The organism is Virgibacillus proomii (assembly GCF_018916875.1).
GTDB lineage: Bacteria > Bacillota > Bacilli > Bacillales > Amphibacillaceae > Virgibacillus > Virgibacillus proomii_B.
On sequence record NZ_JAHLNO010000029.1, the window covers coordinates 1 to 57,671 of the forward strand.

Below are 57,671 nucleotides of genomic sequence, written 5' to 3' on the forward strand. Positions count from 1 at the left end.
TAGGTTTTTCTAGCGACTGGCTAAGCTTGGACATTTGTTCTTTTTGATATTCCTTGTCCAGCATCCTAAAGACTTGGAAACCTTCGAGACCACTTTGCATGCGCAATTTTTTGATGACGTTATAAACCCACTCTTCAAATTCCTCCGCTTCTGGACGTTGCGATCTGAATATTGCTTTATAAATACCGAACTCACTTATAGCAGAAAACTTTTGATTCATACCTGTCAATTTGACAGATGTGAGATACTTCTTTTTTAAATGCCTTGTCATTGCGCTTGTTTCGCTATAACCTAATGCGTCAGCAACATCCTTAGCTACCGCCCACCATTCAGATGGTTCAACTTCAACAAATCTTATTTCGTGACCATTCCAATTTTCGGTACGAATGTCCATTGGCTTCCTCCTTCTCTTTTTTAGCTTTTAGAATACGTGGTACCGATGTTTCCAAAAAGAACATTAATACCTTACGTTTGATATGTTCAGGCATTTCATTCATTTTGCTTCCTCCTTCATTTCATTTGGTATAATCTCCCTAGAGGGAGGTGTTAACGTGAGTGTTAAGATAGATGTTTCTAAAAGCTTTGGTAAAAATTTAAATAAAGCTATTTTAAAAAGCATTAAAGAACATACTAGAAAAAACGGAATTGATATCACATGCCCTACATGCGATAAAGAAATTAACGTTAAAAGCACTAACCCTAAATGCAAACACTGTGGAACTACTTTTGATCTAAAGTTTTAACAACAATCTCAAATTTTGTATTATTGGAAGCGTCATTTAATATGGCGCTTGCCTCTTTTAATAATTCAAGGGCGTGTTCAACTTTGTTAGCAAATTCTTCTATACCATTTACATCAATTTGTAAATCGGTTTTATTTTCCTTTTCAAGTGTTTTTAATTCCTTCATTTTGCTTCCTCCTTCATAATTTCATTCACTTTACTAATCGCATTTTCGTAATACCGAAACGACGGAATTTGCTTATCACTATGCCTTGCTTTATCCAATGCCCAAATACCATATTCATCTGTTTTAAGCCCGTGCGCTTTAGCAATACGACCTACCTTATTAGCTGTTATGCCTAACTGTTTTGCAATTTCAGTAGCTGTGTACGTCTTTTCTATTTGCGGCTTTGTCTTAGCTTCTTTTCCTGTGATATGCTCTATAGCATTAATACCGAGTAACTCAACAGCGATTGGAGATAATACTTTATCCTTTTGCATTTCTAGGATTAATTTAGCTTGGCGAGTTTTAGCGTTTAATAGCATCGCTTCAGCACGTTGTTTTTGAATTTGTAGCTTGTCCTGTTCGGTTTGTGGCTTAGCTAGTTGGAGTTCTCCTTTTCTTAAAGACTTCAGTAACTTACGGACGAATGCACGAAACTCTCTCGCTTTTGGTTTTTTGGATAAAAGCGTTACTTCATATATGCCATCTTCGTTGAAAATACGAACCTCCCTTGTTACTTTTCTTCCACCTTCAACTAGGGACATTTTGTCCTCAGTTGAAAACTCAATATCTTTCAAGTAAGGATTTCTATTTACGATCTTTTGAATTCCACTTCTGTCGGAGTAATCCAATGCTTTTGATAAACCATCAATTGTCATAATGGGTTCGTTGTTTTCATTCCAGTACACTTCAACTTCATTTCCTTCAAACATTTCTTTTACTGCTAGTGATAGATTCAATTCGCTTCCTCCTTCACAATTTCGCTAAAGTTACGATCTAAGAATTTCGCCATCTTCCTAGCATGGAATAACCACGTTTGACCTTGAGATTCTGGATAGTAAACAAATTCTTCTAGTTGTTTTTTGAACTTAGGTGGATATAAAATATTATCCTTAATCCACAATTGCTTGCGGTTAATACGTTTTTCTAAGTCTTTCATAGTCCAATAGACACCTTCTAACGACTCATCTTTTAAACGTTCTAACTCTACCTTTTCAATTAAAACTTTGTCGCTAGGTATCGGAATGCTAAGAGATACGTTAAGTTGTTGCATATTAACCCTCCTTACAACAAATCTAATTAGCAATTTTTTCTGGTTCAGTATCAAACAAATATCCTAATTCTAGATCGGGGAAATATTTATTTCTGATTCTGATAGCTTCCATCATTTGAAGTGGCGTTTTTCCATTTAACTTATCCGAAACTGTCGCCGTTCTCCCATTATAAAAATCGTTGGCAATGTCAACCCTTTTAACCCCACGCCTTGCCATTTCTGCATCTAAGTTAGGGAACATTATTTCAACCTCCTTTTTACGATGTGTCGTAACTTACAATTCCAATAATATACGACACGTCGTAATTTGTCAACACAAAAATATAGATTTTTTACGATAAATTGTAAAAAATCTATATACAAACATAAAAACAACTGTTATAATCAATTTAGTTACGCTATATCGTAACTAAAATACGACATAATGTAAGGTGGTGAGAAAATGAGCAAGGGAGAAAGGTTGGAAAAACTAATAAAAGAAAGTCCATACAAAAATGTTTCTAGATTTTCAAAAGCTTCTGGTGTACCTTATACAACGATAAAATCATTTATAGAGAGAGACCTTAATAAGGCTGCCATCGATAGCGTTGTAAAGATAGCGAAAACGCTAAATGTAAGTGTAGAGTATTTAATAGAAGAGGAAATTCCTTTGAAACAAGAAGCCAGCTCTTCTGATTACCCTTACCTTCCAGTCCACGTTGCCGCAGGATTACCAGAAATGATCGATCCTGTATCGGAGGATGATGTGGAAACAATATCTATCCCAGACGCAATAATGGGTAAATGGGCAGGCAGAGACGACATCTTTTTGATGAGAGTTAACGGCGAATCGATGAACAAGATAATACCTAACGACTCTTTGATAGCTGTCAAAAAAATAGATATAAACAACTTGCAGAACGGAGACATAGTTGTTTACAGTAATCACTATGAATACTCCGTTAAACGATTTTATAAATTTGATGACAGACTGGTATTCAAACCATCATCAACCGACATCAGGTTTAGTGATAACAACGTACCGTTTGACAGTTATCACAATTTAAAAATACACGGAAAGGTAGTTCTGTATATAGTTAATTTAGATTAATTTTTTAGCGCTAGGAAATTAATTATCGGGCAGTTAGCTACTGCCCTATTTTTATAAGGAGTGATAACATGGCTAGCTTTACAAAAAGAGGTAAGACATGGCAATACACTATTAGTCGTATGGTTAACGGTAAGTCAAAACCGATAAGAAAAGGAGGGTTTAAAACAAAAAGAGAAGCACAGGCGGCAGCCGCCGATATTGAGTCGAAAATGAATAAGGGTTTTAGTCCAATAACGCGGAAAGTTCCTTTTAATGAATACTTTGAAACATGGATAAAAACATATAAAACAGACATTAAAGAAAACACATTGGCACGTTATAACAATTCATTAGACACTATTAACGAATACTTTAACGATACGGCTATACAGGATATAACAAAGCGATCTTACCAATCTTTTTTAAATGAGTACGCAAAAAATCACGCAAAAGAAACCACAAGAAAACTAAACACACATATACGATCTTGCGTTTTAAATGCGATTGACGAGGGTATTATACATGTTAATTTTACAAGAGGTGCAGTAGTTACCGGAAAGCAGGGTAAAAGCAACGATGAAAAATATTTGAATTATGACGAGAGTCAAAAGCTTTTAAATGCTATTTTGGAAAAGAAAAAGAAAGCTTTAACAGATTACTTAATAATACTGGCTCTTACATCGGGTATGAGATTTGGTGAAATGGTCGGCCTAACTCGTAAAGACTTTGATTTTGACAATAACACCATCAATATAAATAAAACCTGGGGATATACAAATAAAATGCATAAAGGATGGGGAGAAACGAAAACAGGGGAACAACGAGTTATAAAAATGGATACACAGACAATGGGGTTATTTCAAGACCTTTTTGAGAGAAGACCAGAAAATATAAAGAAGCTAGTGTTTTATAGTCCAACATCTAAGTACCATGTTATTAGTAATAGCGCAGTCAATAAGCAATTAAGGGAAATGATGACCAAACTAGACATAAAAGGGAAAGAGATTACTATACACAGCATGAGGCATACCCATGCATCTGTTTTGCTTTACCAAGGAGTATCTTTTTATTATGTGTCCAAACGGTTAGGTCATAAGGATATAGAAACAACATTAAACACATATTCTCATGTGATAAAAGAAATGGAAGAACGAGACGAAAATATGAGCGCCGAAACTTTCCAAAGAATGTATGTGTAAAAAATGTGTAAAATAAAATAAAAAATGATGTTTTCTTGCGATAAACACCTTAGCCTCCAATACCCTCACAAACCTTGATATATCAACGTTTTTTAGTTCCTCTTGAATCTTTGCCAACAACCCAAAACAACGCAAATACGCCCCCGGCAGGATTCGAACCTGCGACACACGGTTTAGGAAACCGATGCTCTATCCCCTGAGCTACGGGGGCATTTATTCAGAATTAACTATAGAATTCTCGTCTTTTTCTTAAACTTTATTGGCTATTTCTATCAAGCATTATCTATTATACAAAATTCCGCCAAACTTGAAAAGTACTAGATAAACTTAACATGGTTTCCGCTTTGCTTGTATGATAAAATATTATACATCTGTTTCGTTATGGATTGGAGGAATAAGCAATGTTAAAAATTCCTTTTATTGCAGTTGAAGGGCCTATCGGTATTGGTAAAACCTCCCTTGCTGAAAAATTAGCTGCACATTTTCAGTTTCATCTATTGAAGGAAATTGTAGAGGAAAATCCTTTTTTAGGAAAGTTTTATGAAAATATCGAAGAGTGGAGCTTTCAAACAGAGATGTTTTTCTTATGCAATCGCTATAAACAATTAGAAGACATCAAAAGAGATTATATAAGCAAATACAAACCAGTCGTTGCAGATTATCATATATTTAAAAATATGATTTTTGCAAAGCGGACGTTGCCTAAAGATAAATTTCTTAAATATGAACAAATATTTAATATTTTAACGAAGGACATGCCTACACCGAATATAATCGTTTATTTGCATGCGAGCCTAGAAACTATTTTAAAACGGATAGAGCTTCGCGGAAGGGAATTTGAACAAAACATACAAACTTCCTATTTAGGACAGCTTGTACAGGATTATGAAATGTTTATGGATCATTTTGAGAAGGAATATCCTTCGATTCCAGTAATCCGAATTGATGGTGATAAGGTTGACTTTGTTTGTTATCAGGAACATTTGGATCAGATCATAGAGCAAGTTTCGAAACAGCTGCCTTATAAATTTCAACAAACATAAGAAAAAAGTTAAGAAAGGGAAAGACATAATTATGAAGGCAAGAGAAAAATACAATATCCCACATGACAGCATTATTACAATTGCTGGTACCGTCGGTGTTGGTAAATCGACAATGACACATGCATTAGCAAATGCCCTTAAGTTTAAAACGTCGTTCGAAAAAGTGGATACAAATCCTTATTTGGAGAAGTTTTATGCGGATTTTGAACGATGGAGCTTTCATCTGCAAATTTATTTTTTAGCAGAACGGTTTAAAGAACAAAAGAAAATTTTTGAATACGGTGGCGGGTTTATTCAAGACCGTTCCATATACGAGGATACAGGCATTTTTGCAAAAATGCATTATGATAATGGAACGATGTCCAAAACAGATTATGAAACATATACAAACCTGTTTGAAGCTATGGTTATGACGCCATATTTCCCTCATCCGGATTTACTTATATATTTAGAAGGTTCTTTTGATGAGATCATCGAACGTATTCATAAACGCGGTCGTGAAATGGAGAAAAATACACCCATTTCTTATTGGCAGGAATTGTATAACCGTTATGAAGAATGGATCAATAACTTTAATGCTTGCCCCATCCTTAGAATTAATATATCTGACTATGATGTCATAAATCAGGAAAAGTCGATTGAGCCGATTCTCAAGCGAATTGGACATTTTATCGAACAGTCACGAAAATGGAAAGCACGAGAACGGGTATAATTATGATACAATCAAATCATTATCGCAACATTCGATAATGGAAGTAGGGACAGCGGAAATATCTATAGGATTATTTAAAGAAAACTAAGCAATTGCCAAGTTTCCAAACAGACAATCTGCTAGAATTTTTGGAGTATCTAAAAGACATACATTCGCTTGTATAACACTATGTTCCTGCTCGTTTATAAAATTTGCTCCTTAAAAAATGGCGACGTTATTATCCGTTGCCATTTTTTAAGGTGCTTCTTTGTTTTCTTGGTTATTCTAAAAACTTATGGAAAACTATATCCTCTACTTTTAGATCACTTACAAAGTGAAACTTCATTCAGTTGGACTTTTCCTTCATTTTTTACTAATTAAAAGAAGAACAAAGGTAAATTTCACGTGCTTTTGAAAAACCTCCATGTATGGCTTCGAAGTTTTCTTTAGTCCTTGAAAAATCGCGATGTATCACTATCGAAGTTTTTCTTGTCTTTGAATAAGAAGAATACTTTTTCGGCGTGTGATGCCTATTCAAGCAATCTCCCTGGTTCTATCGCCCCGAACGAATCGGGCATTTAGGTGTCGTTATCTCCTTAGATAGACTTCTTCACATTCTTAAAGTAGAAGTCTTACGGAACCTTAGATGGAGTAAAAAATCTCCACGGAACTGTCATTCTTCCTTAACACAGCTTGTTTTTTACTTCGCATGTACAAAATTACTTCCCCAATTCTAGGGATCGGTCTCTAGCCGCATATATACAATCTACTACCATTTTTTGAAAATCATTTTGCTCTAAAATATGAATTCCTGCCTCTGTGGTTCCGGCTGGGCTCGTAATCTTTTTGCGTAGTTCCACAGCTGTTTCTTTCGATTGATTCAGCATCTCTCCTGCTCCAAGCACTGTTTGATTAATTAATTGCTTAGCTGTCTTTTCATCCATTCCAGCCTCTACAGCAGCTTTTTCCATTGCTTCCACTACATAATAAATATATGCTGGACCACTGCCAGAAAGCGCCGTGACCAAATGCATTTCGGCTTCATCAACTACTACCGTTGTCCCGATCGTGTTAAATAATTGTACACCTACTTTTAGATGTTCTTCTGTTACATAAGCGCCTGTACATAAAGCTGTTGCAGAATAACCGATGGAAGCTGATGTGTTTGGCATTGCTCGAATAATAGGGATAGTTAAACCGACAAATTCCTGAATCGCAGTCGTTGACACACCTGCTGTCACAGAAATAATTAATTGCTCCCTCCTCAAGTATTTTTTGATAGGCTGGATTGCCTGTTCAATATCATTCGGTTTAACAGCTAAAAAAATAATATCGGAATGATTAATTAAATCTTCCTTATCATGTATAATGTTCATCTGATAACGTTCCTTCAATTGTTGAAGTCTCTCGTAATCATTGCGATTTGTTACCGTTAATTGGCTTTTATCGATAATTCCAGATCGTACTAAACCGGCAATAATTGCCTCAGCAATAGATCCAGCACCAATAAATGCAATATATTTATCCATATTTTACTCCTCCTTCAACACTTCTTCATAAAACGAACAAACAAAGCATAAAACGCTGGTTATCGACGACAAACTGGCGAGCTTCTAACAAGATAAAGTGAAATTTCATTTCTTGGAATGCTTTTCCCAAGAAATGTTAGTAGTAAGGGTATGACCTAAAGGCCTCTGAACCAATCGGGCATTTAGGTGCCGTTATCTCCAATTTAATACTTCTCCGTATTCTCTAAGTTGTAGTTTACAGCACCTTACATCGGGATAAAGTGAAACTTAATGCTTTTCTCCTTGAAAAAGAGGAACGCTTTTTCTGCGTGCGATGTGTCGCTGACGTAGCTTTTCTTGTCCTTGAAAAAGAGGAACGCTTTTTCTGCGTGCGATGTGTCGCTGACGTAGCTTTTCTTGTCCTTGAAAAAGAGGAACGCTTTTCTGCGTGCGATGTGTCGCTGACGTAGCTTTTCTTGTCCTTGAAAAAGAGGAACGCTTTTTCTGCGTGCGATGTGTCGCTGTCAAAGTTTTTCCTCGTCCTTGAAACAGAAGTACACTTTTTCTGCGTACAATGCCTTTTCAAGCAATCTCTCTCGTCCTTAAAAAAACCGCGATGATCGCTGATGTAGTTTTCCTTGTCCTGTCACCCAAACGAATCGGGGATTTTGAGGACGTTTTTCTCATCAAAAATCATAAGCAGATTTTTGATATGAGAAAATACGGCCTCCTTACATTCGGGATAAAGAAAATACAGCGGACGGCAAAACCCAATTTAGACGGATAACTTGATCGCTTAAGTGAGGCTACACGAAGCTAAAAGATAACCATGCCATGTAGAAGCATATATAGGTTGCCACAAAATAAAAAAACCCTTTCTATCCTGAATATAAGGACGAAAAGAGTTTCCGCGGTACCACCTATATTGGCATAGTTATACTATACCCAACTTTTATTGATAACACAGCATTTTCTGCGGCCAGTTTTTACTAACAGCTCATAGGTAGGTTCATACCTGTCGGTTACGTTTGGGATCTTTCAGCCGATGAATCCCGCTCTCTTTCGTTCGTACATGGTATTACTAGCCTAGTCATTGCTTTTAATATTTTTATTTGATTAATTATGTACTATATGCGCAAATCGTTAAAATGTCAAGTGACTATGATCTTTGTCCGAATAAACAACATATTGCCATCCATAAAAACAGCATTTTTAAGCCCTTAACGAGTTAAAAAAATCGCTACGATGTAACGATTTTTTCATCTCCAAAATTTTATGCGCTAATATAAAATGGAGGAGGTAGAGGGATTCGAACCCCCGCGGGCTGTTACACCCCTGTCGGTTTTCAAGACCGATCCCTTCAGCCAGACTTGGGTATACCTCCGTGGCGACAAGATATAATATACCATGGTTTCAATATGCTTGTCAATTGTAAATATTTCTTTAGAAAAAGTTTTATTTTTCCCTTCTAGTTTCGACTATTTACAATATCATATTATCACTGAAAATTCGCTCCCTCTTGCAACTGAAATATCCCCATTCAGTTGCAAGAGGGAAAATTTGTTTCATTATGTTATGTGAACTGAACCTCAGCTTATATTATATTCCTTGTCCAACTATAACATGCAATAAAATTCCCTAAGCTTAAAAGTTATAGAGGGTGTTCAAAAAGTCAGTAATAAGAACGCTTCGAATTCCTTCGGACGTTAGAACGTATAAAATATTAGCATGAAATTCATTTAACATAGTTAAAATTTTTTAAGTTCTAAGTATAAGTGCAACGTAGCTATCGTCTAAGCTCTGTGAAGATGTATCTAATCAAAGCTTTTTTACTAAAAGCGCCCACGTCCTGTGGGCAACGTAGAAATCAGCACTTGTACAAACCCGCTATCCAAAACTACGTCATCCTTAAACTTCGACTAGCTAGGACGTGCTAGTCTCGGCATTGCAACAAGGATGTTACGAAATTATCTGACCTTTGTCCTTTTTATCCTCCTTGTTGAACAGCACTTATAATCACTTTACTGCTCTTTTACTACTGTTTTCGCAAATCGATCATGCGGGAGGATTGCCCCATCTTCACTTTCAAATGCTTTTCGGTTTTTTAAGTAATCAATCGTACTGCATGTATCTCTATACCCGATACGTTTTAAAATTTGGACTGGAGTTAATGCTGAACCAGTTTCATTTTCAAGAACGAGCCCCATTTTTTTATAACCTATCGTTTGACCACCTTTCCGTAATTGCGCAAATTCCAGAGCCCACATGACTACTGTTGGGGTTAGGAAAACATGAACTGCTTCATTTTTGACTTTTTTCCGTAAAAAATGCTCAACTCCAAGTGTTACAAAACTTGATATTGTTAGATCAAGCAGCAACGCCTTCGTACGCTTTTTTGTTATCGGCTTCACGAATATTCCCCCTTTAATGGTTACTCATCATTATATACGATTAGCAAAAGAAGTGGTTTCAATTGTTTTCCACTTCGATTCAGTTCGGATGATAAAATAACCAACCTCTCCACACTACATCATGGAGAGGTTATACACTGGCAAGAAATTGAGTTTCTAACAAATTACTGATACCTAACAAAGAAGGCTATATATCATTGTGACATTTTCTAATCAGCTATCAAGTTTTTAGCATACGCTAATTTGCAATTGTCCTTTCCTGAAACTCACGTCGAACACGTTTATACGCTTCCTCATCCGTAATAAGTTTTAATGCAGTAAAAGCAGCGGCCTTTGCTGCTATGAGTAAAGCCTGATCAGCTTGTTTTGACTTTGCTGCTTCACGAAAGGCGACCGTATGACCAATTAAATCACTTGGACCAATTTTTATATGAGGGTGAATAGTCGGAACAACTTGGCTAATGTTCCCCGCATCTGTTGATCCGATTGCTGTTTTTTCTACTGAAAGTACTTTCTCTCCCAAAGTTTCTACTTCCTGTTTAAAGAGATCATCAAAGCTTTGATTCACAATAAAATTATCGACTTCATTTTGAAATGCAGTAATTTTCACTTCCGCTCCCGTTGCTAAAGCAGCACCTTGGGCAATTGCTTTGATTCGTTCCGTGATTTGATTTAATGTTGTTCTTGTGGCAGCGCGAATGAAAAATCTCGCTTTCGCATAATCTGGTACAACATTCGGTGCATCACCGCCATCGGTAATAATACCATGAATCCGCACATCTTTCGGAACGTGTTGACGTAATGCGTTGATTCCGTTAAAAAGCTGAATTACTCCATCCAACGCATTAATTCCTTGTTCTGGATGAGCTGATGCATGTGCTGCTTTACCAAAAAACTCAAAATCAAGTGGATCTACTGCTAAGGAGGGACCAGTCAATGTTGTATCTGCTCCGGGATGAACCATGATGGCTGCATCAATATAATCAACTAATCCAGCCTTTACAAAGCTTCCTTTTGCACTTCCATTTGGTCCACCTTCTTCAGCTGGGGTACCGAATACGACTACTTCTCCACCGATTTCATCGATTACCTTACTTAAACCAATAGCTGCTGCAATACTTATCGTTCCAATTAAATTATGACCACAGGCATGCCCAATTTCTGGAAGGGCATCATATTCTGCTAAAAAAACAAGTTTTAACCCATTCTGTTTCCCTTTTCGCTTGGCAATAAATGCCGTTGGATGTCCGGCGATATCCAACTCGATTTCGAAGCCTTTCTCTACCAAAAGATCCGTTAATGTTTTAGCTGCATATACCTCCTGATTACCGATCTCTGGATTTTCATGGATTGTATGGCTTATTTCTATATATCTGTCTTGATTAGCATCTATATCTTCTGCTATTTGCTGTTTTAGTTTCTCTATCTTTTTTACGACTACAGTCATCTGCTTCACCTCATTTAATTTTTATTAATATCCAATCTCACTTAACGGTAAAAACGTTGGAATTGTATTTCCTTTACGTTCTTTTTTAATGAAATTAGCTACATCCTTAGATTGATAAATTTTTACCAGTTTATTTAACAACTTATCATCTTTATCTTTAGCTTGAACGGCTATGATGTTTACATAAGGTGTTGCCGTCTCGTCTTCATGATAAATTGAATCTTCTAAAGGACTTAAGCCAGCATCAACAGCTATCCCATTATTAATAATCGATGCATCAACATCTGGAAGAACTCTTGGCGTTTGCCCCGCTACCAATAATTCAAATGTAAGATTTTTTGGGTTTTCTGCAATTTTGTCTAATGAGCCGTTACCATCAAAACCTTCTTCCAATTTAATCAGCCCAGCATCCTCAAGAAGTAACAATCCTCTTCCCATATTCGTCGTTTCCTTCGCTAAGGCGATCTTTCCACCTTCAGGAATATCCTCAGGACTGTCATGCTTTTCGGAATATAACCCCATTGGTGCAATAACCGTTGTTGCAATTGGCGCTAAGTCTAAATCATGCTCTTTAATGAAATTTTCAAAGTAAGATATCGTTTGAAACGAATTGGCATCAATTTCACCTTCAGCTAATGCTAAATTTGGCTGTACATAATCTGAAAAACGAACGATTTCTACATTAATTCCTTCCTTTTTCGCTTTTTTTGCTACATAATCCCAAATCGTCGTATCTGAGCCACTGATTCCCACCTTGACTGTAGAAGTTGCTTCACTTTTAGAACAAGCAGTAATCAAAACTGCAATTAATAATAATGAAAAGATGAATACGATTTTTTTCATGTTGTTTCGCTCCTCTTTTTATCTTCTTCTGACTTTTTTAGCAATGAAATTGCCAATTGATTGCAAACTTTGTACCATAATGATCAGAATACCAACTGTAATTACCATAACAACCGTATCAAAGCGTTGATATCCATAAGTAATTGCTAAGTCGCCAAGTCCGCCACCGCCAACAGCACCCGCCATTGCCGAAGCGCCAACTAAACCAATTGTTGCAATAGTTATCCCTAATAGTAATGAACTAAGTGCTTCCGGAATTAAAAAACGCATCATAATTTGCCATGGCGTTGCTCCCATTGCTTGTGCTGCTTCCATCACTCCAGGGTCCACCTCTAATAATGAATTCTCGATTAAACGGGCTATATATGGTCCAGCAAATAAAACCATTGGTACAATAGCAGCTGCTGTTCCAATCGATGTTCCTACAATTAATCTTGTGAAAGGGATAACTGCTACCATTAGAATAATAAATGGTATGGAACGGAAAATATTTATGACTGTGTTTAAAGCTGTAAAAATAAATTTATTCTCCCATAAATGCCCTTTTCGTGTCACAACTAATAAAATTCCTAAAACGAGACCGATAATAAAAGAAAAGATTAAAGATACACCTACCATGACAATTGTTTCCCATAATGCTTGGATAATTTCTTGCTCGTCAACTAACATCTACTAACACTTCCTTTATCGCCACTTTATGCTGATGAATATGCATGATGACACGATTTATTTCTTTTTCCTCTCCCGAAAACTGAACAATCAAGTTGCCAAAAGGAATCCCCTGAAGCTCTGTAATACTGCCAAATAGAACATTGACATCGACGGTATATTGTTTAGCAATTTGTGATAATAGTGGTTCACCTGCTGATTTTCCGACAAAACTGATTCGGTATAGTTGGCTGCCATCACCTTGTTGTCTAATTAATTGAAAGATCGACTCCGGTATATTATCATGCATGACAGAACGGACAAAATTACGTGTAATAGCTGTTTTTGGCTGTGAAAAAACGTCAAATACACTGCCTGTTTCAATCACTCTTCCCTTATCCAAGACCGCTACCTTATCACATATTTCACGAATAACGCCCATCTCATGAGTAATCATCAAAATAGTGACATGATACTCTTCATTGACTTTTTTTAATAATTTTAAAATGGACTGTGTCGTTTCTGGATCCAATGCAGAGGTTGCTTCATCACATAAAAGTATCTTCGGTTTGGTTGCTAATGCTCGTGCAATCCCTACACGCTGCTTTTGACCACCCGATAACTGATCTGGATAAGTTTTTGCCTTATCCGCTAAGCCAACAAATGCTAACAGCTCGGTAACCCGTTTCTTTACTTCCTCCTTGGGAACATTGGCTAATAATAAAGGCATTGCCACATTTGTATAAACATTTTTGGAGTTCAATAAATTAAAATGCTGAAAAATCATACCAATTTTTCGTTTTGCCTCTCTTAATTTCTTAGAAGAAAGATGTAATAAGTTCTTGCCGTCCACTACCACCTTTCCGGATGTCGGTCGTTCTAGTAAATTAACACAGCGAATCAGTGAGCTTTTCCCCGCACCACTAAATCCGATAACGCCATAAATCTCTCCTTTGTCAATATGCAAGTTTACATCATCTAATGCTGTTACTTGCTGCTGTTTCCCTTCATAAATTTTTGTTACATGATCAAATGTAATCACCATCTCACTCCCCAATTATTTTCTTTAGCAAACTAGCGACAAACCTCTTGACGCAAAACCTATCTAAATTTCACACATCAGTTTATCTTGCTATGACACTAAAAAAACTTAGCTTGTCGCCAAGTCTTTATGGCGAAAATGATCGTTTTTCTTATACTATAAAGCTAAGGTTTTATACCTTTCTACAGTATAAAAAAATGCCCCTTCCATAAGAAGAGGCATTTGCATATCTCCTCTTCTTATCTTTCAAGCTAATGCTTGCTGGATTTGGCACAGTACTATAGAATAGTCCGCTGCCGAGGTTTCTTCGGGCCAGTCCCTCCACCTCTCTCGATAAGAAGTATTTGATTTTTATAATAATATTCAAAAAATCCAGTAAAATAACTCGTTTCTGTTGCTTAAGTTGTTAACTTACGTACAATCCACTTTCTAAATTTATTAGCTCAAAAGCAATTTTTATCCCTAGTTAAACAAAACGGATATGATGAAATTCAATTCTTGCACGAAGATGCTTATCTAGTGTATAAAAAGAAAAATCCCTCCTTATTTGTAATAAGAAGAGATTTGCAATTTATGGCGCTCTCTTCTTATTTTTCAAGCATATATGCTTGTTGGATTTGGCACAGTACTATAAAGATAGTCCGCTGCCGAGGTTTCTTCGGGCCAATTCCCTCCACCTCTCTTCATAAGAAGCTTTACGTTATGAACTTATTATAATGTCTATTAGGATACTACTGTTTTTACTTTCTGTCAAATACTTTTTTTAGAAAAACTTGGTTTGTCGCCAAGTCTTTAGCGAAAGCTGTAGTTTTTCTTATACTATAAACCATAAAAATTTTATATTTTCCTATAGTCTATAGTGTAAAAAAATGTTTCCTTATTTCATTATTTCCCTTCCACCCATGTATGGACGTAATGCAGTAGGGATAATAACCGTACCATCCTCTTGCTGGTAGTTTTCTAAAATAGCAGCTACCGTGCGGCCGACTGCTAAACCAGAACCATTTAATGTATGAACAAATTCCGGTTTTGCTTTAGCTTCTCTTCGGAAACGAATATTAGCACGTCTTGCTTGGAAATCTTCAAAGTTAGAACAAGAAGAAATTTCTCGATACGTATGCTGACTAGGAATCCATACCTCAATATCATATTTTTTACTGGCTGTAAATCCTAAATCACCTGTACACATACTCATCACTCGATATGGTAATTCTAACAGCTGGAGTACCTTTTCTGCATGGGTTGTCAATGCTTCAAGCGTTTCATAAGAGTCTTCTGGTTTGACAAAGTGGACAAGCTCCACTTTATTGAATTGATGTTGACGAATTAATCCTCTTGTATCCCTTCCGGCAGAACCCGCTTCAGAACGGAAGCAGCTGCTAAATGCTGCATATTTTTTCGGTAAATCATCTGCTTTTAAAATTTCGTCTCGGTAATAATTAGTTACAGGAACTTCTGCCGTAGGAGCCAAAAAATAATCCCAGTCCTCCAGCTTAAATACATCTTCTGCAAACTTTGGCAATTGGCCGGTCCCCGTTAAACTAGCTCGATTAATGATTTGTGGTGGCAACATTTCCTCATAGCCATGCTCATCTACATGTAAATCCAACATAAAATTCCACAATGCCCGTTCTAAACGTGATCCTAACCCTTTATAAAATACAAATCGGCTGCCAGTTACTTTACCTGCACGTTCAAAATCGACTATATCCAAATTAGTAGCTATATCCCAATGCGGTTTCGGTTCATATGAAAATGGTGGCAAGGTTCCCCATTTCCGTATTTCTACATTATCTTCTTCATCTTCCCCAACTGGTACACTTTCATGAGGAATATTAGGGATAGAGAGCATAATATGTTCCAGCTCATCATTAATTTCCTTCAATTCCTTATCTAGTCTGGCAATTTCATCACCAACCTCGCGCATCGCTTTAATTGCCGGTTCAGCATCTTTCTTTTCCCGTTTTAATACAGAGATTTGCTTCGACGTTTCATTTCGCTTTGCTTTTAATTGCTCCGTATCGGCAATAAGCTGACGTCGTTTTTCATCAAGGTCGCCAAACCGATGGAGCTCGGATAAATCCTCTCCTCGATGCTGTAATTTTTGCTTTACTTCTCCCAAATGATTACGTAAATATTTCATATCCAGCATATACTCGTTCCTCCTTTATTTTTCTTAACAAATCAAAAAACTCCCGCCCCTAAAAATAGGGACGAGAGTATAATTCCCGCGTTGCCACCCTGATTGAAGAATACATATTCTTCCGGCTTCATGTTGTAACGGTACGCAAACCGGGTTTATTTACTATCCAAAGAATTCAATAAACCAGCTTAAGGACGGATTCATAGCTGTCTCACATCGATTCACACCAACCATCGACTCTCTTGGAAAGACATTACTATTACTGCTTCCTGTCATCACTTTTTATTATTATCTTCTATCATAACCGATTTTTTATGCTTATGCAACTATCGCCAATAAATTTACGAAACCTCTTCAACCATGGTTATGAAATAAGCTAATAGTCGCTGATCATCCGTCAATTCTGGATGAAAAGCGGTTGCCAAAAATGGACCTTGGCGAACTGCCACAATATGATCATGATACGTTGCAAGTACTTCAACAGCTGTTCCTACTTTTGTTACGTAAGGAGCACGAATAAATACAGCATTAAAATCATTGGCAATACCTGTTATTTCTAATTCTGCTTCAAAGCTTGCCACCTGACGACCAAAAGCGTTACGAGCAACTGTCATATCGATTAATCCAAGATGAGCTTCAGCTTGTCCTTCAATAGCTTTAGCCATTAAGATCATACCCGCACATGTACCAAAGATCGGCTTTCCTTGGTTGGCAAAATCCCGAATCGGGTCAATAAAACCGTAACTGTCGATTAATCGCCTAATGGTTGTACTCTCGCCGCCAGGTAAGATTAAACCATCTATTTCTGCCAGCTGTTCTTTTTGTTTTATCTCAACTGCCTCAGCGCCGCATGCTCTCACAGCTCGAATATGCTCGCGAACAGCGCCTTGTAAGGCAAGTACACCGATGGTCGTCATAAAACATTCCTTCTTTCTTACTCGCTCCGATCTTGCATACGATCATGAGCTTCTAGTGTACTCATTTCGATCCCCTTCATAGCCTCACCTAGATCCTTAGATAGTTCAGCTATTAATTTATAATCTTTGTAATGTGTTGTTGCTTCCACAATTGCTTTCGCATATTTAGCTGGATTGGATGATTTAAAAATACCAGAGCCAACAAATATTCCATCCGCTCCTAACTCCATCATCAATGCGGCATCACTAGGGGTTGCAATTCCACCTGCAGCAAAGTTTACTACCGGCAAGCGACCTTCTTTGCGTATCTCAAGCAATAGTTCAAATGGAGCACCGATCTCCTTGGCATATGTCATCACTTCATCTCGTGACATTGCAGTTAGCATACGGATTTCTGATTGTACTTGTCTCATATGCCGAACGGCTTCAACAATATTACCAGTTCCAGGCTCACCTTTCGTACGCAACATGGAAGCACCTTCGCCAATACGGCGTGCTGCTTCGCCAAGATTACGGCATCCGCAAACAAATGGTACAGTAAAGTCTGATTTATTAATATGGTATACATCATCCGCAGGGGTTAACACTTCACTTTCGTCAATATAGTCAACACCCATTGCTTCTAATACACGAGCTTCTGTAATATGGCCAATACGTGCTTTTGCCATGACAGGAATGGATACAGCATTTAATACTTCCTCAGTAATCGTTGGGTCAGCCATTCGAGCTACACCACCAGCTGCTCGAATATCGGAAGGTACGCGCTCTAGTGCCATGACAGCAACTGCTCCTGCTTCTTCAGCTATCTTTGCTTGTTCTGCATTGACAACGTCCATAATAACGCCGCCTTTTTGCATTTCAGCCATTCCTCGTTTCACACGGTCTGTTCCTATATTAGACACTGAAAACTCCCCCTAAAGATTTATTTAAAATAGTCCTTTAATCCAGTCTACCACTGTATGGAATAAATCAGCAAAAAAATCACCAATTGCGCTCATTGTAAGCATAAACCAGTTTGCTTTTTCTACTGCCTGATCTGTTACAATATCTACCGTACTCTTACTATCATTTACAATATATCCATAGTCGTTTTCGCCTTTATACGTAAGCTTGGCTACTCCAACTTTTTCACCTTTTTTAATTGGTGCCTTTAGTTTTCCTTCTTTATCCAGCTTGTCTTTATCAATCTTGTATTCTATGCGATACATATCTTTTTCATCCGGTTTAATCGGTAGAATGAACGCTTCACCAAGGGAAATACTTACTCTATCTTCTTTTCCTTTAGCAACTGGTAAAGAAGTCTTGTCTTTTAATTGGTATCCTGCTGGGAATAACTCCGTATTCTCAAAGTTCTGAAAGCCAAAGTCTAATAGTTTAGCAGTTTGTTCAAAGCGTTTCTTTTCACTTTTTGTTTTCATGACGACAGAAATTAATCGACGATCCCCTTTTTTGGCAGTCCCTGTAAAACTGTAACCAGCTAAATCCGTAAAGCCTGTTTTTAATCCATCCACACCTTCATAATAGAAATCCTTAAAATATGTTGTATTATGCGCCAACATATAGTTTAAGTTTCGAAGTTCTTTGCCATCAAATTTTGCCGTTGGTTTACTGGATATTTTTAAAGCTTTTGGATAATCATTAATTAAGTGATAAGCCAATAACGCAGCAGACTCTGCAGAAAGAAGATTGATCCCATTAGGATCCGTTCCTTCAGGGTAATTGTCCCCTAACGATTTATTTTCAATCCCTGTGGAGTTAACGAATTTAAAATCCGGAAGCCCCATTTCTTTTCCTTTTTTATTCATCTTTTTTACGAATTCACCTTCTGAACCTGCAATGAGTTCAGCTAAGGCAATCGTAGCTGCATTATCAGAAATAAGTGCCATCGCATGGTACAAATCTTTTACCTTGTAATCTTTAGATTGTTTTAATCCAATTCCTGAAAAAGTAGAATCTGCAGAAATACTGTATGGATAGTCGCTAATCTGTGTTGTTGTATCCCAGCTGATTTGACCCTTTTCGACCGCTTCCCATACAAGATATTCTGTCATCATTTTGGTCATACTAGCTGGGGGAAGTGCTTTATCTGCATTTTTGGCAAATAAAATTTTACCTGTATTTGCATCTACTAAGATTGCAGATTCTGCTTCTAGTTCTACTTCTGCAGCCTGTAATTGATATGGCTGTGATAATATAGTCAGCATGACAACTGCTGCTAGAAAAAACACGAAACTCTTTTTAAAAATATGTTTCACCTTCTTGTACCTCCACCCTGTAGTTTAACCTCTATGTCTATTTATGCACATTTATTCTTTATGAAAGTGCACTTAGTTATTTTACCATATAAAATAATAAAAAAATAGACGGGATTAACACCCATCTAATATTTTCTTTTACTAACTAGTACAAGTTACAAGAATTACATGGCAAACTGTTGTAAAAACAAGGAGCTCATAGACATCTTCACATTTTAGAAAGGGGATGGGACATAAACAAATACTAAATAGCAAAAAACGAACAATTCATTTATAATTGTTTGGTTTGTTTGTGTTAAAAAAATTCCTATCATCGCTACGTCAAAATATTTCGCTTTCCTGCGGGATCTTCAGCTCGAGCTATTCCCGCAGGAGTCTACATATTTTGACTACGCTAAAAACTTGCGTATACACAAGGACGATTTATTGTTCGTTTTTTAATCAGCTGTTTTAGTTTTGTCCCAGCCTCTTTATGGCGAAAGCTATCGTTTTTCTTATACTATAAAGCCTAAAGTTTTATACTTTCCTATTTAGTATAAAAAAGAATCTAAAAAATAGGTGAGAAAATTAACTAAAATACTAAAGGTAATGTTACCCATTATTAAGGACTCAACACAAACTTACAAAAAAAGAGAGCATCTTTATACAATATAGTTTGGAGCTTCTTTCGTAATTTGTACGTCATGCGGATGACTCTCTCTTAATCCGGCGTTGGTAATTCGGATAAAGCGAGTATTATTGCGCAATTCATCAATTGTTTTTGTACCACAATATCCCATTCCAGCACGTAATCCTCCCACTAATTGATGAACGGTATCTGCTAGAGGACCTTTATAAGCAACGCGACCTTCAATTCCCTCTGGAACGAGCTTTTTCGTTTCTGCATCTTCTTGGAAATAACGATCTTTTGAACCTGCCTTCATCGCACCAACTGATCCCATTCCACGATAAACTTTATATTGTCTTCCTTGATAAATTTCAGTTTCCCCGGGGCTTTCCGTAACCCCTGCGAATATACTACCAAGCATAACAGCATGTGCTCCTGCCGCTAGTGCTTTCACAATATCTCCAGAATATTTAATGCCGCCATCTGCAATGACAGGTACATTGTATTCAGCAGCAGCTCTTGCACAATCATATACAGCTGTAATTTGCGGAACACCAACACCTGCAATTACTCTAGTCGTACAAATAGATCCAGGGCCAATGCCGACTTTAACAATCGATGCACCTGCTTCAATTAAAGCCTTCGTTCCTTCACTAGTAGCGACATTACCTGCAATAATATCTAAATTTGGATAGGCTTTACGAACCGCTTTCACCTGATCAATGACACCTTTTGAGTGACCATGAGCCGTATCAATTACAATAACATCAACACCTGCTTCAACTAGCTTTTCTATTCGTTTCATTGCATCAGCAGTGACACCGACAGCAGCGCCTACAAGTAGCCTTCCTTGTGTGTCTTTGGCAGCTTTCGGGAATTCGATAACTTTTTCAATATCCTTAATTGTAATAAGTCCTTTTAAAATGCCGTTCTCATTTACCAATGGTAGTTTTTCAATTTTGTATTGTTGAAGAATTTTTTCCGCTTCTTCAAGTGTTGTACCAACTGGTGCTGTCACTAAATTTTCACTTGTCATCACATCAGAAATAGATATGGAATAATCTTGGATAAAGCGGAGATCCCGATTTGTTAAAATACCTACAAGTTTTTTCTCTTCAATGTTGTTTACAATAGGTACACCTGATATACGAAATTTCCCCATCAAATGTTCGGCATCATACACTTGATGTTCCGGTGTTAAAAAGAATGGGTTCGTAATAACACCGCTTTCCGATCGTTTTACTCGGTCTACTTGCTCGGCCTGCTCCTCTATGGACATATTCTTATGAATAATACCAATTCCACCTTGGCGAGCCATAGCGATGGCCATCGACGCTTCTGTAACAGTATCCATTCCTGCACTGAGAAGTGGAGTATTCAACTTGATGTTCTTTGTTAACTGCGTACTGACATCAACATCCTTTGGTAATACTTCTGATTTATCAGGAACTAATAATACATCGTCAAAGGTTAATCCTTCTTTTATAAATTTGTCCTCGCGCATGCTTATCCTCCTCTTTAATTTTAGTTACTTACTTAAGCTGTGATGTTTTTCCGTACATTACGTCCATGTATGGTAAATTCGTACTTGCATACACTAGTAATACATCTATTTTTATATACAATACGCTAACCTATTAGGTTTTTCAAGCTGATTTCACTGGAATTAAAAAGTAATTCGATTCTAAATATTTTTATAGTTATGAGGTCATTACCATGGATATAGCTTATTTATTTATGTCTTACTTACAGTCACAACAAACAGCACAAACATTTTTATATCATTGTTATACACAAATAGAGGACGAAGATGCCGAAATAAAAAGCTACGAAAACTGTAATGCATTTATGTATTACTTAGATCACGGCATTCATTTTTATCGCCAAGGTGAGCAAACAGAACCGTTTATGCAGCCGATTCTTTACTATTACGGGATGATCCATCTAATTAAGGCTTGTTTATTAACGAAACGTCCAAATTATCCTGAATCAACGAGCCTATTAGCACATGGCGTTACTGCAAGAAAGCGAAAAAAAAAGAATTATTCATTTATGAATGATGAAATAAAAGTGCAGCATAATGGGCTTTTCCCTTATTTCTGTGAACATTTATACAAGCAGCCTATTCCATTTGCGAAGCGAACAATGCAAGGGCTATTAGCACTCATACCGGAAATAAATCCATTATTTATTTTTCAAAATCAAGCAAAATTGGTCGTTGTTGGAAAACAATATTCACCGCTTTTAGAGTTCCCAGTTAACCTGTTAGATAATTATCACCTTACTGATCAGGCATTTATTCGACGAGTGGAAGCTTATCTTCCTCCTATCAAATATGTAGACATAGATAAACAGATGATTCGTATGGAGGTAGCTTATCCAATCACCGAAGCTAATGGACCTTTCTTTATGCATCAGCAAACGAATGAATTATATTTCCCGTTAGATAGGGAGAACTTTTTACCAATTCATGAAGTAATGATCCATTATCTGCTGCTGTACAATCTTAGTATGCTATGCCGCTATGAAACAGAGTGGTGGGGGGATTTATTTGTTAACAAACCGGATATAGACTTTCCGTTTATTTTACATTTTTTACAAATCACTGCTCATAAAATCCCCTCTTTATTGGCCGATGAGTTATGGCAGCTAACAGGTAACAGTAAATAGTGAATGTTCCATTACAATATTTCTTCAATAAACAGCTGTGGATGATTGTCCAAGGAGATTATTTGCTTGTTTTCATCTAATCGAATCATTGGACGAGTTGGTTTTTGCTCATCTGTAAAGACTATATCACCAATTTGCTGATTAGACAGTTTCACCTTGGTGCCAATGGAAAAACTAGCCAATCCCTTAATAAAATGATGTACTACTTCAGGATCCAGCTTACTAAATTGTTCTTTTCTCAACACTTCAACAACACGAAATGGGGATTGCTTGGTTTGATATAACCGCTCAGATGTCATCGCATGGTACGTATCAGAAACAGCTATTATTCGAGCAAAGCGATTAATTTTGTCTTTCCTTAATCCAAGTGGATAGCCACTCCCGTCCATCCGTTCATGATGCTGTAAGATAGCTTGTTTTACTTCTTCTTTTAAGGCTGGCAACTTTTCTACGTATCGATACGAATACATCGGATGTTTTTTTATTTCTTCCATCTCTTTTTCCGTAAGTTTGGATTGTTTTTGAATAATCCGCTGGTCAATACGGGCCATACCGGAATCGCTCAAAAATCCGCCTAAGCCGATTTGCAGCCATTCTCCCTTCGCATAATCCATTTTATAGCCTAGGTAAGCCGAGAGCATGGCAACCGCTATATGATGATGATAAAAATAATCTTCTTTGTTTGCATAATGATGAAGCTTATAAACCGATTTTTCAATCTCATCCATTCTTTCCAATAATGGCAATAAAAGTTCGCGTACTACTATGATGTCTACATTAGCCCCATTTCTCCATTTGTCAAAGAGTTCTCTATATTGCTTAATAACATAACGGTAGTGTGCCTCTAAAGAAGTCTTATTTTCTTTTGCTTCGTCTTGTTCTGGCCCAAAGCGTTTGCCATCTACTAACTTCGACGCAACTTCGACCGTATTAATTAAAAATTTGTCTAAAATAATCCTATGTTCTTCTGTAATCACCGTATTTTTTGGAATAATCGGCTGATTCGATTTCCCCTTTACATCATGAAGTAATATACAACCAGGAACAAGCTGCTTCGTTTCTACTTGCATATAAATTCCCCCTTAACATCATTATATCTTTCTAAAAAAAAGATGGCTATATCATAAAGCCATCTTTTTTAAATCCATCCAGATTCTCATATTTACAACTTAGTTCTAATACTTCATTAGAAAAGAGAAATAACTTCCAAGCAATATCCGTTTCATTTTAGCTCTCTTGATTTTCTTCGTTTGTTTCCTCATCATTTTCTTCCATTGTATCTTCTGTCTCTTCTTGTTCTTCTTCATCCTGATCAATGCGGGCAACGGTGGCTACCTCTTCATCGTCATGTAAACGAATTAAGCGAACCCCCATTGTATTACGACCCGTTTCGGATATTTCTTGAACTGGGATACGGATAAGTACACCCGCAATAGTAATTAACATCAAGTCTTCTTCGCCTGAAACTGCTTTAACTGCTACAACTTGTCCCGTTTTTTCGGTTAGGTGACAAGTGAAAATACCCTTTCCACCACGATTTGTTATGCGGTATTCTGACTCTGGTGTTTGTTTTCCATAACCCTTACTCGTTACATGCAAGATTTTTACACCTGGTTGTAATATTTCCATCGAAACGACTTCATCATCTGCTCTTAAAGATATTCCTTTTACCCCAGCCGCTGTTCTTCCCATTGGGCGAACTTGATCCTCTGGAAAACGAATGAGATAGCCATTTTTTGTGGCAATCATAATATGCTTCGTTCCATCCGTTAGACGAACAGATATCAGCTCATCATTTTCACGAAGACCAACCGCAATTAACCCACCTTTACGGATATTGGCAAACTGGGAAAGAGAAGTACGTTTTGAAATTCCATACTTTGTCGTGAAGAATAAAAATTGATCTTCGCGATAATCGTTAACAGAAATTACCGCATTGACCCATTCATCTTTTTCAACTTGCAATAAATTAATGATTGGTATTCCCTTGGCTGTTCGGCTAAATTCAGGAATCTCATATCCTTTCGTTTTGTATACTTTTCCTCTATTAGTAAAGAATAATATCGTATCATGGGTCGATGTTGATACAAGATGCTCAACGAAATCATCTTCATTCGTCCCCATCCCTTGAATTCCTCTGCCTCCACGTCGTTGCGTGCGATACGTGGAAGAAGGAAGTCGCTTAATATATCCCTTATGGGTAAGCGTGATTACGATACTTTCCTCAGGAATAAGGTCTTCGTCTTCAAAAAAGTCGGTACCGCCAATGACAATTTCCGTACGACGTAAATCATTAAATCGTTCTTTGATTTCTGTTAGTTCTTCACGAATGATCTCAAGCACTTTTTCCTCATCAGCTAGAATTGCTTTTAGCTCTTGGATTAAATCCTTCAATTCTTTATATTCATTTTCAATTTTTTCTCTTTCCAAACCTGTCAATCGTTGCAAGCGCATATCCAAAATTGCTTGAGCCTGCTTTTCAGACAGTTTAAACCGCTCTATTAAGCCATTACGCGCAATATCCGTAGTTTTTGAACTACGAATTAATTCAATGACTTCATCTAAATTATCTAAAGCGATTCGCAAACCTTCCAAAATATGTGCACGTGCTTCTGCTTTACGTAATTCAAAAGCAGTGCGACGTTTAATGATTACGATTTGATGATTTAAATAATGAGAGAGACATTGTTTAATATTTAACACTTTCGGTCGACCATCAACCAGTGCTAGCATGTTAATACCAAAAGTAGTTTGCAAGGCTGTATACTTATATAAATTATTTAACACTACATTGGCATTGACATCCTTACGCAATTCAATTACAACACGCAGTCCTTCACGATCAGATTCATCCCGTAAATCAGTAATACCTTCAATCCGTTTGTCACGCGCTAGTTCAGCAATTTTCTCAATAAGCTTTGCTTTGTTTACCTGATAAGGTAATTCGGTTGCAATAATCACAGGCTTGCCATTTGCTGTTTCTTCAATCGACACCTTTGCTCGAACCGTTATCGAACCTTTTCCTGTTTCGTAAGCTTTACGAATACCACTTCTACCAAGTATTTGTCCAGCTGTTGGAAAATCAGGCCCGTGAATATAGTCTTCCATAAGCTCATCTATTGTAATATCAGGATCTTTACTTAATGCCAATACGGCATCAATTGTCTCTCCTAAGTTATGAGGAGGAATATTTGTTGCCATTCCAACCGCAATTCCAGAAGCTCCATTGACTAAAAGGTTAGGAAAACGGGCTGGAAAAACAACAGGTTCCCTTTCCGATCCATCATAGTTATCCGTAAAATCAATCGTGTCTTTATTTATATCTCGTAACAATTCCATGGCTATTTTCGACATTCTTGCTTCTGTATAACGCATAGCTGCTGCTGAATCACCGTCTACAGAACCAAAATTACCATGACCATCTACAAGCACATTACGATAGCTAAAATCCTGTGCCATTCGTACCATCGCTTCGTAAACAGCTGAATCGCCATGTGGGTGATACTTACCAATTACTTCACCAACAATACGGGCAGATTTCTTATAGGCCTTATCTGCATGCATTCCTAAATCATTCATTGCATATAATATTCTACGATGAACAGGCTTTAAACCATCACGAACATCTGGTAATGCACGAGAAACAATAACACTCATTGCATAATCAAGAAACGATGTACGCATTTCCTGTCCAAGATTGATATCCTGAACTTTTGGACGTTGTTGATCCGCCATTGAACTACTACCTCCATTCACTCGCTAAGCGCCTTATAGAACTGGTTTTATCCGGGAAACTTAAGAAAGATCAGTAGCGTAAGAGGCTTAGTAAACCTAGAAATTGTTACAACGTTAGATCAACCTCTACGCTAAACACTTCTTAAGCCGTAAGCTAAAAACTTTTGTTCCATAGCAAACGTAGTGATTTTCAATTATCTTTAAATATCTAAATTTTTAACGTATTGTGCGTTTTCCTGGATAAAGTTTCTTCGCGGTTCCACTTTATCCCCCATTAGCACATCAAAGATATGGTCTGCTTCGATAGCATCCGTCAACTCAACTCTTAAGAGAGTACGCGTCTCTGGATTCATGGTTGTTTCCCAAAGCTGGTTTGCATTCATTTCCCCTAAACCTTTATAACGCTGCAAGCCTGGTTTTGGAGCCTTTGGTAACTGAGCTAAAATCTGCTCCAATTCTTTATCGTTATAGGCATAATGCACTGCTTTCCCCTGCTGAATCTTATAAAGCGGAGGCTGAGCAATGTAAATATATCCATGCTCAATTAAAGGACGCATGTAGCGGTAAAAGAAAGTAAGCAATAATGTACGAATATGGGCACCGTCGACATCAGCATCTGTCATTAATACAACTTTATGGTAGCGGGCCTTAGAAATATCAAAATCTTCACTAATGCCAGTACCTAAAGCCGTGATAATGGATCTCACTTCATTGTTAGATAAGATTCTATCCAGTCGTGCCTTTTCCACGTTTAGAATTTTTCCGCGTAGTGGTAAAATAGCTTGAAAATGACGATCTCTTCCTTGTTTTGCTGATCCTCCAGCAGAATCTCCCTCAACGATATAAAGCTCACTAATAGATGCATCCTTGGAAGAACAATCTGCAAGTTTACCAGGTAAGTTGGAAATCTCTAAAGCACCTTTTCTACGTGTTAACTCACGTGCCTTCTTCGCTGCTGCACGAGCTCGTGATGCCATTAATCCTTTATCAACAATGATTTTTGCTACATCAGGATTTTCAAATAAAAACTTGGAGAATAACTCACTAAATACGGAATCCGTAACTGTCCGAACCTCGCTATTACCGAGCTTTGTTTTTGTTTGACCTTCAAACTGTGGATTCGGATGTTTCACAGAAACAATCGCTGTTAACCCTTCACGAACATCTTCACCAGATAAATTAGGGTCATTTTCTTTAAACAAATTATTCTTTCTGGCGTAATCATTAATTACACGTGTTAAACCTGTTTTAAAACCCGATTCATGCGTACCACCTTCATACGTATGAATATTATTGGCAAATGAATATAGGTTACTTGTAAATCCATCATTATACTGTATTGCTATTTCCACAGTGATACCCTGTGCTTCGCCTTCTGCGTAAAAAGGTTCATGTAGTACTTCTTTGTTCTGATTAATAAATTCAACATAAGAGCTGATGCCACCTTCATAGTGATAGCTTATTGGCTCTCTGTCTGTCCGTTTATCCTCCAGTGCAATTGTTATTCCTTTATTTAAAAATGCGAGTTCTCTTAGCCGCTGTGATAAGATATCGAAATTAAATTCTGTTGTCTCCGTAAAGATAGTAGAATCTGGTACAAAGTGAGTGATTGTTCCAGTTATATCTGTTTTTCCAACAATCTGAATTTCACCTTGTGGAACACCTCTTGCAAACGCTAAATAATGAATTTTATGATCTCTATGAACATAGACTTCTAATTTACTGGAAAGCGCGTTAACTACCGAAGCACCTACGCCATGAAGTCCTCCAGAAACTTTATAACCTCCACCGCCAAACTTGCCTCCAGCATGGAGAACGGTCATGATCACTTCTAAAGCAGGTCTGCCTGTTTTTTTCTGAATATCTACAGGAATTCCCCGTCCATTATCTTTAACTGTAATACTATTATCCTTTTCCACAATGACTTCAATGCGATCACAATACCCGGCTAAAGCTTCATCAATACTATTATCTATTATTTCCCAAACGAGATGGTGCAGCCCTTTCTCACTTGTAGATCCAATATACATTCCCGGACGTTTACGAACTGCTTCTAATCCTTCCAGGACCTGAATTTGATCTGCATCATAGACTTGTTCCTTCATGACTTTATCTTCCATCGACATGTTTTCACTTCCATTTCTATACTTCTTCCGAGTCCAATTCTTTTACATCGTCTGAAAAATCATTAAGCTTACTAATCGTTGAAATCATACTTGCTCGTTTTTTTAAGGTAGAGACTGATAAAGAGCTATAATAAATCAAATCTTTCGTTATCATAATCGATTTTACAGCCTCCAATGGACCAACGATCTTATGCTGCTTACTTGATTCGGCTATCCATTCTTCCATAATCGTGGATGATGAAATTAAATGATAATCAATAATAGCTATAACATCACAGGAATGAATGACATTATTATTACCGATATGAATAAACATGAATATTCCCCCGCAATTAAGTTTCTACCTTGCCATCTTTAATATGAAAGATCGTAGCCTTATCAAGCGTTTCATGCTCAATACCGTCTACACTTGTTGTAGAGACAAAGGTCTGTACCTTTCCATGAATTGTATTTAACAGATGGGATTGTCGATAATCATCCAATTCACTTAACACATCATCAAGCAATAACACTGGATATTCGCCCACCTCATTATAAATTAATTCGATTTCTGCAAGCTTTATGGATAATGCTGCTGTACGTTGCTGACCCTGTGATCCATAGATTTGCACATCCTTGTTGTTAACGTAAAACAACAGATCGTCTCTGTGCGGACCAATCAATGTTGTACCTCGATCAATCTCTTTTTCCTCCATATCCCGAAATTTATGAACATATATATCTTTTATTTTCTCCTTCTTTGCGTCTTCTGATACTTCAATCGTAGGAGAATAGCTAATTTCCAGCGATTCAAGCTCCCGACTAATACCGAAATGAATTGGACTTGCCCACTTTCTAAGCAGATCCAAAAAAACAAACCGCCTTTCAAGTAAGGTCGCGGCGTGTTCTACAAGCTGCTCCGTTAAAACGTGCAACATTGTTTTGTCCTGCTGTGGACGCTTTTGTAATTGTTTCAATAGATGATTTCGTTGTTTGAGGATTTTTTGATACTGTCCTAAATGATAGATATATCGGGGTTGGATTTGGCCAAGCTCCATATCTATAAAACGTCTGCGAATTTGTGGCGGTCCCTTTACAAGTGTTAAATCCTCCGGAGCAAACATGACTACATTTAAAGCCCCTAAATAGTCACTTAATCGCTTTTGTTCAATTCCATTTAGCTTTGCTTTTTTCCCCTTCGAAGAGATAATAATTTCTAATGGGAATGACCGATTTCGTTTAGAAACCTTACCATTTATTTTAGCATACGATTCATCCCACTTAATTAATTCCTTTTCCCTGGGCGTTCGATGGGATTTTGTAACAGCTAATAAATAAATAGCCTCCATCATATTGGTTTTTCCTTGCGCATTCTCACCAATAATTACATTGATCGTCTTATCAAATGATATATCCAATTCTTTGTAATTGCGGTAATTTTTTAATTGCAACTGTTCTATATGCATGTTTCATCCTCTTTTGATCCCTAGGAATATTTCATGTGTGGTGATTTACCGTATCTCAGGTGCTTATAAACTTCCACATTCAAAAGTTGTAAGAGAGTTCCTGCCAAATAAAGTTTTACTTTATTCCAGCGGTATCCTGTCTAGGTGAAAAGAGGCAGGAATTTATGTACCTGCTTCTTTCACAACTTGGAAACGTCCTACATCATCGATTTCAATGATGTCATCCGGATATAATTTTTTTCCTCTTCGATGCTCTCGTTCTCTGTTTACTACTACACCTACGTCTTGTATATATCCTTTGATCATTCCGCCAGAATCAAAAATGTTAATCAACTTGATAAACTGACCCAATGGAATATAGTCTGTTTTAATTGTTATCTTCTCACACATGTAATCACTCATTTTCCTTGAAATTGCTTTCATTCGATACACGTTCTTTTGTTTAAGATAATGATTATACTTTTGAAGAAATGTAAACTTGATCACGTTATGCCTAAAATATCTTCTATTCCTATTTTACTAAAGATTTGTCCTTATGGAAAGGTATCTCCCTTCTTTTATAAAATAAACGCTGAAATAGGCTTAAAATTACTTTTAAAGCAGTAATTTTAGCGAACGAGAAGTTTGGTCTTGATAAGGTATTTAGAAAAACTTGGCTTGTCGCCAAGTCTTTAGCGAAAGCTGTAGTTTTTCTTATACTATAAACCCTAAAATTTTATCGTTATAGTAGAACAAAAAGCAAGTGCTCGTATAATGACATACAAACTGAAGAACTTCTGGCGGGATAAAGTGAAACTTCATTCAAGGAGTGATTTTCTCCTTGAATGTTAGTTAAACGAATCGGGGATTTAGGAACCGTTTTTCTCATCATGTTCGCAACATCATTAGCGCATTTTTGAAATGAGAAAAATACGGATCCTTACATCCGGGATAAAGTGAAACTTCATACAGAAGTACTCCCCCTTGAAAAAGAAGAACACTTTTTGGGCGTGTGATGTCGTCTAAAAAAGATAATTATAGTAAAGAAATAGATGTAATTTCCTAGAAAATAAAAAATACAAGCAGGAGGTTATTTTCCTGCTTGTATATATTGCTTCTAAGAGGAGGTTCAAAAAGTTTGATAAAAGGAAAACATAGTTAGTAATACATCACGGTTTTTCAAGACGGTATTCGATCTTAACTGACCTTGGTCTTCCCTACTTTTGAACACCTAATGGGAGTTTTGCGAGATTCTTAAAATGTTCGAACTGGTAAAATAAGTTGCAATATAGAATCATCTTCTACTGGATGAATAATAAATGGTCGCATTGCACCAGTAAATTCAATCTTTACTTCATCATAGTCAATCGCTTTTAATGCATCCATCATATATTTTGAGCTAAAAGAGATTTTTAAATCTTCACCTTCCTTAGAAGCAATGGCTATTTCTTCTGTGACATTACCTACTTCCGGATGATTACTAGCTATTTCCACCATATTATTTTCTTTTGTTGTTAAACGAACCACATTATTTCGTTCTTCTCTTGCTAAAAGCGATGCTCGATCAATCGTATGCAATAATTCTTTCGTATTAAAATAAAGTACTGTTTTACTTTGTGTCGGGATTAAGCGAGATGTTTCCGGATAGTTTCCATCCAGCAAACGAGATAAAAACTGTAAACGTTTGGTCCGAAATAATATTTGGTTGCTCGTAACGCTAATTTGGATTTTTTCTTCGCTATCATCGATAATTTTATTCAATTCATTTAAACTTTTCCCTGGAACAACTACGTTGGAAAAATCAATTCCTGTTTCTGCGATAGGGACGGTACGCGACGCCAAACGATGACTATCGGTTGCTGAAAAAGTAAGGGTTTGATCTATCAATTTCATATTTACCCCGGTTAAAATAGGGCGAGTTTCCATTGTTGAAACAGCAAACACAGTTTGTTTAATTAAACTTTTTAATAAGTCAATCGGGATTTCAAAACTATCTGCTGCTAGCAATGACGGAAGTTGCGGATATTCTAGAGCATCTTGACCATTTAAATTAAATTTTGCCTTTCCTGAACGAATGGTTATTTTTAAATTTTCATCGGCTTCAATTTCTACTTTATTCTCAGGCAGTTTACGTACAATATCAGGAAAGTATTTTGAATGTAATACAATGTTGCCTTCTTCTATATAATCAATATAAACCATTCCATCCTCTTCAGCTGGAATATATGATTCAATTGAAATATCGGCATCACTTCCAGTTAACGTAATCCCGTCTTGTCTAACTTCTAATTTAATACCTGTTAAAATCGGTACAACTGTACGGGGGGAAATAGCCTTCATTACATTTTGTACTGCTGTAAGTAATTGATCACGATCAATAATAAATTTCATGAAACAAATCCTCCTAATGGAAGTTTAAATTGATTAGTTATGGTGTTGCATATATTATATTATTTATTTTTAATAAAATAGTAATAATAGTAATAAGCCTTGTGATTATGTGGATAACTTAAAAATATACAAATAAAACAAGTTATGCACATGTGGATAACTTGTACATAAGTGTGATTGGCTTTTGCACATTGTGCACAACTAAATTTTTTAAGAGCTGTTCAAAAAGTCCGGTAAAAAACATATCGAATTTTATTTTACATTAGGATGATTAAAATTTAACGATGAAGTTGCATTCGATGTAGTAGAACTTTTACCATGTAATGATCCGTGTTTCTCTCCATTTAAACACTTTCATTGTCTAGGGATTATGAAAGAGAAACGCCTTCTAAAGCAATTAGTTTAGGTCGAACGTGAGAAAAAGCAAATTCTTTTTAACAACAAGAACAAACGTCGACAGAGATACATTGCGATTTTTCAAGAACATTTAAATCATTAACCCCTGAACTAGGATCTTTATCCTCTTTTTTGAACACGCACTTCACGTACTTATAATGATTTTAATTGCTCTTTAATTTCCTCAATTTCTTTTGCTAATTGAGTGTCTTTTTCTACGAGCCTCGATATCTTTTCATGAGCATGGATGACTGTTGTATGATCACGTCCTCCAAACTCTTCACCAATCTTCGGTAAAGACAAATCGGTTAACTCTCTTGATAAATACATCGCAATTTGTCGCGGAAAGGCAATTGACTTTGTCCGTTTTTTTGCTAAAAAATCTTCTAAACGAACATTATATTTTGCTCCGACCACTTCTTGAATGCTGGGAATTGTAATTGCTTTTGGTTTGTTACTTGGAATAATATCCTTTAATGCATCCGCTGCAAGTGATGCATCAATATCTTGATTAACTAAAGATGAGTAAGCAACTATTCGGATTAAAGCACCTTCTAATTCTCGAATATTTGTATCAATCTGATTTGCAATATATAGCATGACTTCATTTGGTATATCTAAGCCTTCTGCTTTTGCTTTTTTAGTAAGTATAGCAATCCGAGTTTCTAAATCTGGTGGAGTTATATCTGTAATAAGTCCCCATTCAAAGCGTGAGCGTAGCCGATCTTCTAAGGTAGGAATTTCCTTTGGAGGACGGTCACTGGAAATGATAATTTGTTTATTATCATCATGGAGTGCATTGAATGTATGGAAAAACTCCTCCTGTGTTGACTCTTTCCCTGCAATAAATTGAATATCATCAATTAATAATACATCGACATTACGGTATTTATTACGAAAATTAACCGTTTTATTATCCATAATGGCGTTAATAAATTCATTTGTAAATTTTTCTGACGATAAATACACTACTTTTGCATTTGGATTATGATCTTGTACATAATGACCAATGGCATGCATCAAATGTGTTTTCCCCAGTCCAACTCCTCCGTAAATAAATAACGGGTTATAAGCTTGGGCTGGCGCTTCCGCTACTGCTAAAGAAGCCGCATGTGCAAATCGGTTTCCAGCACCAATGACAAATGTGTCAAAGGTATACTTAGCATTTAACATTGATTTTGGTGATTCGTCATGGTCAGTTGGCTTCAGTTTTGATGAGGTTTCACTTGAATCATTTTTCGTTTTGTTGTTTGGAATAATAAACTTTGCAATAATTTCTGAACCGGTTATTTCCGTTAAAATGTCAGAGATTAACTTCGTATATTGATTTTCCAGCCAATCCCTAGCAAATTCATTTGGTGCAGAAATAATCAGAGTATTATTTTTAATCGCTTCTGCTTTTGTGTTCTTTAACCACGTATCAAAGCTAGGCTTACTAATCTTTTCTTCAATTCTTTCAAGTGTTGCAACCCAAATCTCTTGTATATTTTCCAACCAGAAGTTCACTCCTTTCTTGAAAGAATACATGATTTTCTGCAGTTTTCTTTATCCAATGATGGTAAAATATTCCAAAAAATACCATTGCTACACAGTTTGTTTCATAATGTTTTGTACTTGTAGACATATGTATGCCTTTAAAGACTATTGGAACGCACTTAACGACGTGCTATTAAAAACAACGAATGGTGCTTTTAGTTGATTTTGGTGCCAAGATAAAGTAGAAGACAAATGCGGACTTTTGCTGTATGTAACTAGCTCGCGTAAATTCGCAATTAGAATGGTTCATATTCAAACGAACGTCTAATACAACTGTTCCTGTTTAGTTTATAAAAGGCATATTTTCCTCATTAATCACATATACATGACAGAAAAAGCCTCTCTCAATCTATGAATAAAGATGGAAAGGCGTATTCAGTAATGAAAAAAATAATCATATATAAATTTTGCATCTTGTGGATATTGGATAGCAGATTCTATGCAAGAGAAAATAAACTATCAACGTTATCCACAGCGTTGTTGATAATGTTATAAACGAGGATGTTTACAAGTATCCACAACTTATCCACAATCTGTGGGTAAGTTGTTTTGCTTTTTTAGTTCTGCACAGGTTAAACACAAATATAATATCAGAAAAAACATTGAAAAGCAATGGTATTTCGACACTTATCCACAAAGTCCAGTGGTTGTAGACAATAATTGTCCACACCACTATATTTTGTGATTTTCCTGTCGGTAATTGTTGTGGATAGAAAAATGAAGACGAAAAACGTTGCACAAGGATTGTGGATATCTAGAATGTAACATGAAAGCAAGGAAAATAGAAGGCTTTCCATCTGTGGAGTTTTATTTTACATAGAGAAAGAACAGTAGAGGTATAGGTTGAATTTAGTATGGTAATAATTTTAAATAATGTTCGTATAAGTTCCATTAAAGATTGCTTTTATCAGTGGCTATACTAAAGTAAGTTATCTTTAGTTTTAAAATTGATTTTTTAGAACAAGTTGACAGATCATATTCCTTTTACGTATAATTACAAAGACTATCTGTGGATTGATTAAAATTCGATAAATTCATCCCTTGGGGAGGTGCTGAATAAATGAAAAGAACGTTTCAACCAAATAATCGTAAACGTAAAAAAGTACACGGCTTTCGCTCACGCATGAGCACTAAAAATGGACGTAAAGTAATTGCTCGTCGTCGTCGAAAAGGAAGAAAAGTCTTGTCTGCATAGGCCACTGAAATAATCAGTGGTCTTTTTTCAGATGAAAAGCGCAGTCCAATCGAAGATAATTATGGGTACTTGCGCTTTTCTTTTATACATAAATGTGAGAGATTAGGATAGATAGCTAAGTGTTTTGTAGTAAAGGTGATTGTACAGTGAAGAAAGAATACCGTATTAAAAAAAATAGTGAGTTTCAACATGCCTTTAAGTTTGGAAAATCCTTTGCAAACCGGCAACTTGTCATTTATTATGTAGAAAGGGAAGATCAAGAGCATTTTCGAATCGGTCTTTCTGTAGGTAAAAAGATAGGAAATGCGGTGACGAGGAATCGCATTAAACGTTATTTACGACAAGCCTTCCATGAGTTAAAGGATAAAATTACGTATCCATATGATATTGTAATTATTGCCAGGCATCCGACTAAGAATATGCAGTATAAAGAAATTAAAAAAAGTTTAATGCATTTATTATCTAGGGAACAGTTGTTAAAAATTCGATAATTGATATAGAATCTTACGTTTGATTAGGTTAAAATAACGATATAGATACAGTCGAGAAGTTATTGATAAGGACGTGCGTACTCGTCTTGTACTTAGTTAGGAGGAAGAGTGTTGCGTAAAAAGTTTTGGTTGCTAGTAGGGTTGATTAGTTTACTAGTGATTTTATCTGGATGTAATGAAATAAACCAACCGATAACAAAGGAAAGCGAAGGGATTTGGAATTCTTACTTCGTTTATCCGATTTCATGGCTTATCACTTATTTTGCTGATTTATTTAATCAAAATTATGGACTGGCTATAGTAGTCGTTACCATTTTAGTTCGTTTGTTGCTGTTACCATTAAATATAAAACAATTAAAAAGCTCTAAAGCCATGCAGGATATTCAGCCAAAGTTAAAAGAGTTACAGCAAAAGTACAGTTCAAAAGATGCTAATACTCAGCAGAAATTACAACAGGAAACGATGGCATTATTTCAAAAACATGGTGTCAATCCACTTGCAGGTTGTTTGCCCATTTTTATACAAATGCCGATTTTAATAGGCATGTACCATGCTATTATGCGAACAGAATCAATTAAAACAGGAAGCTTCTTATGGTTTGAATTAGGTTCGCCTGATCCCTATTTTATATTACCGCTGATTGCCGGGGGAGCAACATTTCTACAGCAAAAGCTGATGATGGCAGGAAGTCCGGCAGCACAAAATCCACAGATGATGGTAATGTTATATGTGATGCCGATTATGATTACGGTCTTTGCCATTTTCTTCCCAGCTGCATTAGCGTTATACTGGGTAGTAGGTAATATCTTTATGGTTGCTCAAACTTTATTTATCCGTAAGCCAATAATGGCTGATAACAATAATGGAGGAGACAAAAAGTGAAAGAAATAACTGCTAGTGGACAAACAGTTGAAGAAGCGGTCCAAGCAGCACTAGAGCAGTTAGAAACAACCAGGGACCATGTAGAAGTTGAAGTCATTGATGAAGGCAAAAAGGGATTGTTTGGCGTATTTGGTTCAAAACGAGCCTACGTTAAAGTACGCATCAAGGAAAATCCAATTGAAATAACAGAAAAATATCTCAAAAAAATGATAGAACAAATGAATATCGTTGCTACTGTTCGCACTTCTGTAGAGGATAATCATGTGACGTATGAGGTAGAAGGTAAAGATATTGCCATTTTAATTGGTAAACGCGGACAAACATTAAATGCACTACAGTATTTATTGCATTTAGCAATCAATAAAAATGGTGGTACTGAATATCTCACGGTCACATTAGATGCAGAAGGATATCGAGCTCGTAGAAGAGAAACCCTCGAGGCGCTTGCTTTAAAAATGGCAGACAAGGCAATTCGCTTAAATAAAAAGATAGCACTCGATCCGATGCCTGCATTTGAACGAAAAATCATTCATAGTGTACTTCAATCGAATAAATCTGTTACGACTTATTCGGATGGTCAAGAACCACATCGGCATATTGTAATTCAACCATAAGTGAAGTATTCATCCGCTTAGTTTTTAACTAAGCGGTTTTTTTGTACTATAGGAAAGTATAAAATTTTAGGGTTTATAGTATAAGAAAAACTACAGCTTTCGCTAAAGATTTGGCGACAAGCCAAGTTTTTCTAATCTAGAAAATTATATCCGTTACTCTTCTATTGTGGGTAAATCTTTTGAAAAGTAGCATCGTTGTCTAGCTTAAGCGCTCAAGTTGTAGCAAACTTTGACCTTCTTTCTACGATAAGTCAACATCGGCTCGAATCTAAAGGAAGGCCGACTAAAAGCTGGCTTGCCGTAAAGCGTCGCATATCCCTGTTTTAGAGGCATGTTTTCTGTATTCCGCATGTAAGGTGCCGTAAGACTCCCCATTTAAGAGTTATCGATAATAAGTAGAGAAACAGCACCTAAATGCCCGATTCGTTCAAGGGCCTTTAGGTCATACCTTTACGGTACTAACATTTCCGTGTAAAAAGCGTTCCGCGGAATGAAGTTTCCAGAAGCTTTCCAGTTTGGACATCGTTACCTGAGTGTTGTGCTTTTCTTCTTGACTTCTAATAAGAAAGAAAAAGTTGTCAGGATTTGGTAAGCAGACAAAAAATACAATGGTTCTCCTCTCTTTTGCTATGGTTAAGAACAGATTATCATATCAATCCATCTATTTTCTATAAATTATTTGTATAATAACAGAAATAGTTATCCACATGTGTATAATGATTTTCATTGGTAAGAGTTGTGAAAAAATATTGTGGATAACTTTATTTTGTGATCAATTTATGATATTCTATTAAGTTAGTGACAATGAAAATTATGTTACTTGATATAGATGAAACTGTAATAGGTTGGAGGTGATTTGCAAGTGGGAACAGATACAATCGCTGCCATATCAACACCGATTGGTGAAGGTGCCATCGCTATTGTTCGTCTTAGCGGTCCAGAGGCTATAGCAATCGCTGCAAAAGTTTTTACAGGTAAAAATTTAATAGACGTAGCTTCTCATACGATTCATTACGGTAAAATTATCGAGCCGGAAACGCATGAGGTTGCTGAAGAAGTAATGGTTTCTGTGATGCGAGCACCAAAAACATTTACTCGTGAAGATGTAGTTGAAATAAATTGTCATGGAGGCATGGTAGCTGTAAACCGCGTCTTGGAAATAGTGTTAAGTGAAGGAGCTCGTATTGCAGAACCGGGTGAATTCACAAAGCGGGCATTTCTTAATGGCAGAATTGATTTGTCACAGGCAGAAGCTGTAATGGATTTAATTCGGGCGAAAACAGACAAAGCGATGTCTGTAGCTTTGAAACAGATGGATGGGCGATTATCTGCTTTAATCCGTCGACTTCGTCAAGATTTATTGGAAACAGTTGCCCATGTAGAAGTTAATATTGATTATCCAGAATATGACGATGTGGAAGAAATGTCACATGAGATGATGTGTACGAAGACCAAAGAAGTACATGCTGAGATTATCAACCTTTTACAGGTAGCCAAACAAGGTAAGATTTTACGTGAAGGCCTGGGAACTGCAATTATTGGTAGGCCAAATGTCGGTAAATCGTCACTAATGAACGCGCTGATCCAGGAGAATAAGGCAATTGTCACTGAAATACCTGGAACAACGCGGGATATTATTGAAGAATATGTAAATGTAAGAGGAGTTCCGTTACGATTAGTGGATACTGCCGGAATACGGGAGACAGAGGATATTGTTGAAAAAATTGGTGTAGAACGATCACGGCAAGTATTAAAGGAATCCGATTTAATCTTGTTCGTATTAAACTATAATGACGTATTAACAGAGGAAGATGAAAAGCTGTTTGCAGCTATTCAAGGATTGGATTATATTGTTGTTATTAATAAAACAGATTTGGAACAAAAGCTGGATCTGGAGCGTGTTCAAGAATTAAGTCAGGGAAAACCTATTGTTACTACCTCCTTATTGAAGGAAGAGGGGGTAGATGAGTTGGAAAAGGCAATCTCCAAGACATTTTTTGCTGGAGAAATGGATACGGGTGATTTAACTTATGTTTCCAATGTTCGTCATATTCAACTGCTCAAACAGGCTAAAAAAGCTTTAGAGGATGCAATGGAAGGATTGGAGCTAGGTTTACCGTTAGATATTGTGCAAATTGATGTAACCAGAACGTGGGAACTGTTAGGTGAGATAATTGGGGATACAGCAAGTGACAGCCTCATTGATCAGCTATTCTCACAATTTTGTTTAGGAAAATAATGATACTCTTAATTAGAAAGGATGAGACCAATGACTTACGATGCTGGACATTATGATGTAGTCGTGGTCGGTGCAGGTCATGCAGGAGTTGAGGCTGGTCTTGCAGCTGCGAAAATGGGAGCAAAAACATTAATGCTTACCTTAAATCTAGATATGATTGCCTTTATGCCATGTAATCCATCCATTGGCGGTCCTGCCAAAGGAATTGTCGTTCGCGAAATTGATGCCCTTGGAGGAGTAATGGCAAAAGTAATCGATAAGACGCATATTCAAATGCGTTTATTAAATACTGGAAAAGGACCAGCTGTTCAAGCGCTGCGGGCCCAAGCTGATAAACCTTTATATATTAAAGAAATGAAAAAAATCATCGAAAATGAGAAAAATATTACACTTCGTCAAGGAATGGTTGACCGTTTAATTATTGAAGACGGTGTATGTAAAGGTGTTATTACAGAAACAAAAGCTGCATACCGAGCAGAAACTGTAATTGTTACAACCGGAACGTTTATGCGTGGAAAGGTGCTTATGGGAGATCTGGAATATGAAAGTGGACCAAATAACCAAAGACCGACGATTAAGCTATCGGAAAATCTGGAAGAACTTGGCTTTGAACTTGTTCGTTTTAAAACTGGTACACCACCACGAGTAAATAGTCATACCATTGATTATTCGAAAACGGAAATTCAACCAGGTGATGAAACACCGCGAAGCTTTTCGTATGAAACGACAGAATTTATAACTGACCAGATTCCTTGCTGGTTAACATATACGAATGAATTTACGCACAGAATAATTAATGACAATCTGTCACTTTCTGCTATGTATTCAGGAATGAAAAGAGGAACGGGACCTAGATACTGTCCGTCCATTGAGGATAAAATTGTCCGTTTTAATGATAAACCACGTCACCAAATCTTCTTAGAGCCGGAGGGAAGAGATACGGAAGAGGTTTATGTACAAGGATTATCAACTTCTTTACCTGAATCGATTCAACATGACATTGTTCACAGCGTAGAGGGATTAGAAAATGCAGAAATTATGCGTCCCGGCTATGCCATTGAATATGATGCGATTGTACCGACTCAACTTTGGCCAACATTGGAAACAAAGAAAATAACCGGATTATTTACAGCTGGGCAAATAAATGGAACATCTGGTTATGAAGAAGCAGCGGCACAAGGAATCATGGCCGGAATTAATGCGGCCGCAAAAGTTCTTGGTAAAGAACCAGTTATCCTAGATCGATCCCAAGCTTATATTGGAGTACTCATTGATGATTTAGTGACAAAAGGTACCAATGAGCCATACCGTCTCTTGACATCACGTGCTGAATATCGTCTCTTGTTAAGGCATGATAATGCAGATTTACGCTTAACTGAGTTAGGGTATAAACTTGGACTGATTTCTGAAGAACGATATGCTACGTTTACTGAGAAATATCGTTTAGTTGAAGAGGAAAAGAAAAGATTGCATAAATTAGTTATTAAGCCTACACCTGAGGTAAATGCTTTATTAGAAAAAGCGGGTGCAACTCCAATGAAAGAGGCAATAAAGGCATATGATTTATTAAAAAGACCTGAGCTATCCTATGATATATTAGCTCCGATTATTGATGCTGATCTAACTTTGCCACGAGATGTGACAGAACAAGTCGGTATTCAAATTAAATATGAAGGATATATTAAAAAAGCAAATGAACAAGTAGAACGTATGTTAAAAATGGAAGAAAAGAAAATTTCAAGCGATATTGATTATGATCAAATTAGTGGAATTGCTTCAGAAGCGAGAGAAAAATTGAAGAAAGTACGCCCGCTCTCAGTGGGGCAAGCATCACGTATTTCAGGTGTAAATCCGGCAGATATATCCATTTTACTTGTTTATATTGAACAAGGAAATATCGCTCGGTTAGCTAATTAATTATAATAAGTAGATTTAGTTGTTTTTTGCTAAATCTGCTTATTTTACATAAGGAGTTTATTGAATGAATCCAGAGCAATTTTTTCAAGTATTACAGGAAAAGGGAATAGAGTTAGATGCACAACAAAAACAACAATTTTCCATTTATTTCCATAACTTAATTGAATGGAATAAGAAAATTAATTTAACAGCTTTAACAGCGGAAGCAGATGTGTATTTAAAACATTTTTATGATTCGGTTACCGCAGCATTCTATTTTGATTTCACTGATGTAAAGTCGATTTGTGATGTGGGTGCTGGAGCAGGTTTTCCGAGTATTCCATTAAAAATATGCTTTCCTCATTTACAAATAACTATTGTAGATTCATTAAAAAAACGCATCGGCTTTTTAAACCAGTTAGCGTTAGATCTTTCACTAAAACAGGTGGCATTTTACCATGATCGTGCGGAAAACTTTGGTAAAAACACAAAATTTCGTGAATCATTTGATATGGTAACGGCTCGGGCAGTTGCACGCATGTCGGTATTAAGTGAACTTTGTTTGCCACTTGTAAAGAAGCAAGGAGTTTTTCTGGCGATGAAAGGAGCAAAAGCAAAAGAAGAAGTAGATCAGGCTAAGTTAGCCATTGAGTTACTTGGCGGAGAATTAAAAAATATTCATACGTTTACTTTACCGCAAGAAGAAAGTGAACGCTCCATTATTGAGATTTATAAAACACGAAAAACCCCAAAAAAATATCCTAGAAAGCCAGGAATCCCAAATAAAGAGCCAATTGAATAAGCTGGAAAGAAAAAAACACACAATTTCTAATCAGTTTGATAAGTGTATGTGAATCCAGGAAAATAGATTTTTATCCCGCATCTGAGGGGCTAGAAGACTCCCATTCAAGAGTTATAGAGAATATGCAGAAGTCAAAGTGGAAGATAACGACACTTAAATGCCCTAATCATTTGGGTGGGTAGGACAAGAGAGACTGCTTGAATAGGCATCACACGCAGAAAAAGCGTTCTTTTTTTTCAAGGAGAAAAGTACTCCTTGAGTGAAGTTTCATATATTATTTCATCAGAAACTCACCGTTTGTATTTCGCTAACTGAGCACCTAAAGCTTTCTTCTAGTTATATCAGTGTGGAATGAAGTTAAATCTATTGATAGAGGTTTCATTTTATAGAGATAAGAAATAAGCATATTCTTTCAACTAGAAATATGATAAAATAAAGTCGAACAAACTACGTAAAGAAAATAAAGAATAGGTTACGCGCAGTAGCATCTTGCTGCGGCGTTTTTTCTTATACTATAAGAAAGTATAAAACTTTATGGTTTATAGTATAAGAAAAACTATAGCTTTCGCCATAAAAACTTGGCGACAAGCCAAGTTTTTCTAATATGTTAAGAAACGTTGAAATTTTGCGTAGAAAACGCTGCTCTGTCTATCAGTTCATATTTTACATATAATTAAAGCTAAGTCATAGTTATACCACTGTGGCAGTTAAAGAGTTAGTGATGTGAACGTTTTACTATGAAACCTTTTCCTATGCTATAATGAACATAACATAGTAATCCATATAAAATGTTTCACGTGAAACATTTTATATTTTATACATAGATAGTTTTTAAAAGTACAATAGAGGTGGTGTGGGATTATGGTGAAGCCCTTTAACCGTTTTTTTGGAATCGGTGATAAATCTGAAGTTGACGTCGATGAGGAGACGAATCATTCAGACGAGGTTATTCAGATTCCCGTTAAAAATATAAAACCTAATCGATATCAGCCAAGATCGATATTTAGTGATGAAAAAATAAAAGAACTTGCTCAAACTATTCAAACCCATGGGATGATTCAACCAATTATTGTTCGCCAGTTGGATGAAACTGAAGAGGGCGAGGAACAATATGAAATTATTGCTGGGGAACGACGGTGGCGTGCTGTCAATTCTTTAGGTTGGGAATATATTTCTGCAATTGTTAAGGAAATGACAGATACAGAAACGGCTTCAGTCGCTCTTATTGAAAATTTACAGCGGGAAGAGCTGACTGTAATTGAAGAAGCGGCTGCCTATGCAAAATTATTGGAGCTCCACTCCCTGACACAGGAAGCATTAGCACAGCGATTAGGTAAAAATCAATCAACCATAGCGAACAAGCTTCGACTATTAAAATTACCAAATGCTGTACAAGAAGCGCTGCTAGAGAAATATATTACAGAAAGACATGCTCGTGCTTTAATTAAAATAAAGGATGAAGAACAGCAAATAAAACTATTGCAAGAGATAGTCGAAAAAGGTCTCAATGTTAAACAAACAGAAGATCGGATTACTAAAATAAATGAAAAGGATAAATCAATAAAGAAAAAGCCAACTGGAAAACGGAAGGGATTTAATAAAGACATCCGTATAGCTATGAATACGATTCGTCAATCATTAAATATGGTTTCCGATACAGGAGTCGAAGTGGAATCAGATGAACAAGATTTAGAAGATTATTATCAAATTACAATTAAGATACCAAAAAAGAAATCATAATTTTACTTGTTACATAAGTAGAGAAAATTAATTTTGTAGTTTGTGTTTTGAGTATGAGTACAACACAACCATGTATCTGGCAAAACCGCAGTACTAGGCAAGTTTATCTTTAGGAATAGATTATCCTAAAATCAACGAGACTAGTAACGTTTTTAGCAAAGTCTAATTATCTATAAATGAACCTATTGATAAATTAAATATATAGTAGGTACTTTAAAAAACATAATATTTATATTGATTTATAAATATATATTCTATAAATACCCATCTTCTGTTCTGAAAGATGGGTATTTTATACATTTCTTCATTAGTTTTATGGAAAATAAAGCACAAAATATTAAAATAGCGGAATATGTCCATTAGTAAATTTAGAAAAAACCTTTATTTCATGCTTTCTTGCTCACCGGTAAATTACGAATTGCTAACAAAAGTAAAATTAGTCCACTATTTAATGAAAAAAGTGATAAAATAGATAGTATATTGTTTTTAGGTAGGTGTCAACATGGGAAAAATAATATCCATCGCAAATCAAAAAGGTGGTGTAGGAAAAACAACTTCATCGGTAAATCTAAGTGCATGTTTAGCACATTTAGGTAATAAAGTTCTTCTCGTGGATATTGATCCTCAGGGGAATGCAACAAGCGGAACAGGGATTAATAAAGCAGATGTAAAACATTGTATTTACAATGTTCTTGTAGAAGAACTACCTGCTGAAGAAGTGTGTATTCCAACAACTATAGACAACTTAGATATCATACCTGCTACTATACAGCTTGCCGGTGCAGAAATTGAACTGGTGCCAACAATATCTAGAGAGATTCGCTTAAAAAAATCGTTGGAAAACTTGAAATCAGCCTATGACTATATTATTATTGATTGCCCTCCATCGTTAGGATTATTAACTTTGAATGCGTTAACTGCCTCAGATACGGTTATAATTCCAGTACAGTGCGAGTATTATGCATTAGAAGGGCTTAGTCAATTACTGAACACGATAAGACTTGTGCAAAAGCATCTTAATAAGACATTGATGATTGAAGGTGTACTATTAACAATGCTTGATGCCCGAACGAATCTCGGTTTACAAGTAATAGAGGAAGTGAAGAAATACTTTCAAGATAAAGTCTATCGAACGATAATTCCTAGAAATGTAAGACTAGGTGAGGCTCCAAGTCATGGTCTGCCAATTATTACTTATGATGCAAAATCAAAAGGCGCGGAAGTATATCTTGAATTAGCGAAGGAAGTGATGGCCAATGGCGAAAGGGTTAGGTAAAGGGATTAATGCTCTGTTTCCAGATATTGAAGAAAAACATGATGATGTTATCGAGGAAATAGCTATTAAAGATTGTCGCCCAAACCCATACCAACCACGAAAAACATTCCATGCTGATGCGATTGAAGAGTTGAAGGAATCTATCTTAGAATACGGTATCATTCAACCTTTAATTGCTCGCAAAAGTATCAAGGGATATGAAATTGTTGTTGGCGAAAGAAGGTTTCGTGCTGCTAAAGAAGCAGGGTTAGAAAGCATACCGGTTATCATTAAAGAATTAACGGATGAAAAAATGATGGAACTGGCACTTTTAGAGAATCTTCAACGTGAAGATTTGACGCCAATTGAAGAGGCACACGCCTATGCAAACTTAATGAACGAATTAAAGATAACTCAAGAGGAATTATCAAAACGTCTTGGAAAAAGCCGATCACATATCGCAAATATGATTCGCTTACTCTCTTTACCAGAACAAGTTATCGCTTATATTAATAATGGGGAACTTTCAATGGGGCATGGCAGAGCTTTGTTAGGGCTAAAAGATAAAACAAAGCTCCAAGCAGTAGTGCAGAGAATTAGAAAAGAAAAGTTAAACGTACGACAAGTTGAAAAGTTAATTATCCAATTAAATGAAAGACCGGTTCAGAAGAAGGAAAAACCTAAGAAGGATTTGTTTATTAAAGAAAGGGAAACATTTCTTAGAGAAAGGTTCGGAACCGCTGTCTCCATTCAAAGAGGTAAACGAAAAGGAAAAATAGAAATTGAATTTTATAGTGACGATGACCTCCAACGTATCATCGAAACGTTAGAAAACTAATTGATAGGTAAAAGGCTGACATCTTATTGTCAGCTTTTTATATCTTTAAGAACTTTTATTCTTTTTTACACTATAGGAAAGTATAAAACTTTATGGTTTATAGTATAAGAAAAACTATAGCTTTCACCATAAAGACTTAGCGACAAGCCAAGTTTTTCTAACATAATGGGAACTTGTTCGAAAGTAGCTTTTCTAGCTTTACACGTTTAAGTACCAAGCCAACTACGATCTTCTTTCTACGATAAGTCAACATTGACTCGAATCTAAAGGAAGGCTGACTAAAAGCGGGCTTGCCGTAAAGCGTCGGCATACCTCTGTTTTAGAGGCATATTTCTTTATCCTGATGTAAGGAGCCATATTTCTCTCATTTGAAAATTAGCTTAATATATTGTGAACTTTTATAAGAGGAAACGCCTCCTAAATACCTGATTTGTTCAGATCGATAGACAGATGAGCTTCAGAAGCAATACATCACACTTTTCAAGGATGTCGATCATAAAGACGTTGCAACAGGACAGGGTACGCTTCTTGAATAAGCACCGCACGCAGAAAAAGTGTTTTTCTTTTTCAAGGACAGGGTACGCTACGTAATCAATACACACCGCGGTTTTTCAAGGACTACCGAATTTTTTAACCTTAGTTCCAATTCAAGGAGAGGTACGCTTTTAATAAAGTATCACTGTATTTCGTGGTAAGTTCTCCTGTTTACCCATGCCTATAGAGCGTTTGCACTTTTTGTACATATTGTTATTTTTGGTGTACATGACCTTTTTATCAAAAAAATAGATTACTAGAGTAAAGAATGTTTCACGTGAAACACAAAATAATAGCTTACGATTGGATGACATTTGTAAAGAGATAATAATAGGCTTCTAAACAAAGCAGGTATAAGTTGAACTGATGTATTGAAAGGGGAAAGGATATGGCATTATACGGTACTATTGTTAATGGAATATTAATTATTATTGGAAGTTCACTTGGCTTCTTATTTACAAAAATTCCTGAAAGATATAAAGAAACGATTATGCAAGGAATAGGACTATCAGTCATGTTAATCGGTTTGCAAATGGCGATTGCTGCAGAAAATATAATTGTTGTTTTACTCAGTCTATTAACTGGTGCTATCATAGGTGAGTTCTTTCAATTAGAAAAGGGTTTAGAAAGTTTAGGGGAATGGTTAAGTAGTAAATTTGCAACATCAAATACTAGTGATCGGATGTCACAAGGTTTTATTACTGCTTCGTTAATTTTCGTGATCGGTGCCATGTCCATAATTGGTGCATTAGATAGTGGCATACGGGGAAATCATGAAGTTTTAATCACTAAAGGTATTTTAGATGGATTTGTTGCCTTAGTACTAACGACAACTTTAGGATTTGGTGTTTTGTTCTCCGTGTTTCCTGTTGTTTTATACCAAGGAGCAATCACTTTATTAGCCACTCAAATTGATAGACTAGTACCGAGTGCTTTTTTAAATGGATTGATTGCTGAATTGACGGCAGTAGGCGGTATCCTTATCTTAGCAATTGGATTAAACTTCTTAAACATTACTACCATTCGAATTGGAAACTTGCTGCCTGCAGTTTTTACAGTCGGTATTATCTATTATTTCTATCAATTATTTTAATAGAATATATAATTTATACTGTATCTAAGCTGACGTAAGACTCCCGATTCAAAATTTATAGAGAATACAGAAGTCTAAGTGGGGGTAACGGTATTTAAATGCCCAATTCATTTGGTGCGATAGGATCAGAGAGACTGCTTACAAAGATATCGTACGCAGAAAAAGTCTTTTGCTTTTTCAAGGACGCCTGAGATTTTAGCTTTTGTTCTACTTCTATTAGTGGGGAACGATTGAAAAGCCCCACTGATAGAAGTTTTCCTTTATCTTTTAAGTCATTCAAAGATAACAATAAAGTGAAACTTCATTCAGTAGGAGTTTTCTTCCATCTCCTACTGATGTTAGTACCGTAAGGGTATGACCTAAAGGCCCTTGAACGAATCGGGCATTTAGGTGCCGTTTTCTCCCACTTCAACCCTTTTGTACCAACTCAGGCTCTTGAAGTGGGAGTCTTACGGCACCTTACATACGGGATAAATCTCTTGAATGGTTATGGATGCTTATAAAAATTAGATAATGGAAGAGTTAGATCCTTGCGTAATAATGGCAGGGGAAGTTTTTCTGAATGTTAAACGCTGATCTAATTCGTTCAAAAGCTCAGCGATAGATCGAGCCATCGCCATCACAAGGTTAAGTCTCGTGTTTTGTAAAACGGAATATTCCATAAATCCACTAATATTTACGACACCTGTAATATGAATATCCCCGATTGGTGGTAATAGTTTATTCAGTGCAGCACCCGGTTTGATTGCACCTTTTCCGGCAATAATTTGCCCCACTGAAGTTGCTTTTCCTAAACAAGCATCGATTGCGATAATAAATGGATGATGATATGTTGCTTCAATACTGTTTATATATTCTGTTAAGTTAGTTGCATGAACTGGATTATCTAATGTTCCATATATGGATATATGTTTTAGTTTTTTTTCTGCAATGAAGCTTCCAACCAGCGGCCCTAAAGAATCACCTGTTGAACGATCAGTACCTATAGATAAAACGATATATTCTCGTGGCACTTGTGGCATCCAAGAAATCATGTGTTCCAGCATGAAAGGAATGAGCTTAGGATCACTATGATGCATACGATAATTCTTTTTTCTATTATCAAATGTGTTTTTTAAATTCATAGCTTATCCTCCAAAAACATATTGGTATAGTATACGGTTATTTTTTTTAATCTATACATGGAATATAAAACATTGGGGGAAATAGGATGGTTAATGCAGGAATGAAATGGATGTTTCTAATCATTGGAACAACAATCGGTGCCGGTTATGCTTCTGGAAGGGAAATATGGCAATTTTTTGGGCATGAAAGTGGACTAGCAATTATTCTATTTGCCCTCTTCTTTACAATTTGTTGTATTGTAATTATGACGATTAGCTATGAGCAAAGATCAACCCATTACTTGCCAGTTTTACGGGAAATTGTCGGTGTAAGATTGACGGGAATATATGATGTTATGATTTTTGTTTATTTATTTACAACAACAGTAATAATGATAGCAGGTAGTGGAGCAACATCTCAGGCGTTTAACTTCTCATATTGGTGGGGGATAAGTATAATAATTATTGCTTTAATTATTTTGTTTATAAAAGGGATCAATGGACTTTTGTCAATGAATCAATTTATACTTCCATTGCTATTAACCGGACTTTTATTTGTACTATTGTGGTTTACATATGATCAAAAGCTTGACTTATTTGCACATTGGCATGAGCAACGTAATTGGATAGCGGCTTTTCCGTTTACGGCTCTTAATATCCTTCCATTGATAGCAGTATTAGGTGCAATTGGAAATAAAGTTCATTCAAAACAAGAAATTTGGATTGCTTCGGTCGGCAGTGGACTCATATTAGGAGTTATTTCTTTTATTTATAATAATAGTTTAATTCAGATCGCTGATGAAATATTATTGTACGAGATTCCATTATTTGCAATTATGAAGAATTATCCATTTCAAATGCTTGTTTTTATGAGTATTCTATTGTGGTTTGCTATTTTCACCACAGCAGCAGCCGGAATTCTAGGCATAGTTACAAGAATTCAGGATTATATTCAACAACCTATGTGGTTGCATGTTTGCCTTACCTTAGCTACAATGATTCCATTAACAGCATTAGGATTTTCAACATTGATTGAATATCTATATCCAATCTATGGAATTTTAAATCTATACGTATTAACAAGACTGTTATTCTTTCCGATTTGGAACAAAATAGATAACAAAAAAGCATCATAACCAGTTTGGGAGGTATAAGATGAAGCTATCTCAGAACAAAATAGAAGATGAAGTAGAACAAGGAATAGATAAAGTAAATAACCAATTAACAGGCTTTTGGGAATATATAACCGGACCAGAATTATGGTGGGCTGTTGTGGAGGGTATCATCAGCATTATCGTTATTCTCCTTTTAGCCTATACAGCAGTGCGAATTAGTCGCAAGCTAGTGGACCGTTTGTTTAAGAAACGAGAAAAGGGTCCAATTCGTATCTCCGAACGCCGTGAAAATACATTAAAAAAATTAATTAAAAATGTTGTACAATATATTGTATATTTTATTGCTCTTATTATGATTCTTGACGGAGTATTTGGCTTCAAAGTAGGCGCGTTAATAGCAGGTGCAGGAGTTGCTGGTCTAGCAATCGGCTTTGGTGCCCAAAACCTCGTTCGAGATGTTATCTCAGGCTTTTTTATTATTTTTGAAGATCAATTTTCTGTAGGTGATTATGTCAAGGTTTCCGGCATAGAAGGTACAGTAGAAGAAATAGGTTTACGTACAACCAAAGTATTAAGCTGGACAGGCGAAATGCATATTTTACCCAATGGAAATATAACGCAAGTCGTCAATTACTCTATCCATAATGGATTAGCTATTGTAGATGTAAATGTTCCATATGAAAATAGTGTCGATGATGCAGAAAGATTAATTAATGAAGTTGCAGCAGCGCTACCAGATAAATATGACTTTCTTGTTGGAACACCGGAGATTATTGGGGTACAAAATCTCGCAGCCTCCCACTTTGTAATTCGTGTAATAACGGAAACACTACCTGGTTTCCAGTGGGCTGGGGAGCGTAATATTCGACGTGATATCCAGGATTATTTATACAGAAACGGTATTGAAATTCCTGCTCAACGGATAGTCATGTATTCACGAGAACAAAAGGAAAATTTGTTAGATAAAAGTCAAATGCAACAATTACAATCAAATTCACACATACAAGGAGCTTATTCAAACGATGATGAACCAGAACAGTCTCAAGAAGGCGATCGATAAATAAATGCTATAATATAAGGAAGAAAAAAAACGAGGAGTAGAATGAAAATGGAAGGAAAACAATTTGGACTTCATGACGTTGTAAAAATGAAAAAGCCCCATCCATGTGGAGAAAATCGGTGGAGAATTATTCGAATGGGAATGGATATCCGTATTAAATGTTTAGGTTGTGATCATAGTGTTATGATTCCACGAAAGCAGTTTGAGAAAAAAATGAAGAAAGTATTAGAAAGAAAAGAGCAATAGAACAAATCTAATATCTACGTTTTTTTTAACTTACTCATTTAGATTAGATATTTAGCTATTAGCAGACATAGCTTTTCTAATCATATAATTATTAAGCAACTGTTAGTAAAATTGAATGAAGTAATATGATTTATCTTAACGTATTCAGATAAACATTTCTACCTATAAAAATGGAGTTTTCAGTGGTAAAATGGTATAATATAAGGTAGATAAAAAGAAAAACAGAAATATAATAGGGTAAGAGGCAAAAGTAGGCATATTAAACTTGCCTACTTTTGTTTTTTGTCTGCTTGTCATTTTTTTTGCTTGTATCTATAATTAAAGGAACAAACGTGTTCTTATGAATGGAATCCTTAAGGAGTTGAAATTTGCATGTCATTAACAGCAGGAATTGTTGGTCTTCCAAATGTTGGTAAATCAACATTGTTTAATGCTATTACTCAAGCTGGGGCAGAAGCAGCAAATTATCCATTTGCTACGATTGACCCTAATGTTGGAATTGTGGAAGTGCCCGACAAACGCTTAAATAAATTAACTGAATTAGTAAAACCAAAAAAAACAGTACCTACGACATTTGAATTCACAGATATTGCTGGTATTGTGAAGGGAGCTAGTAAAGGAGAAGGATTAGGAAACCAGTTTTTATCACATATTCGTCAGGTAGATGCGATTTGTCAGGTCGTCCGCTGTTTTCAAGATAATAACATTACCCATGTCTCTGGAAAAGTAGATCCAGTTGATGATATGGATACGATTAATTTAGAATTAATCCTTGCAGATTTAGAAACGATAAATAAACGGTTGCAACGAGTAGAGAAGCTAGCACGTCAAAAGGAAAAGACGGCGGTTTTAGAATATGATGTTCTCCTGAAGTTAAAAACAGGGTTAGAAGAAGAAAAACCTGCAAGAGCACTAGAATTTACAGAAGAACAACGTAAACTAGTGAAGGGTTTGCATCTTCTGACAAGTAAACCAATGCTTTATGTTGCAAACGTTAGTGAAGATGAAGTAACGGATCCTGATGCCAATGAAAACGTACAGAAAGTAAAGGAATATGCGATTAAAGAGGATGCGGAAGTGATTGTCGTCTGTGCGAAGATTGAAGAAGAAATTTCTGAACTAGATCCGGAAGAGAAGAAGCTGTTCTTAGATGAATTAGGAATTACAGAATCAGGTTTAGACCAATTGATTAAGGCATCTTATCAATTATTAGGCTTAGCTACTTATTTTACAGCTGGAGAACAAGAGGTGCGAGCTTGGACATTTCGTAAAGGAATTAAAGCACCAAAAGCAGCAGGTATTATTCATACCGATTTTGAACGAGGTTTTATCCGTGCAGAGACGGTTTCTTATGAAGATTTATTAGCAGCAGGTTCAATGGCTAAAGCTAGAGAAAATGGGAAAGTAAGGTTAGAAGGAAAAGAATATATCGTACAAGATGGAGATGTTATTCATTTCCGATTTAATGTTTAATCAAACGTAAAAAAGGATCTCTCGAAACCTTGTAATGTAGAATGAATTTTGGTATAATACACTATCGTGAGTAATTAATTATTTGAATTACTCCTTGCTCCTAGTAGAATAAGTATGTACCTAGGGGCCGTAAGTCCAAAAGGAGGTGCTACGGATGAGAAAATATGAAATCATGTATATCATCCGCCCAGACATGGAAGAAGAAGCGCAAACAGCTTTAATTGAGCGTTTCAATGGAATTCTTACTGAAAATGGCGCGGAGATTGAAAAAGTTGATGAAGTAGGTAAGAAACGTCTTGCATATGAAATCAATGATTATCGTGATGGATACTATGTAATCATTAACTTCAGTAGTGATGAACAAGCTATTAACGAGTTTAATCGTCTTGCGAAGTTTTCTGATGATATTATTCGTCATATTATCGTTCGAGAAGATGATCAATAATAAGGAGTGGTTCTGATGTTAAATCGTGTCGTACTTGTCGGCAGGTTGACGAAGGATCCTGATTTACGTTATACCCCAAGTGGAGTAGCTGTAGCTAACTTTACGCTTGCAGTAAACCGTCCTTTTTCAAATCAGCAAGGAAATAGAGAAGCTGACTTTATTAATTGTGTCGTCTGGCGAAGAGCAGCAGAGAATCTTGCTAATTATATGAAAAAGGGAAGCATGGTAGGAGTTGACGGACGTTTACAAACTCGTCGTTTTGAAGGACAGGATGGCAAGACTGTTTTTGTAACTGAAGTTGTGGCAGACAGTGTACAGTTTTTGGAATCAAAAGGCTCCTCGCAAGGTGGGGGACAAAGCCCATCAGGATTTCAACCAAATAGAAACCAGAGCCCATATGAACCTAATCAATTTGAACCTAATGATCAAGACAATCCATTTAGTAATAATGGAGAGCCTATTGAAATATCAGATGATGACTTACCATTCTAAATCAGAAGGAGGGGTTATAAATGGCGGCTCGTCGTGGACGCGCAAAGCGTCGTAAAGTGTGTTACTTTACAGCGAACGGAATTACACACATTGATTACAAAGATGTTGATCTGCTAAGACGTTTTATTTCCGAACGTGGAAAAATTCTTCCTCGTCGTGTAACTGGAACCTCTGCAAAATATCAACGTAAGCTAACAAAAGCAATTAAACGTGCTCGTACAATGGCATTATTGCCATATGTTAACGATTAAACAAAAAACCTTCTATATTTAGTCTGGTTAGGGCTATATATAGAAGGTTTTTTCATTGGTAGAAGATGATATTTGTTTTTACATAGCGTCTAGCTTAAGCGCCCGTGCTCTAGCAACTTCGATCTTCTTCCTACAATAAGTAAGTATCGGTTTCACTCGTAGCCACAATGTTTCTTAATCATATTAGTTTAGAAGCAAGTTAGCAGTTCTAAAAAATTTTAAGATACAAGTATAACGAATATCAAATTTGCGATAAGTAATTACGGGTTTTGTTTACAACCAGAATCGTTTATCATTTTTGTAAGAAACTGCATGAAACACGAACATGGAATTTGGCTGTTATTTTTCAACAGATAATTTATTAAAGCCATAGGATTCAAAGATCTTAGCAGTTTGCTCAGATTGTAAGTAGTTAATAAATGTTTCTGCATCATGATGATTCGTACTATATGAGGTAATACCTGTATAATATTGAATAGGAGAATGTAAGTCTTTATTTATTTCTTTGATTACACGGATTTGTTCATTCTGATGAGTATCAGAAGCATAAACAATCCCAAGCTCTGCTTTATTACTTTCAACATAATCAACGACCTGGTGGGCATCTTTTAAGAATAAATATTTATCTTTAAGGTCTTCCCATAAGCCAACAGATTCCAATGCTTCTTTTGCATAATCCCCGGCAGGGACATTAACAGGATCGCCAAGAACAAGTTGGTCAAACGGGATAAACTTTAAATCCTCTAGTTTCAATAAATCAAATTGACTATCGGCATTAGCAATTAATACTAGATCATTCCCAATGAATTTTTTCAATGAATTTTCTATAATTAACCCTTCTTTATTTAACACATCAACCCATTCATAATTTGCTGATAAAAATAAATCGACGGGAGCACCTTGCTGAATTTTGCTAGAAAGCTGACCAGAGCTGGCGTAAGTAGCTTCTACCGTAATATAAGGATACTTTTTTTCGAAGGCTGTGATCACCTCTGGCAGTACATACTCTAAGCTTGTAGCAGCAGATATATATATGGTATTTTGCTTATTAGATTTTTGAAAGAGCTTATCATCTTCAGACATAGCACAACCCGCTAATATGATTAAGCTAAGCATCAGGAATAAGACGCGTCTCATGTAAAACCTCCTAGTCATTTGTTTATTCAGCATGATATGGGTTATTGAAGGCAGAAAAAATTAAATTGTAAGCATATCCGATTATTTTTTTCTTCTCTTTGGATATACAGAAATGATTAAAACAATAAACAAGAGAGAATAAATACAAAACATTAAAAGATACGTATTGCCAATCGGTAAAAATAATGCTGCTATTGTATACACTAAAAAAGGAATGGTTGTTGTATAAGCAGTCATCTTCCAGAGAATAGAGTATTTTAATTTTCGTTGCATCAGTTTTGCTAATCCTGTACCAACAGCTGCAATCAAAGAAATAAGCATAAATACAATGATAGATAATGGTAAATAATTAAAGATAAAAAAGTAGATGATATTAAAAAAAATATTTAGTTCATTAGCCAGTTTACTGCTACTTAATAAATAATCAATAAAACCTGGTAGTGAGACAATAAATAGTAAAAGCAGCATGTAAAAAATCGTTATATCCATTCCAATTCGATTAAGCTGAAAGATTGCTTTCTTTTTTGGTAGTCTGATACTATGTAAAAATGCGCGGAGAAATACCATTTTTCGTCATCCTTATTTCGTTTATATACCCATTATAGTAAAAATGACGGATAATTACCTTTCTAGGGGTTTGGAATAAGAAAATAAGCCCTTAAATAGGATGTTCAAAAATACGGTAAAAATAATGCAACGAAATTCATTGTACATTAGAATATATAAAATTTTAGTTGGATGGAATCTCATTCTAGTACTAGCCAAGTTTAAGATAACTTATGCTATACTAAATTCCCCTTGCTTGAAATTTCACTTTGTTATTTCCCGGGAAATATTTTTTCTACTCCTTTCGACAACTATTTCTGCAAAAAACATGTTATTATAATAAGATGGAATAGTAACAATCTAAGTTAGATGAGGTGCAAAATGAATCAATCAAAAAAAATGACAGACGGCGCTTTATTAACGGCTGTTTTTATTGTAATATTGCTAGCTAGTATGTTCATTCCAATTTTATCAGTAGCTGCTATATTATTTTTGCCAATACCGTTTATAATGTTTACATCAAGATATGACTGGAAACCGGCTTTACTTATGTTGGTAGCTGCTATATTATCTTCTATATTAGTTGCGACTATCATATCCATTCCGCTTGTTGTACCAGCAGCAATTGGTGGTATAATGATTGGAGGAGCAATTCATAAGAATCTCTCAGCTTATGAAACATGGGCACGAGGGACTTTTGGATTTATTATCGGTCTATTGTTTGGATTTGTGTTTATGCAAGTGGTTCTTCAAGTAAATATATTAAATGAATTTAAACAAATAACAGATGAGTCGTTGAAAATGTCGGCTAGCTTAATGAATCAATTTACCACTAAGGAACAAACGGAAGCATTTCAAAATTCAATGGAACAAGCGGTAGCACTATTAACTAATTTATTCCCGTTTTTCCTTGTTTGTGCAGCAGTTTCACAAGCATTAATTAGTCAATGGCTCGGTTACAAACTTATTAATCGACTAGAAAGGAAAAATTTACGTTTTCCCCCATTTCGGACATTGCGTTTTCCAGTAAGCATCCTATTTATTTATCTATTTGCATTGTTTTCGTCCTACATTATTACTGATCCAGATAGTATGCTATTTATGGCTGCGCAGAATTTTATTTTTATTATACAAATGCTGTTAACCATCCAAGGATTTTCGTTCCTGTTTTTTTATACACATCATAAAAAGATGACGAAAGCATTTCCTATTATTTGCGTCGTAATAGCACTATTTATGCCCCCCCTTTTATTTATTATTCGCTTTATAGGGATTATCGATTTAGGGTTAAATCTAAGGGATCGACTGGAGAAAAAGAGGTAATATTGTCTATGGAAAAAAACGTATTCACTTTGTTTTTATCGCCAGACTTTTTGAGCAAACTTAAATATGATTTAAAAAAGTGTTGCACAGTAGGAGCTGAATGTGATGTCAGATAAGCAAAAAAGGCCGAAACTGCGGACTCATGTATGGGTTATTTATGTATTGTCCATTATCTTACTTAGTGTTACTTGGTATTTTCAATGGATACTTGGGATAATGATGATGATCCTGTTAGCTGTTTCGCTTTACTATAGCATCCGTTCTGAACAAGCTTTGCAGGACGAAGCCGAAAAATATATTACAACATTATCATACCGAATTAAAAAAGTTGGAGAAGAGGCATTATTGGAAATGCCGTTTGGGATTATCTTATTCAGTGAAGATTATAAAATTGAATGGGCAAACCCGTATATGAACCAATTTGATGATGGTACATTAGTCGGTGATTCACTTCATACCTTATCGGAGGATTTAATTCCGATGATAAAGGAGAACAAAGACAAAATTTGGTTTGAATTACAAGGCTATGTATTTGAAACGGTTGTGAAAAAAGAAGAACGGCTGCTTTATTTATTTGACCGAACAGAGCAATCAGAATTACAAACACAATACCGTAATGAGCAAACGGTACTAGGATTTATCTTTCTGGATAATTATGAAGAGATTACGCAAAACATGAATGATACAAGTAAAAGCCACTTGAATTCACAAGTTACCTCCGTTTTAAATGAATGGTCAAAAAAGTATGGTCTGTATTTAAAACGGACATCCCAGGAACGGTTCCTTGCTGTTGGGACGAAG

At 36.1% G+C, this 57,671-nt stretch carries 55 protein-coding genes, 2 tRNA genes, 2 riboswitches and 1 other annotated feature (1 of these 60 running past the window's edge); of the genes, 26 read left to right on the top strand and 31 right to left on the bottom strand.

The window, feature by feature from the left end; translation table 11 throughout:
* Nucleotides 1–394, bottom strand: a 394-nt coding sequence (locus tag KQI21_RS15345; RefSeq protein ID WP_253291580.1) for a BRO-N domain-containing protein, incomplete at its 3' end; no start/stop codon positions are given.
* Entirely contained in the window at nt 345–497 is a 153-nt protein-coding gene (locus KQI21_RS15350; protein ID WP_216485115.1) for a hypothetical protein, read from the bottom strand. The genes KQI21_RS15345 and KQI21_RS15350, both read right to left, overlap by 50 nt.
* Before the next feature lie 54 nt (nt 498–551).
* On the opposite strand from KQI21_RS15350, the gene KQI21_RS15355 reads away from it, so the two are divergent.
* On the top strand, nt 552–743 hold the full coding sequence (locus tag KQI21_RS15355; RefSeq protein WP_216485116.1) for a hypothetical protein: 192 nt from the start codon (nt 552–554) through the stop codon (nt 741–743).
* Here KQI21_RS15355 and KQI21_RS15360 read toward each other — a convergent pair.
* Genes KQI21_RS15360 through KQI21_RS15375 form a run of 4 tightly spaced genes read right to left on the bottom strand, consistent with a single transcriptional unit; the run spans nt 721 to nt 2,240 of the window.
* Nucleotides 721–909 carry a hypothetical protein gene (locus tag KQI21_RS15360; protein WP_216485117.1) on the bottom strand — a complete coding sequence of 63 codons (189 nt, stop codon included), beginning with the start codon at nt 907–909 and terminating at the stop codon, nt 721–723. The two genes, KQI21_RS15355 and KQI21_RS15360, sit on opposite strands and share 23 nt — an antisense overlap.
* Nucleotides 906–1,685, bottom strand: coding sequence for a BRO-N domain-containing protein (locus tag KQI21_RS15365; protein WP_216485118.1), 780 nt, complete (start codon nt 1,683–1,685; stop codon nt 906–908). Before KQI21_RS15365 ends, KQI21_RS15360 begins: the two co-directional genes overlap by 4 nt.
* Entirely contained in the window at nt 1,682–1,999 is a 318-nt protein-coding gene (locus KQI21_RS15370; protein WP_216485119.1) for a DUF771 domain-containing protein, read from the bottom strand. The genes KQI21_RS15365 and KQI21_RS15370 overlap by 4 nt, the downstream gene beginning before the upstream one ends.
* A 22-nt stretch (nt 2,000–2,021) precedes the next feature.
* On the bottom strand, nt 2,022–2,240 hold the full coding sequence (locus KQI21_RS15375) for an XRE family transcriptional regulator (protein WP_216485120.1): 219 nt from the start codon (nt 2,238–2,240) through the stop codon (nt 2,022–2,024).
* A 201-nt stretch (nt 2,241–2,441) separates the two neighbouring features.
* Between KQI21_RS15375 and KQI21_RS15380 the strand changes: the two genes are divergently transcribed.
* Nucleotides 2,442–3,089, top strand: a complete 648-nt coding sequence (locus KQI21_RS15380) for a helix-turn-helix domain-containing protein (protein WP_216485121.1) — start codon at nt 2,442–2,444, stop codon at nt 3,087–3,089.
* A gap of 68 nt (nt 3,090–3,157) precedes the next feature.
* Nucleotides 3,158–4,267, top strand: coding sequence for a site-specific integrase (locus tag KQI21_RS15385; protein ID WP_216485122.1), 1,110 nt, complete (start codon nt 3,158–3,160; stop codon nt 4,265–4,267).
* Between the two features lie 138 nt (nt 4,268–4,405).
* On the opposite strand, the gene KQI21_RS15390 is transcribed toward KQI21_RS15385, so the two are convergent.
* Nucleotides 4,406–4,478 (bottom strand) — tRNA-Arg (locus KQI21_RS15390).
* A 190-nt stretch (nt 4,479–4,668) separates the two neighbouring features.
* Between KQI21_RS15390 and KQI21_RS15395 the strand changes: the two genes are divergently transcribed.
* Nucleotides 4,669–5,310, top strand: a complete 642-nt coding sequence (locus tag KQI21_RS15395; protein ID WP_216485123.1) for a deoxynucleoside kinase — start codon at nt 4,669–4,671, stop codon at nt 5,308–5,310.
* 31 nt (nt 5,311–5,341) lie between these two features.
* The gene (locus KQI21_RS15400; RefSeq protein ID WP_216485124.1) at nt 5,342–6,022 is read left to right on the top strand and encodes a deoxynucleoside kinase; all 681 of its coding nucleotides are present in this window, start codon (nt 5,342–5,344) and stop codon (nt 6,020–6,022) included.
* Nucleotides 6,023–6,720: 698 nt separating this feature from the next.
* Here the strand turns inward: KQI21_RS15400 and proC are convergent.
* The 13 genes from proC to guaB all read right to left on the bottom strand — a co-directional run bounded on the left by proC (nt 6,721) and on the right by guaB (nt 21,326).
* Nucleotides 6,721–7,530, bottom strand: coding sequence for a pyrroline-5-carboxylate reductase (proC, locus tag KQI21_RS15405; RefSeq protein ID WP_216485125.1), 810 nt, complete (start codon nt 7,528–7,530; stop codon nt 6,721–6,723).
* 235 nt (nt 7,531–7,765) lie between these two features.
* Complete coding sequence (locus KQI21_RS15410; RefSeq protein WP_216485126.1) at nt 7,766–8,095, bottom strand: hypothetical protein; 330 nt, start codon at nt 8,093–8,095, stop codon at nt 7,766–7,768.
* A gap of 705 nt (nt 8,096–8,800) precedes the next feature.
* Nucleotides 8,801–8,893, bottom strand: a tRNA-Ser gene (locus KQI21_RS15415).
* A gap of 637 nt (nt 8,894–9,530) precedes the next feature.
* Nucleotides 9,531–9,920 carry an RDD family protein gene (locus KQI21_RS15420; protein ID WP_216485127.1) on the bottom strand — a complete coding sequence of 130 codons (390 nt, stop codon included), beginning with the start codon at nt 9,918–9,920 and terminating at the stop codon, nt 9,531–9,533.
* A 238-nt stretch (nt 9,921–10,158) separates the two neighbouring features.
* Nucleotides 10,159–11,367 (bottom strand): M20 family metallopeptidase, encoded by a 1,209-nt coding sequence (locus KQI21_RS15425; protein ID WP_216485128.1) that lies wholly within the window; start codon nt 11,365–11,367, stop codon nt 10,159–10,161.
* A gap of 24 nt (nt 11,368–11,391) precedes the next feature.
* On the bottom strand, nt 11,392–12,210 hold the full coding sequence (locus KQI21_RS15430; protein WP_216485129.1) for a MetQ/NlpA family ABC transporter substrate-binding protein: 819 nt from the start codon (nt 12,208–12,210) through the stop codon (nt 11,392–11,394).
* Nucleotides 12,211–12,228: 18 nt separating this feature from the next.
* Nucleotides 12,229–12,879: a methionine ABC transporter permease gene (locus KQI21_RS15435; RefSeq protein ID WP_216485130.1), complete on the bottom strand. Its 651-nt coding sequence runs from the start codon at nt 12,877–12,879 to the stop codon at nt 12,229–12,231.
* Entirely contained in the window at nt 12,869–13,900 is a 1,032-nt protein-coding gene (locus tag KQI21_RS15440; RefSeq protein ID WP_216485131.1) for a methionine ABC transporter ATP-binding protein, read from the bottom strand. The genes KQI21_RS15435 and KQI21_RS15440 overlap by 11 nt, the downstream gene beginning before the upstream one ends.
* A 236-nt stretch (nt 13,901–14,136) precedes the next feature.
* A riboswitch (SAM riboswitch) is annotated at nt 14,137–14,240 on the bottom strand.
* A gap of 244 nt (nt 14,241–14,484) precedes the next feature.
* Nucleotides 14,485–14,592: riboswitch (SAM riboswitch) on the bottom strand.
* 185 nt (nt 14,593–14,777) lie between these two features.
* Complete coding sequence (serS, locus tag KQI21_RS15445) at nt 14,778–16,052, bottom strand: serine--tRNA ligase (RefSeq protein ID WP_216485132.1); 1,275 nt, start codon at nt 16,050–16,052, stop codon at nt 14,778–14,780.
* Nucleotides 16,053–16,106: 54 nt separating this feature from the next.
* Nucleotides 16,107–16,328 (bottom strand) — a binding site (T-box leader).
* A gap of 56 nt (nt 16,329–16,384) precedes the next feature.
* Nucleotides 16,385–16,960: a pyridoxal 5'-phosphate synthase glutaminase subunit PdxT gene (gene pdxT, locus KQI21_RS15450; RefSeq protein ID WP_216485133.1), complete on the bottom strand. Its 576-nt coding sequence runs from the start codon at nt 16,958–16,960 to the stop codon at nt 16,385–16,387.
* A gap of 17 nt (nt 16,961–16,977) precedes the next feature.
* Complete coding sequence (gene pdxS / locus KQI21_RS15455) at nt 16,978–17,862, bottom strand: pyridoxal 5'-phosphate synthase lyase subunit PdxS (protein WP_077318883.1); 885 nt, start codon at nt 17,860–17,862, stop codon at nt 16,978–16,980.
* Nucleotides 17,863–17,886: 24 nt separating this feature from the next.
* Nucleotides 17,887–19,215 (bottom strand): serine hydrolase, encoded by a 1,329-nt coding sequence (locus KQI21_RS15460; RefSeq protein WP_309245567.1) that lies wholly within the window; start codon nt 19,213–19,215, stop codon nt 17,887–17,889.
* 641 nt (nt 19,216–19,856) lie between these two features.
* The gene (guaB, locus tag KQI21_RS15465) at nt 19,857–21,326 is read right to left on the bottom strand and encodes an IMP dehydrogenase (protein WP_216485134.1); all 1,470 of its coding nucleotides are present in this window, start codon (nt 21,324–21,326) and stop codon (nt 19,857–19,859) included.
* Nucleotides 21,327–21,538: 212 nt separating this feature from the next.
* Between guaB and KQI21_RS15470 the strand changes: the two genes are divergently transcribed.
* Entirely contained in the window at nt 21,539–22,492 is a 954-nt protein-coding gene (locus tag KQI21_RS15470; RefSeq protein ID WP_216485135.1) for a YaaC family protein, read from the top strand.
* Between the two features lie 11 nt (nt 22,493–22,503).
* On the opposite strand, the gene KQI21_RS15475 is transcribed toward KQI21_RS15470, so the two are convergent.
* From KQI21_RS15475 to dnaA, 8 genes are all read right to left on the bottom strand, one after another.
* A complete protein-coding gene (locus KQI21_RS15475) occupies nt 22,504–23,562 on the bottom strand; it encodes an HD-GYP domain-containing protein (protein WP_216485136.1) in 1,059 nt (352 codons plus the stop codon).
* A gap of 157 nt (nt 23,563–23,719) precedes the next feature.
* Nucleotides 23,720–26,227 carry a DNA gyrase subunit A gene (gene gyrA / locus KQI21_RS15480; protein ID WP_216485137.1) on the bottom strand — a complete coding sequence of 836 codons (2,508 nt, stop codon included), beginning with the start codon at nt 26,225–26,227 and terminating at the stop codon, nt 23,720–23,722.
* Nucleotides 26,228–26,427: 200 nt separating this feature from the next.
* Nucleotides 26,428–28,353 carry a DNA topoisomerase (ATP-hydrolyzing) subunit B gene (gene gyrB / locus KQI21_RS15485; RefSeq protein ID WP_373687687.1) on the bottom strand — a complete coding sequence of 642 codons (1,926 nt, stop codon included), beginning with the start codon at nt 28,351–28,353 and terminating at the stop codon, nt 26,428–26,430.
* Nucleotides 28,354–28,369: 16 nt separating this feature from the next.
* The gene (gene remB / locus KQI21_RS15490) at nt 28,370–28,669 is read right to left on the bottom strand and encodes an extracellular matrix regulator RemB (RefSeq protein WP_216485138.1); all 300 of its coding nucleotides are present in this window, start codon (nt 28,667–28,669) and stop codon (nt 28,370–28,372) included.
* 16 nt (nt 28,670–28,685) lie between these two features.
* Nucleotides 28,686–29,798 carry a DNA replication/repair protein RecF gene (recF, locus tag KQI21_RS15495; protein ID WP_216485139.1) on the bottom strand — a complete coding sequence of 371 codons (1,113 nt, stop codon included), beginning with the start codon at nt 29,796–29,798 and terminating at the stop codon, nt 28,686–28,688.
* A 162-nt stretch (nt 29,799–29,960) separates the two neighbouring features.
* Nucleotides 29,961–30,221 (bottom strand): S4 domain-containing protein YaaA, encoded by a 261-nt coding sequence (gene yaaA / locus KQI21_RS15500; protein WP_309245568.1) that lies wholly within the window; start codon nt 30,219–30,221, stop codon nt 29,961–29,963.
* Nucleotides 30,222–31,031: 810 nt separating this feature from the next.
* Entirely contained in the window at nt 31,032–32,168 is a 1,137-nt protein-coding gene (dnaN, locus tag KQI21_RS15505; protein WP_216485140.1) for a DNA polymerase III subunit beta, read from the bottom strand.
* A gap of 549 nt (nt 32,169–32,717) precedes the next feature.
* Nucleotides 32,718–34,058, bottom strand: a complete 1,341-nt coding sequence (dnaA, locus tag KQI21_RS15510) for a chromosomal replication initiator protein DnaA (protein WP_216485141.1) — start codon at nt 34,056–34,058, stop codon at nt 32,718–32,720.
* Nucleotides 34,059–35,160: 1,102 nt separating this feature from the next.
* Between dnaA and rpmH the strand changes: the two genes are divergently transcribed.
* The 11 genes from rpmH to KQI21_RS15565 all read left to right on the top strand — a co-directional run bounded on the left by rpmH (nt 35,161) and on the right by KQI21_RS15565 (nt 47,679).
* The gene (gene rpmH / locus KQI21_RS15515; RefSeq protein WP_077318871.1) at nt 35,161–35,295 is read left to right on the top strand and encodes a 50S ribosomal protein L34; all 135 of its coding nucleotides are present in this window, start codon (nt 35,161–35,163) and stop codon (nt 35,293–35,295) included.
* Between the two features lie 146 nt (nt 35,296–35,441).
* Complete coding sequence (gene rnpA, locus KQI21_RS15520; protein ID WP_216485142.1) at nt 35,442–35,786, top strand: ribonuclease P protein component; 345 nt, start codon at nt 35,442–35,444, stop codon at nt 35,784–35,786.
* Between the two features lie 111 nt (nt 35,787–35,897).
* Nucleotides 35,898–36,668: a YidC family membrane integrase SpoIIIJ gene (gene spoIIIJ / locus KQI21_RS15525; protein WP_216485143.1), complete on the top strand. Its 771-nt coding sequence runs from the start codon at nt 35,898–35,900 to the stop codon at nt 36,666–36,668.
* On the top strand, nt 36,665–37,282 hold the full coding sequence (gene jag / locus KQI21_RS15530) for an RNA-binding cell elongation regulator Jag/EloR (RefSeq protein WP_216485144.1): 618 nt from the start codon (nt 36,665–36,667) through the stop codon (nt 37,280–37,282). The genes spoIIIJ and jag overlap by 4 nt, the downstream gene beginning before the upstream one ends.
* A gap of 862 nt (nt 37,283–38,144) precedes the next feature.
* Entirely contained in the window at nt 38,145–39,521 is a 1,377-nt protein-coding gene (mnmE, locus tag KQI21_RS15535) for a tRNA uridine-5-carboxymethylaminomethyl(34) synthesis GTPase MnmE (protein WP_216485145.1), read from the top strand.
* A 30-nt stretch (nt 39,522–39,551) separates the two neighbouring features.
* Nucleotides 39,552–41,438 (top strand): tRNA uridine-5-carboxymethylaminomethyl(34) synthesis enzyme MnmG, encoded by a 1,887-nt coding sequence (gene mnmG / locus KQI21_RS15540; RefSeq protein WP_216485146.1) that lies wholly within the window; start codon nt 39,552–39,554, stop codon nt 41,436–41,438.
* Between the two features lie 64 nt (nt 41,439–41,502).
* Nucleotides 41,503–42,219, top strand: coding sequence for a 16S rRNA (guanine(527)-N(7))-methyltransferase RsmG (gene rsmG, locus KQI21_RS15545; protein ID WP_216485147.1), 717 nt, complete (start codon nt 41,503–41,505; stop codon nt 42,217–42,219).
* An 861-nt stretch (nt 42,220–43,080) separates the two neighbouring features.
* A complete protein-coding gene (noc, locus tag KQI21_RS15550) occupies nt 43,081–43,959 on the top strand; it encodes a nucleoid occlusion protein (protein ID WP_216485148.1) in 879 nt (292 codons plus the stop codon).
* A 502-nt stretch (nt 43,960–44,461) separates the two neighbouring features.
* Complete coding sequence (locus KQI21_RS15555) at nt 44,462–45,235, top strand: ParA family protein (RefSeq protein ID WP_216485149.1); 774 nt, start codon at nt 44,462–44,464, stop codon at nt 45,233–45,235.
* Nucleotides 45,216–46,052, top strand: a complete 837-nt coding sequence (locus KQI21_RS15560) for a ParB/RepB/Spo0J family partition protein (RefSeq protein WP_216485150.1) — start codon at nt 45,216–45,218, stop codon at nt 46,050–46,052. Before KQI21_RS15555 ends, KQI21_RS15560 begins: the two co-directional genes overlap by 20 nt.
* Before the next feature lie 922 nt (nt 46,053–46,974).
* Nucleotides 46,975–47,679: a DUF554 domain-containing protein gene (locus KQI21_RS15565; RefSeq protein WP_216485151.1), complete on the top strand. Its 705-nt coding sequence runs from the start codon at nt 46,975–46,977 to the stop codon at nt 47,677–47,679.
* 506 nt (nt 47,680–48,185) lie between these two features.
* Here KQI21_RS15565 and yyaC read toward each other — a convergent pair.
* Nucleotides 48,186–48,803 (bottom strand): spore protease YyaC, encoded by a 618-nt coding sequence (gene yyaC / locus KQI21_RS15570; RefSeq protein WP_216485152.1) that lies wholly within the window; start codon nt 48,801–48,803, stop codon nt 48,186–48,188.
* An 86-nt stretch (nt 48,804–48,889) separates the two neighbouring features.
* Between yyaC and KQI21_RS15575 the strand changes: the two genes are divergently transcribed.
* From KQI21_RS15575 to rpsR, 7 genes are all read left to right on the top strand, one after another.
* Complete coding sequence (locus tag KQI21_RS15575; protein ID WP_216485153.1) at nt 48,890–49,918, top strand: YkvI family membrane protein; 1,029 nt, start codon at nt 48,890–48,892, stop codon at nt 49,916–49,918.
* Nucleotides 49,919–49,937: 19 nt separating this feature from the next.
* Nucleotides 49,938–50,957 carry a mechanosensitive ion channel family protein gene (locus tag KQI21_RS15580; protein WP_216485154.1) on the top strand — a complete coding sequence of 340 codons (1,020 nt, stop codon included), beginning with the start codon at nt 49,938–49,940 and terminating at the stop codon, nt 50,955–50,957.
* Between the two features lie 48 nt (nt 50,958–51,005).
* Complete coding sequence (locus KQI21_RS15585) at nt 51,006–51,203, top strand: DUF951 domain-containing protein (RefSeq protein WP_216485155.1); 198 nt, start codon at nt 51,006–51,008, stop codon at nt 51,201–51,203.
* Nucleotides 51,204–51,575: 372 nt separating this feature from the next.
* Nucleotides 51,576–52,676 (top strand): redox-regulated ATPase YchF, encoded by a 1,101-nt coding sequence (gene ychF / locus KQI21_RS15590; protein WP_216485156.1) that lies wholly within the window; start codon nt 51,576–51,578, stop codon nt 52,674–52,676.
* Nucleotides 52,677–52,830: 154 nt separating this feature from the next.
* Complete coding sequence (gene rpsF, locus KQI21_RS15595) at nt 52,831–53,121, top strand: 30S ribosomal protein S6 (protein ID WP_216485157.1); 291 nt, start codon at nt 52,831–52,833, stop codon at nt 53,119–53,121.
* A gap of 15 nt (nt 53,122–53,136) precedes the next feature.
* Entirely contained in the window at nt 53,137–53,613 is a 477-nt protein-coding gene (ssb, locus tag KQI21_RS15600) for a single-stranded DNA-binding protein (RefSeq protein ID WP_216485158.1), read from the top strand.
* 20 nt (nt 53,614–53,633) lie between these two features.
* On the top strand, nt 53,634–53,864 hold the full coding sequence (gene rpsR / locus KQI21_RS15605; protein ID WP_077318854.1) for a 30S ribosomal protein S18: 231 nt from the start codon (nt 53,634–53,636) through the stop codon (nt 53,862–53,864).
* Between the two features lie 339 nt (nt 53,865–54,203).
* Here rpsR and modA read toward each other — a convergent pair whose 3' ends face one another.
* Nucleotides 54,204–55,001, bottom strand: a complete 798-nt coding sequence (modA, locus tag KQI21_RS15610) for a molybdate ABC transporter substrate-binding protein (protein WP_216485159.1) — start codon at nt 54,999–55,001, stop codon at nt 54,204–54,206.
* An 81-nt stretch (nt 55,002–55,082) separates the two neighbouring features.
* Nucleotides 55,083–55,568, bottom strand: coding sequence for a DUF1189 family protein (locus tag KQI21_RS15615; RefSeq protein WP_216485160.1), 486 nt, complete (start codon nt 55,566–55,568; stop codon nt 55,083–55,085).
* 360 nt (nt 55,569–55,928) lie between these two features.
* On the opposite strand from KQI21_RS15615, the gene KQI21_RS15620 reads away from it, so the two are divergent.
* Entirely contained in the window at nt 55,929–56,870 is a 942-nt protein-coding gene (locus KQI21_RS15620; RefSeq protein WP_216485161.1) for a YybS family protein, read from the top strand.
* Between the two features lie 105 nt (nt 56,871–56,975).
* Nucleotides 56,976–57,671 carry the 5' portion of a DHH family phosphoesterase gene (locus KQI21_RS15625; RefSeq protein ID WP_216485162.1) on the top strand. The gene runs 1,275 nt beyond the window's last position, so 696 of the gene's 1,971 nt are visible here — the first part of the coding sequence; the start codon lies at nt 56,976–56,978; the stop codon falls past the right edge of the window.

Excerpts from the sequence above, each read along its gene's own strand:
- KQI21_RS15350 (WP_216485115.1), bottom strand. The coding sequence starts at position 497 with ATGAATGAAATGCCTGAACATATCAAACGTAAGGTATTAATGTTCTTT.
- KQI21_RS15360 (WP_216485117.1), bottom strand. The coding sequence starts at position 909 with ATGAAGGAATTAAAAACACTTGAAAAGGAAAATAAAACCGATTTACAA.
- KQI21_RS15370 (WP_216485119.1), bottom strand. The coding sequence starts at position 1,999 with ATGCAACAACTTAACGTATCTCTTAGCATTCCGATACCTAGCGACAAA.
- KQI21_RS15375 (WP_216485120.1), bottom strand. The coding sequence starts at position 2,240 with ATGTTCCCTAACTTAGATGCAGAAATGGCAAGGCGTGGGGTTAAAAGG.
- KQI21_RS15380 (WP_216485121.1), top strand. The coding sequence starts at position 2,442 with ATGAGCAAGGGAGAAAGGTTGGAAAAACTAATAAAAGAAAGTCCATAC.
- KQI21_RS15385 (WP_216485122.1), top strand. The coding sequence starts at position 3,158 with ATGGCTAGCTTTACAAAAAGAGGTAAGACATGGCAATACACTATTAGT.
- KQI21_RS15395 (WP_216485123.1), top strand. The coding sequence starts at position 4,669 with ATGTTAAAAATTCCTTTTATTGCAGTTGAAGGGCCTATCGGTATTGGT.
- KQI21_RS15400 (WP_216485124.1), top strand. The coding sequence starts at position 5,342 with ATGAAGGCAAGAGAAAAATACAATATCCCACATGACAGCATTATTACA.
- proC (WP_216485125.1), bottom strand. The coding sequence starts at position 7,530 with ATGGATAAATATATTGCATTTATTGGTGCTGGATCTATTGCTGAGGCA.
- KQI21_RS15425 (WP_216485128.1), bottom strand. The coding sequence starts at position 11,367 with ATGACTGTAGTCGTAAAAAAGATAGAGAAACTAAAACAGCAAATAGCA.
- KQI21_RS15430 (WP_216485129.1), bottom strand. The coding sequence starts at position 12,210 with ATGAAAAAAATCGTATTCATCTTTTCATTATTATTAATTGCAGTTTTG.
- KQI21_RS15435 (WP_216485130.1), bottom strand. The coding sequence starts at position 12,879 with ATGTTAGTTGACGAGCAAGAAATTATCCAAGCATTATGGGAAACAATT.
- serS (WP_216485132.1), bottom strand. The coding sequence starts at position 16,052 with ATGCTGGATATGAAATATTTACGTAATCATTTGGGAGAAGTAAAGCAA.
- pdxT (WP_216485133.1), bottom strand. The coding sequence starts at position 16,960 with ATGACGACCATCGGTGTACTTGCCTTACAAGGCGCTGTTCGCGAGCAT.
- guaB (WP_216485134.1), bottom strand. The coding sequence starts at position 21,326 with ATGCGCGAGGACAAATTTATAAAAGAAGGATTAACCTTTGACGATGTA.
- KQI21_RS15470 (WP_216485135.1), top strand. The coding sequence starts at position 21,539 with ATGGATATAGCTTATTTATTTATGTCTTACTTACAGTCACAACAAACA.
- KQI21_RS15475 (WP_216485136.1), bottom strand. The coding sequence starts at position 23,562 with ATGCAAGTAGAAACGAAGCAGCTTGTTCCTGGTTGTATATTACTTCAT.
- gyrA (WP_216485137.1), bottom strand. The coding sequence starts at position 26,227 with ATGGCGGATCAACAACGTCCAAAAGTTCAGGATATCAATCTTGGACAG.
- gyrB (WP_373687687.1), bottom strand. The coding sequence starts at position 28,353 with ATGTCGATGGAAGATAAAGTCATGAAGGAACAAGTCTATGATGCAGAT.
- remB (WP_216485138.1), bottom strand. The coding sequence starts at position 28,669 with ATGTTTATTCATATCGGTAATAATAATGTCATTCATTCCTGTGATGTT.
- recF (WP_216485139.1), bottom strand. The coding sequence starts at position 29,798 with ATGCATATAGAACAGTTGCAATTAAAAAATTACCGCAATTACAAAGAA.
- yaaA (WP_309245568.1), bottom strand. The coding sequence starts at position 30,221 with ATGAAAGCAATTTCAAGGAAAATGAGTGATTACATGTGTGAGAAGATA.
- dnaN (WP_216485140.1), bottom strand. The coding sequence starts at position 32,168 with ATGAAATTTATTATTGATCGTGATCAATTACTTACAGCAGTACAAAAT.
- rpmH (WP_077318871.1), top strand. The coding sequence starts at position 35,161 with ATGAAAAGAACGTTTCAACCAAATAATCGTAAACGTAAAAAAGTACAC.
- mnmG (WP_216485146.1), top strand. The coding sequence starts at position 39,552 with ATGACTTACGATGCTGGACATTATGATGTAGTCGTGGTCGGTGCAGGT.
- rsmG (WP_216485147.1), top strand. The coding sequence starts at position 41,503 with ATGAATCCAGAGCAATTTTTTCAAGTATTACAGGAAAAGGGAATAGAG.
- noc (WP_216485148.1), top strand. The coding sequence starts at position 43,081 with ATGGTGAAGCCCTTTAACCGTTTTTTTGGAATCGGTGATAAATCTGAA.
- KQI21_RS15555 (WP_216485149.1), top strand. The coding sequence starts at position 44,462 with ATGGGAAAAATAATATCCATCGCAAATCAAAAAGGTGGTGTAGGAAAA.
- KQI21_RS15560 (WP_216485150.1), top strand. The coding sequence starts at position 45,216 with ATGGCGAAAGGGTTAGGTAAAGGGATTAATGCTCTGTTTCCAGATATT.
- KQI21_RS15565 (WP_216485151.1), top strand. The coding sequence starts at position 46,975 with ATGGCATTATACGGTACTATTGTTAATGGAATATTAATTATTATTGGA.
- yyaC (WP_216485152.1), bottom strand. The coding sequence starts at position 48,803 with ATGAATTTAAAAAACACATTTGATAATAGAAAAAAGAATTATCGTATG.
- KQI21_RS15575 (WP_216485153.1), top strand. The coding sequence starts at position 48,890 with ATGGTTAATGCAGGAATGAAATGGATGTTTCTAATCATTGGAACAACA.
- KQI21_RS15580 (WP_216485154.1), top strand. The coding sequence starts at position 49,938 with ATGAAGCTATCTCAGAACAAAATAGAAGATGAAGTAGAACAAGGAATA.
- KQI21_RS15585 (WP_216485155.1), top strand. The coding sequence starts at position 51,006 with ATGGAAGGAAAACAATTTGGACTTCATGACGTTGTAAAAATGAAAAAG.
- ychF (WP_216485156.1), top strand. The coding sequence starts at position 51,576 with ATGTCATTAACAGCAGGAATTGTTGGTCTTCCAAATGTTGGTAAATCA.
- rpsF (WP_216485157.1), top strand. The coding sequence starts at position 52,831 with ATGAGAAAATATGAAATCATGTATATCATCCGCCCAGACATGGAAGAA.
- ssb (WP_216485158.1), top strand. The coding sequence starts at position 53,137 with ATGTTAAATCGTGTCGTACTTGTCGGCAGGTTGACGAAGGATCCTGAT.
- rpsR (WP_077318854.1), top strand. The coding sequence starts at position 53,634 with ATGGCGGCTCGTCGTGGACGCGCAAAGCGTCGTAAAGTGTGTTACTTT.
- modA (WP_216485159.1), bottom strand. The coding sequence starts at position 55,001 with ATGAGACGCGTCTTATTCCTGATGCTTAGCTTAATCATATTAGCGGGT.
- KQI21_RS15615 (WP_216485160.1), bottom strand. The coding sequence starts at position 55,568 with ATGGTATTTCTCCGCGCATTTTTACATAGTATCAGACTACCAAAAAAG.
- KQI21_RS15620 (WP_216485161.1), top strand. The coding sequence starts at position 55,929 with ATGAATCAATCAAAAAAAATGACAGACGGCGCTTTATTAACGGCTGTT.